Source organism: Pseudomonas sp. GOM7, assembly GCF_026723825.1.
Classification (GTDB): domain Bacteria; phylum Pseudomonadota; class Gammaproteobacteria; order Pseudomonadales; family Pseudomonadaceae; genus Aquipseudomonas.
In genome coordinates, this window is the sequence record NZ_CP113519.1 from 2,837,776 (window position 1) to 2,895,446 (window position 57,671).

Here is a 57,671-nt window from a genome sequence, read left to right on the forward strand (position 1 = left end):
TCCGGCCCTGCCACCCCCCTTTCGTCTTTTGCGGAGCTGCCCCATGACCCTGCCAAACGACCCGACCCTGCGGGTGTGCCAGGCGGTGCGCCTGCTGCGCCACCTGGCCGTGAACCTGCCCAGCCCGTTGAACATCGCTTTCGATCCTGTTCCCGCCAGCCACCTGGCGGCCTGCGAGCACCTGGTCAGCCAGGCGTTCGCCGCCTGTGGCGTACAACAGCTACGGTTTTGCCATGACACCCTCGCGCAACTGTCATCCTTCGAGGTCTTGATCAGCCGTCGCCTCAGCCAGGCCCTGCCGAGCGGCCCTCTGGATGTGGGGTCGCACAGCGAGCAACTCATCGCCGACTTCGATTTCAGCCCAGCCCCCGCTGGCGTGCAGCGCGAGGTCATCGCCAGCTTCGACGGCACGCCACTCAACATCTATAGCTGCGGCGGTGCCGACCTGCCAGCCCTGCTGCTGGCCCTGCCCTGCGGCCTGCCGTTCGAGTTGTGCCAGGACTGGGTGCAGGGGCTGGCCGCGCAGTACCGGGTGTTCACCTGGGAGACCCGTGGCCTGTTCGGGGGAGCCGAGCACTTCGACAGCCTGGCGGTGGACACCGATGCGCAGGTGGCGGATCTGTTTGCCGTGATGGATCACTTCGGCCAGCCGGCGGCGCACCTGATGGGCATTTGCGGCGGCGCGATGATCGCCCTGTGCGCGGCGGCCAGCCAGCCCGAACGCGTGCGTTCGCTGAGCCTGTGGCACGGCGATTACACCCTGGGCGAGGATGACTGGCGCACTGCGCACCAGCGCAATTTCGAGTGGCTGATGGAGGCTGCAGCCAGCGACCGGGAGGAAGCCCGCGAGCTGCAGAAGATGTTCGTCGATCCGGCCACGCTGATGACCACGCCGGAGCCCATCGCGCACCTGGCGCTGTACCCCTACACCAACGCCGAGCTGTTCTATCGCTACGCAAGGCTCAACCATGCCCTGAACCAGACCGACCTGCATGCGATCCTGCCGTACATCGAGGTGCCGGCGCTGGTGGTGGCCGGCGACAACGACCAGACCACCCACATCGGCGGCTCGAGACACGTGGCCCGCACCCTGCCCCAGGCACGCCTGCACATTGAACAGGGTGGCAGCCATGTGGCCTTCTTTGAACATGGCCGCCGTTCGCTGCCGGTGGCCCTGGGTTTCATGGAAGCGTTGTTGGCGGCGGCCTGAACCTGCTCCACCGCGGGAGCCGCCGCAGCTGCGAGTGCGGCTGCTACCTTTTTAAAGGGTTCTTCGCGGAATCTGGGGAAGTCGGCTTGATATCGGACTGGCAATACGGTCTTGGTTTTTCAGGCGTCTGTTCCGAATAGCCGCGTTTTTGCTGATGTTCTTGGTTTCGCCCTCCCGGGCGAGTCACTTTTGACGGGCAAAAGTAACCAAAACCCTCCGCCCGGTCATCCGGCCCTGGCTGCGCCAGGGTTCGCTCACTCCATCGTCGCTCCAGAGGCCCGCCGCGGTGGGCCATCCTTGGCCCATCGCGGCTCTCGCGGCATCCATGCCGCTCAACCTCTTCCACGACGATTCCGTTCGCCCTCCTGGGCGGGCTCTGCACGCGCCTGAACTTCCGGTAACTCAGGTGTAGCTAGAAGTGCTCTGGCAAGAGCGACAGCGAACGACAGACCCGTCGAGTTAAACCGATAGTTTCAGGCGCGCGAATGGCCCCCTTCAGAAGGGTGAGTGGAATCGTTGCGCAGAGGGGCGAGCGGCATGGATGCCGCGAGAGGCTTAAAGGGCCAGGGATGGCCCTTGTAAGCCGACCCTCGGAGCAGCGATGGAGCGAACGAACCCCGGCGCAGCCGGGGCCGGATGGCGGGGCCTGGCCTTTTTGCCTTCTTTTGTGGCGTTTGACAAAAGAAGGTCGCCGGGGGGCGAAACGGGAGATATCAGCAGAACGCGATAAGTAGCTTTACACCGAGAACGAAAGCACACTCACATAAACTTGCCAGTCCGGTATCAACCAGGCATTCCCCCTGAATAGGCTAGGTAGGCAACTTTAGCTGCGAGACTGCCTGATGTTCACAGCAGATCGCGAATGTCCTGGCCCTTGCGCGGCTGAAGCCACCGGGCAGTTCAGGCCCTGACCGGACGGCGGCGCATGCAGACCTCACCCCATGCCCAGCCTCCGCTTCAGGCACTGCAGCACGTCGTCCACCCAGGTAAAGATCACCGGCACCACCAGCAGGCTCAGCACGGTCGAGGCCAGCAGGCCGCCCATCACGATCACCGCCATCGGCTGGCGGAACGCCGGGTCTTCGCCGAAGCCCAGGGCGGTGGGCAGCATGCCGCCACCCATGGCCAGGGTGGTCATGATGATCGGCCGCGCGCGCTTGTGGCAGGCATCGATCAGCGCGTCGTAACGGCTCATGCCCAGTTCACGGCGCGCGACGATGGCGTACTCCACCAGCAGGATGGAGTTCTTGGTCACGATGCCCATCAGCATCAGGAACCCGATCACCGACGGCAGCGAGAAGCTCATGCCGCACAGGATCAGCGCCAGCAGCGCGCCGCCCAGCGACAGCGGCAACGCCGAGAGAATGGTGGCCGGCTGCATGAAGTCGTGGAACAGCAGCACCAGCACGGCATACACGCACAGCACGCCGATGGCCATCGCCAGGCCGAAGCTGGCGAACAGCTCGGTCATCAGTTGCAGCTCGCCCTGCTCGACGATCTTCACCTGCTCAGGCAGATGCTGCATGGCCGGCAACTGCTGCGCCTCGGCCATCACGTCACCGAGGTTACGACCATTGAGTTCGATCGACAGGGTGATGTTGCGCAAACGATCCAGACGGGTGATCTGTGCCGGGCCACTGCCCATGCTCAGCTCGCCCAGCGAGGCGAGCGCCACCTGGCCGTCATGGCCGGCTACCCGCAACTGGCCGATCAGGCCCAGGTCGTGACGCACCGCCGGATCCATGCGCACCCGCACATCCACCTGGCGCTGTGAAAGGTTGATCTTGCCCAGTTGCGAGCTGTACTGCCCGTAGGTGGCCATACGCAGGGTATCGGCAATGGCCTGGCTGGTGATGCCGAGGGCGGCAGCACGCGCCGGATCCGGGTGCATCTGGATCTCCGGGCGTTGCAGGGCGCTGCTGGAGGACACCGTGCCGATGCCGGGAATCTGCCGCAATTGCGGCTCCAGCGCCTGTGCGGTGCGCTCCAGCAGATCGCCGTCGTCACTGGCCAGCACGATGCTGAGCTTTTCGCCGCTGCTGTCACCACCGACGTCGACGCGCACCCCCGGCAGGCTGCGCAGGGCCTGGCGCATCTTCGCTTCCACCGCGCTCTGCCTGACCGAACGCTGGTCGCGGGGCACCAGCTCGACGGTCAGCACCGCATCGCCGGCGCCGATGATGCCTGCCGCGCCTGCAGCGGAGCTTTTTGCCGAACCGACCACCGCGAACACATGCGCCACTTCAGGAATTTCCCGCAGGCGCTGATCCGCCTGCCGGGTGATCTGCGCAGTCTGCTCCAGCGTGGTACCCGGCGGCATCTCCAGCATTACCTTGCTGGTGCCACTGTCCTGCGCGGGCAGAAAGCTGGTGGACAGCCAGGGGATCAACCCCAGGGTGCCGATGAAGAACAGGGTGACGGCCAGGAAGGTGGCGCGGCGCCGCGTCAGCGTCAGGTGAATCCAGCCCAGGTAGCGCTGCATCAGCGCGCTGTCGCGCTCGGGCTCATGGCGAGCCTTGAGGAAATAGGCGGCCATCATCGGCGTCAGCACCCGCGCCACCAGCAGCGAAAACAGCAGCGCCACCGAAGCGGTCACGCCGAACTGGCGGAACAGCTTGCCCACGACGCCGCCCATGAAGGCGGTAGGCAGGAACACCGCCACCAGGGTGAAGGTCGTGGCCAGCACCGCCAGGCCGATTTCCCCGGCGGCTTCGCTGGCGGCGCGGGCCGGCGGCGTGCCACCGCGCAGGTGGCGGGCAATGTTTTCGATCTCGACGATGGCATCGTCCACCAGCACCCCGATCACCAGCGCCAGGGCCAGCAGCGAGATGGTATTGAGCGTGAAGCCCGCCAGGTACATCACCCCGAAGGTCGGCAGGATCGACAACGGCAACGCCGTGGCGACGATCAGCGTGGCGCGCCAGTCGCGCAGGAACAGCCCGACCACCAGCACCGCCAGCAGCATGCCCTCATACAGAAGGTGCATCGAGTCGTGGTAGTTGGCCAGGATCGGCCGCACCGTATCGCTGACTTCGGTGATCTTCACCTGCGGGTGCTGGGCCTGGAAGCTGGCCATCGCCTCGCGTGCGCCCTGCGCCACCTCCACGTCGGAAAACCCCAGCGAGCGGGTCAGTTGCACGCCGATCACCGGCTTGCCGTCATGAAAGGCCAGGCTGCTGCGTTCGGCGTGGCCGTCGCGGACAGTGCCAAGCTGGCTCAGTGGTAACAGCCGCCCGTCCGCGCTGGGAATCGCCAACCTGCCCAGTACCGCTGGATCGTCGATTGCACCCAGGGTGCGTACCGCCTGCTGACCGCTGCCCAGGTTGCCCTGGCCACCCGAGTTGTCCTTCTGCACGGCCCTGAGCTGGGCGTCGACCTCGGCCACACTGACGCCCAGCCCGGCCATCAGCGCCGGGTCAAGGTCCACCTGAATCTCACGATCGACACCGCCGCTGCGCGCGATCTGGGCGATGCCGGGAACGCTCAGGAGCTTTTTCGCCAGGTCGTTATCGACGAACCACGACAACGCCTCCTCGTCCATCCCCGGCGCCTCGACCACGTAGCTGAGCAATGGCGCAGCACTGGTAGTCAGGCGCGACACCGACGGCGTGTCGAGGTTGGCCGGTAGCTCCGGCATGGCGCTGTCGACGGCGTTGCGCACCTCCATCAGCGCTTCGTCGCCGTCCTTGTCGATTTCAAAGCTGACGCTGATGGTCACCGCGCCGTCGGTGATCACCGTATTCACGTGCTTGAGCAGGCGCAGCGAGGTCAGGCGATCCTCCAGCTTGCGCGCCACCTCGGTTTCCAGCTGTTCGGGGGCGGCACCTTCCAGGGAAGCGGTGATGTTCACCACCGGCAGATCCATGTCCGGGAAGTCCTGGATGGGCAGGCGCTCGAAGCCCAGCCAGCCGAACAGCGTCAGCACGATGAACAGCAACACACCGGGTACCGGGTAGCGAATCGACCAGGCTGAAAGGTTCATGGTGTGTCGCCTGCGCCAGGTACCACGCTGACCTTGGCGCCATCGGCCAGGAACGCACCGCCGCTGCGCACTACCGGGGTCTCCGCATCCAGGCCGCTGAGCACTTCGACGGCCTGCTGCTGACGCCGCCCCAGGGTCACCAGCCGTTGCCTGACGTGCTGGTCGGCATCGACGGTGAACACATACGAACGCCCGTCGCGCAGCACCACCGCCGAATCCGGCAGGGTCAGCGCATCACGGGCCGGCAGCTCGATCTGGCCACTGGCATACATGCCGGCCTGGGCCGGGCTGCCGACCGGCAGTGCCACATAGACCAGCGCACGGCTGGTCTTGGCATCAAGCGAGGGTGACACCAGGCGCACCTGGCCGGTGACTTGGCGACCATCGGGCAACTGCACCCGGGCAACCTGCCCTACCTGAACCTGCGGCAATTGCCGGGCGTCCAGCTCGGCCTGCCACTCGATGCGGTTGCCGCGGATCATGCGAAACAGTTCGTCGCCAGCGGCCAGCACCTTGCCGAGCATCGCCGTACGTGACGAAATGACCCCGTCGTCGACCGCCAGGATCCGGGTCTGGCCTAGATTGATGCGGGTCGCCCGCAAATCGGCTTCGGCGCTGGCCAGTTCGGCCTTGGCCACCGCCACCTGGATGCGGTACTGCTCGCGCTGCTGGTCGGACAGCGAGCCGCCCTGCCCCACGACCTGCGCGCGGCGGTCGTTGGAACGGGCCTGTTCCAGGTTGGCGCGCGCCTGAGCCACGGCGGCTAGCTGTTTCTGTTCCTGGGCCTGGACGGTTTCCGCCGCCAGGGTCGCCAGAACCTGGCCTTTCTTCACCTGGCTGCCGACATCGGCGTTCAGGCTGGCAATACGCAAGCCACTGGTTTCGGCGTCGATCACCGCCTCCTGCCAGGCCGCCAGTGCGCCGCTGGCCTGTAATACACCAGGCCACTGCTGCAGCCGGGGCTTGACCACTTCCACGCTCAGGCTGCTGACCGCTTCGCTCGGTGCGCCGTTTTCCGGCGGCGGTGCGCAACGGCTCAGCAGCAGCGCCATCCCGCCAATGCCGGCAGCGGCCAGCAAGGTGTTGCGCATCCAGGGCTTCATCTGCCACCTCCCGGCAACGAAGACGGCTGGCGGGCCAGCGGAGCATCGGGCTGCCAACCGCCGCCCAGGGCTTTGTACAGATCGATCCAGTCACGCACCTGGTTCTGCTGCAGGGTGATGAGCTGGATGTCGGCTTGCAGCGCCTGGCGACGCGCCGTCTCGCGATCCAGCAGGCTGGCATTGCCAGCCTGCCAGTTGCGGTCGATGGCCTCGAAGGAGGCCTGGTAACCCGCGCTGGCCCGCTCGGCCGAGGCTTCGCGACGGCTGCTGGCGTCCAGCCTTACCAATGCCTGTTCCACTTCCATTACCCCGCTGCGCAGGGTTTGCCGATAGGCCGCCACCGCCGCGGCATAGGCCGCCTCGGCGCCGCGCTGGGTGGCCAGGCGGCGGCCCCCGTCAAGCAGCGGTAGCGAGATGCTCGGCCCCAGGGTCCAGCTACGGTTGACCTGGCCGATCTGCGCGCCGGAGGTGAACGTGCCCACCAGGCTCAGGCTGGGCAGGCGGTCGGCCTTGGCGACGCCGATTTCGGCATTGGCGGCGGCCATTTCCCGCTCGCGTGAAGCAATGTCGGGACGTTGCCGGATCAGATCCGCCGGGATCTGCGTGACCTGTAGCTGCGCGGGCTGCGGCAGGCGCGCCGGCACCGAGTCGAGCACGCTGAGCACACGCGGTTCATCGCCGCCGGTCAGGGCGACCAGACTCTTGACCAGCAGTTGGCACTGCGACTGCTGCTCGATCAACGCCGACTGGCTGCTGGCGGCACTGGCGTCGGCCAATGCGGCGTCGGCGCTGGAAATCAACCCGGCCTGCAGGGACTGCCGGGTGGCCTCGGCAGTGGCCTGCTGCGAGCGCAGTTGATCCGCGTAGCGCTGGCTGAGCAACTGGCAGCCGCGGTATTGCACGTAGTCATTGGCCACCTGCGCGGCCAGCGACACGCGTGCGTCGTGCCAGTCGTCGACCCGCGCCTCCAGGCGTGCCTGGCCGGCCTCGTTGTTGCGCCGCAGCTTGCCGAACAGGTCCAGCTCCCAGCTAGCATCGAGGGTCTTGGCATAGCCTGAACCACCGACCTTCTGCTCGCCCTGGCGCCGGCTGCCACGGCCTACCTGGTATTGACCGTTGGCCTGGGGCCAGGCATCGGCCTCAAGGCTGCCCAGCGTGGCCCGCGCCTGGGCGATATTGGCCCAGGCCTGATCCATGCTCGGGCTGTCGGCCTCGGCCATGCGCAATAGCTGGGTCAGCGCCGGATCGTTGAACTGCTGCCACCACTGCTGCAGCCCACTGACCGTGCCGCCATGCGGCAACGGCGCGTGCCATTGCGGGTCGAGCGGGACCTGCGGACGCTGGTAGTCCGGGCCCAGCATGCAGCCGCTCAAGGCAAGCGCAGTGCAGGCCCAGGCCAGTAACGGCAGGCGTTTGAGAGGGTCGAGGCGATACGTGAATGCGGGCATGGAGGAAATTAGACCTGCCGCCCCGAAACGCGTCTGTCACCAGAAACCGGGACAACCTCGGCGCCGCTCACCAGCTTTTCTGTCCCGGCTTCAGGTGTCAGACACCTGGGCTCAACGATGATCAACTGGCAAACCTGCGATTCCCAAGGCGCACCCATCCGTTGGCCTGCAGTCGAAGCCACCTGATCCATTGATGCCATAACGCTGCCCCCCACGTGCGCAGCGTGACCGTCCGGAGTTCAGCCCATGTCCCAAACCCAAGATGTTGCCCTGCGCTTATGTGAAACCGTCAGTCGCTACCGGCACCTGGCCGAGCAGTTGCCAGCGCCGATATGCCTGAGTTTCCTGGCCCGTGAAGGTGAACCGGCCCCCGAGGAAGCCAGCCACAGCGTGCGTGCCACCGAGCGCGCGCTGAACTCCGTACTGGTGCGGGTGGGTGTGCGCCCGGTGTACTACGTGCATGGCCTGGCGCAGGCGCTGAGCGAAGACGAATGCCTGCTCAGCACCCAGCTATGCCAGGCACTGGATTACACCTACACGCATTTCGATGAAGCGGAGAATTGCAAGACCCTGGCACGGGTGGTCAAGGCGTTCGATTTCGACAACGCCAGCGCCGCGCGCGAGTCTGTTCCTGGGGCGGTGTAAAGCGCCCTGCCATCCGCTCCGAACAGTGCCGACGCTGTCCGGCGCGGTTGACAGGGCCTGGTTCAGGCAGCCATGTGCAGTTCGCGATAGAACTCCATGTACAGCACGGTGCGGTGGCCTCGCGAGGCGTTCACGGCGAAATGATCCAGCGAGCCGTCGAAGATCACCAGGTTGCCGTTGGTGCTCTGGTTGAAACTGCCGTTCACGTTCAGATAGGCGTAGTTCTGCTCCAGTGGTGCATCGACGGTCAGTTGCATGTGCAGCAGCCCCTCTTCCCAGGTGCCGGTGTGCGCATGGGTGCCGAGGAACACATTGGGCTCCATGCGCAGCAGCGCGCACAGTTTGATGCCAGGCACCTGGGCCAGCAGGTCGAGGGTACGCGGCATCGCTGCGCGGGCGTGGGGAATGGGGGTGTCGTAGGCCACCAGACCGTACTGGGTCCATTCGGGCATGGGCTGCATGTTGTCGCCCCAGCCCCACAGCCAACCGTATTCACCGCCGGCCTGCATGTGCTGGTCGACCTCGTCGACGATTTCGGTGATGGACTTGCCGACCCGGTTGATGGTCAGCGTGGGGGCGTCGAGGGCGAGGAATTCCTGGCGTATCACTTCCCAGTTGTTGGCCAGGCGCTGCAGGTGCGGAAAGCGGCTGGTGTCATAAAACGAGGGGCGCATCGGGGGTCTCCTTCTCAGTGAGCATGCTCAGCGTTCGAGCGGGTCAAGGGTGACTGCCCGGCCTCGGGCTGTCTGTCATGTGAAACCGGTACAGTCCGGCCGAGCCGGCGCATGGCACCCGACGCCAGCAGAACCAGCACGAACAGCCCCAGCAGCGCGCCCAGGCTTGCCAGCAGCAGGCCCACACCGCGTCCTGTTCCCGTGCCCAGCCAGGGGCCCAGCGCGGCCGCATAGGCCCCGCCGGGCTGCATGGCCGGTTGCAGCCAATGGTCGACGGCGAAACCGGCCAGCAGTGTCAGTACGCTGGTCGTGGTGATGGTCAGCATGCTGATCAGGGCGAACACGCTGGCACGGCTGGCGGCGCCCAGGTTGCGCATCCACAGGGCGTTCACGCAGGCATCGGCGATGCCGGCCATACAGATGGCGATGAACACCAGCGGGTAATAGGCCCACGGCTGGGCGACCCAGCCCAGGCCGATGACACAGGCAGCCAGCACCGCGTCGGCCAGGGTGGCGCTGACCAGCAGGTTGCGCGGCTCACCCAGCAGGATCAGCACACCGGCAGCGGCCAGGCCTCCCAGCGCCGCCCAGGTGTAGGCCATACCCAGCACCTGGCTGCCGTGGGTCGAAAGCAGCAAGGGCGTCATCATCAAGGTGGCCACCGCCAGCACGGCGCCGCGTGCCATGGTGTAGACCAGCAAACCCAGCAAGGTCCGGCGACTGGCCAGAAACCTCAGTGCCAGGCGCACATGCCCCTGAGCGCTGTCGGTCGTCGTTTCCGCTCGGCCCTTGTCGACCACGACCCGGCGCATACCGGAGAACGCCTTGATCACCAGCAACGAGCCGGCGCAGTAGGCGATCAGGTCGACCATCAGGATGGTCACCAGCCCCGAATGCGCCATGATCGCCCCGGCCAACAGGGGCGCTACCAAGGCCGAGGTGTTCTTGCTCAGGCTGCTCAGGCCCGAGGCTTTGGTGAACTTGCCGGGTTTTACCAGCAGGCTGACTGCCGCCTGGTAGGCCGGCTTGCGAAAGGCGCTGACCACCGACGCCAGGGCATTGAAGGCATACAGGTGCAGAGGTTGTAGACGATCGGCCCACAACAGCGCCATCAGGCCGAGCAACAGCGTGGCCAGGGTCAGGTCGCAGCACAGGATGATCGCCCGATGACTGAAGCGGTCGGCCAACCCGCCGGCCAGCGGCAGGAACAGCACGGCCGGCAGGGTCGCGGCCAGCACCGCGTTGGCGAAGGCCACGGTGGAACCGGTGTGGTTGTAGATCCAGACGCCCAGGGCGAATTCCATCAGTGCAGTGCCCACCACTGCCAGCGATTCGCCGCTCCACAGCCAGTAGAACCCCCGCCCCAGGTCGAAGCGCCCGCTCATGCCGCCATCCGTCTGAAGCCGGCAGCCAGGCGCCAGGCCATCGAGTAGCCCACCGCAGCGGCCACCAGCGGCGCGTAACGCGAGAACAGATAGGTACGCAGTACCCGGCGGGCGATCGGCGAACGGATGTCGCCGCTGACGTGCAAGGGGGTACGGAAGGTCGCCGCCACCGTGGCGCCGTAGGCTTCGTCCAGCGACTGCACGGCATGCCACCAGTACACCGGGATATACAGCGCATCGCCCGGCTCCACCACGGCGCGCAGCGGTTGCAGGGCCTGGGTACCAGGGAAGCGCTCGGTGTCGATGTCGTACAGCCGCCCGGTGTCTTCGATCACCGGACGCAAGGCGCGCCAGGCCGCTTCGTCAGGCGGCAGGATCAGCACCTCCTTGGTGCCCACCACCTGGGCCATGAAGGTCTCGTCGGTGACGTGGAAATGCCAGTCGGTGTACGAGTCGCGATACAGAAAGCTGCGGTGCGCCGGGTAGGCCAGCGACTTGCCCAGGGTCGGCATGAACGGCAGCCCGCCCACATCCTGCTGCATCGGCTCGATGGCCGAGCCTTCGCTGAAGCGGCAGCTATCTGCGACCCATGGCCCGCTGCCGACCCTCAGGCCGTCAAGAAACTCATGAAAGGGCATGTCGCGGTACACGCTGTTGGCGTAGGCCGTGAGTTCCGCCTTGACCTCTGGCCGGGCCCAGCCGATCACCTCGGGCACCACCTGCGAGCGCACCACCACCGGTTTGTTGTGCGAATGCCGGGCCAGGTAGTCCAGCGCCTGCCAGCGCTCGAACGCCGGCCAGTGGCGCACCGCATTGCGCACCAGGCACGGACGGTTGCGGTTCACGAAGTGATGGGTGAAGTCGGCGCGGCTGATGCTCAGCGCGTCGACTTCGTCCACCGCGCCGCAGCGGGCGTAGTTAGGAAAGCGCGACAGGCTCCAGAACTTGTTCGCCGGCTGCGCGAGCGATTGGGACAGTGACATGTTCGCCTCGTGATGGCTCTGAACGAGGCCCTAGGTATAACAGCCCGCCCCGGCTTCTCCCCGGCATGGATGGCGGTTGTCCCCGCTTTCCGTGACAGCCACGGCCAGGCGGATGCTCTAGCTTTTTCAGCCACTGAAGAAGGGGGTTGCCCCCGTCAACCTCCCCGCCTTTGAGCCTACGCAGGTGCTTTGAGATGACCGATACCCCGCGCACGCACGACACCACTTTTCATCCGCTGGCCTCCGTGCAGCAAGGCATCTGGCTCGATCAGATCGCCCATCCCGGCTTGCCTTACTACAACATCGGCATGTCGCTGGAGATCCGCGGCAAGATCGATGTCGTGCTGTTCGAGAAAGCCCTGGAAATGGTCGCCAACCGCCACGACACGCTGCGCCTGAGCTTCAGCCAGGAAGGCGGTCTGGGCCGTCAGTGCGTACTGCCCGAGGTCAAGGTCAAGCTCAAGGTGGTGGACTTCAGCGAGGCCGATGACGACGCCGGCGTGGCCATGGCCTATCTGCGTGAAGCGTTTCGCCAGCCCTTCGCAAGCCTCACCGGGCAGCTATGGGAAGCCCAGCTGGTGCGCTGCGGGCCGAATCGCCATTACTGGCTGGCGCGCTATCACCACCTGGTCACCGACGGTATCGGCGTGGCCCTGCTCGGCCACGCAGTGGGCACGGCCTACAACGCCCTGCTGGCCGGCAGCGAAGAGGTTCCCGACGGGCATTCCTACCTGGATTTCGTCGCCGACGACCAGGCCTACCTGCAATCGAGCCGCTACGAGCGCGACCGGCAATTCTGGCAGGACACCTTCGCCGAGCTGCCGCCGGCCTTGCTGCAACGCCGCGCCGATTACCGCGCCAGTACCCAGGCCGGGCAACTCGCGCCGAGCGAACAGGTGCAGTGCATGCTGCCGCGCGCGTTGTACAACGCCCTGGGGCAGTTCGCCGGTGAGCACAAGCTGTCGCTGGCCCACGTGCTGATCAGCGTGGTGGCGATCTACTTCAGTCGCACCGAGGGCGTCGATGACCTGGTGATCGGCATGCCGGTACATAACCGCACCACCGCCAAGGCCAAGGCCACCTCCGGGATGTTCTCGTCGGTCAGCCCCATCCGCCTGGCGGTGCAGCCAGAGGCATCGCTGCTGGAGCTGATGCAGGCGGCCAACGCCCAGTTGCGTCGCTGCTACCGCCACCAGCGTTTCCCCATCGCCGACCTGAACCGCTTGCTGGGCCTGGCCCGGCTGGGCCGACGCCAGTTGTTCGATGTTTCGCTGTCGTTCGAAAGCCTCGACGGCGACGACCAGTTTGGCGGCACGGCGTCGCGGGTCATCACCATGGACAACGGCTATGAACAGACGCCCATGGCCATCTTCGTCCGTGACTACCACCCCTTCGACGACGTGCACCTGGACTTCAACTTCAACACCGCCTACTTCAGCAGCGAACAGGCCCGGCACTTCCAGCAGCGCATCGTGGCGATGCTCGAAGCCGTGCTGGAACATGCCGAAACCCCCGTGGCGCGCTTCCCGCTGATGAGTGCGGCCGAGCAGCGTCGCGTGCTGGAAGACTTCAACCCCGCGCCGCAGCCGTACCCTGAGCACCTGCTGGTTCACGGCCTGTTCGAAGCGCAGGTCGTGCAGCAACCGCAGGCCTGTGCGCTGCGCGGCGACAGCGGCCCGTTGCTCAGTTATGACGCCCTCAACCGCCAGGCCAACCGCCTGGCGCATCGCCTGATCGAGCTGGGCGCCGGCCCCGATGCGCGGGTCGCGGTATGCCTGGAGCGCGGCCCGCAACTGGTGGTGGCGCTATTGGCCACGCTCAAGGCCGGCGCGGCCTACGTGCCCATCGACCCGTCCCTGCCGGCCCAGCGCCAGGCCTACATGCTCGATGACAGCGCACCCATGGCGTTGCTCAGCACACAGGCCCTGGCCGATGGGCTGCCCGCCAGCAGCGCTCCGCTGCTGCTGATCGACACGCTGGATCTGACCAGCCAGCCTGACAGCAACCCCAGCGTGGCCGGCCTGACCCCGCAGCACCTCGCCTATGTGCTGTACACCTCCGGCTCCACCGGCCTGCCCAAAGGCGTGATGAACGAGCACGCCGGGGTGGTCAATCGCCTGCTCTGGGCGCGTGATTACCACGGCGTGGAGGCCAGCGACCGGATCCTGCAGAAAACCCCGTTCGGCTTCGACGTCTCGGTGTGGGAATTCTTCCTGCCCTTGCTGGCTGGTGCCGAGCTGGTTCTGGTGCGTCCCGGCGGCCACCAGCAGCCCGAATACCTGGCCGAACTGCTGAACCAGGCCGGAGTGACCATGCTGCACTTCGTACCCTCGATGCTCGAGGTCTTCCTGAAGCAGCCTGGCGCCCTGCACTTCCCGGCCTTGCGCCGCGTGCTGTGCAGTGGCGAGGCCTTGCCCCGCGCCCTGCAGCAGCGTTTCGAGAGCCGTCTGGCCGGCGTGGAGCTGCACAACCTGTATGGCCCCACCGAAGCGGCCATCGACGTCACCGCCTGGCAGTGCCGTGCGGACGACGCGGGCGACAGCGTGCCCATCGGTCGCCCGATCAACAATATTCAGATGTTCGTGCTCGATGCGCTGCACCAGCCCCTGCCGATTGGCGTGGCCGGTGAACTGCATATCGGCGGTATCGGTGTGGCGCGGGGTTACTTCAACCGCCCTGAGCTGACCGCCGAGCGCTTCATCCACACCCCGTTGGGCCGCCTGTACAAGACCGGCGACCTGGGCCGCTGGCGCGCCGACGGCACCCTGGAGTACCTGGGGCGCAACGACTTCCAGGTGAAGATCCGCGGCTTCCGTATCGAGCTGGGCGAGATCGAAAGTGCCCTGCTGGCCTGCGACGGCGTGCGCGAAGCGGTGGTGATCGCCCGTAACGACACAGGCGACAGTGACGCCACCCGCCTGGTGGCCTACCTGTGCGGCACCCCGCCGGACGCCGCGCAGTTGCGTACCGCGTTGCTCGACCGCCTGCCGGAGTACATGGTGCCCAGCGCGTTCGTGGTGCTGGAGCAGTTGCCGCTGAACAGCAACGGCAAGCTCGACCGCCGCGCCCTGCCTGCCCCGGGTGCCGACGCCCTGGCCAGCCAGGCCTACAGTGCGCCAGAAGGCGAAACCGAACAGGCTATTGCGCAAATCTGGCAAGCCCTGCTGGGTGTCGAACAGGTCGGCCGTGACGACGGTTTTCTGGCCCTGGGTGGCCATTCGCTGCTCACCGTGCAATTGCAGGCCCGCCTGCTGCAGGAGCTGGGCGTGCAGCTCGACCTGCAAACCCTGTTCGCCCAGCGTTCGCTGCGTGAGCTGGCCGAGTGCGTGGCTCAGCAGGAGGCCAAGACCTCGGCTTGCGACAGCCAGGCCATTGCGCCCATCTCTCGCGAACAGCCCGTGCCGCTGTCGCTGGCGCAGCAGCGCCTGTGGTTCCTCGACCAGCTCGACCCGGCGGCCAGCCTGGCCTACCACATGCCTGCCGCCCTGCACCTGCGTGGCGAGTTGAACGTCGCCGCGCTCAAGCAGGCGCTGGATCGCATCGTCGCCCGCCACGAAAGCCTGCGCGCTCGCTTCCCGCAGGCCGGCAGCGTGCAGTTCGCCCCGGCCGACTGCGGCTTCAGCCTGGTCGAGCACGACCTGCGCGGCCAGCCGGCAGAGGCCGTCGAGCAGCAGCGGGCCGAGGAAGCGCGCACGCCGTTCGACCTCAGCAATGGGCCACTGGTACGTGGCCGCCTGCTGCGCACCGCCGATGACGAGCACCTGCTGCTGGTCACCCAGCACCACATCGTCTCCGATGGCTGGTCGGTGGCGGTGATGATCGGCGAGTTCAACCGCCTCTACGCTGCCTTCTGCCAGGGCCAGCCGGATCCACTGCCACCGCTGGCGCTGCAATACGCCGACTACGCCGCCTGGCAACAGCAGCAGCTACAGGGTGAGCGCCTGCAACGCCAACTGGCGTTCTGGCAGCAGCACCTGAGCGGCGCCCCGGCGCTGCTGGAACTGCCTGCCGACCGCCCACGCCCCGCTGAACAGAGCTACCGGGGCGCCGCCCTGGCCGTACAGTTGCCGAGCGAGCTGAGCCAGCGCCTGCGCCAGTTCAGCCAGCAACAGGGCCTGACCCCCTTCATGACCCTGCTGGGTGCCTGGTCGATCCTGCTATCGCGCCTGAGCAATCAGGCGCAAGTGGTGGTCGGCACCCCCGTTGCCAACCGTACCCGCCAGGAAACCGAGGCGCTGATCGGCTTCTTCGTCAACACCCTGGCCCTGCGCCTGGATCTGTCCGCCCACAACCGCATCGACGAGCTGCTGGCGCATATCAAGGCCACCACCCTGCAGGCCTACGAGCACCAGGCGGTGCCGTTCGAGCAAGTGGTCGAAGCCTTGCAACCGGAGCGCAGCCTGGGCCACAGCCCGCTGTTCCAGGCCATGCTGGTGCTGGGCAATACGCCGCAGGATCAGGCCATCGCCCTGCCGGGTGTCGAGCTGACCGCGCTGACGCCCGAGGCCAGCACCACCCAGTTCGACCTGACCCTGGCGTTGAACGACGACGGCCAGACCTTCAGCGGCCAGTTCGAGTACGCCACCGACCTGTTCGACGAAAGCACCATCGCCCGCTGGCGCGAGCACCTGCTGTGCCTGCTCGATGCCATGCTGGCCAGGGCCGAGCAGCCGCTGGCGACCCTGCCGCTGCTGAGCGACGCCCAGCGCCGCCAGCTCCTCAACCACCTCAATCCACCCGCCATCGCATTCGACGAAAGCCAATGCGCACAGCAGGCCTTCGAGGCACAAGTGCAGGCACGCCCGCAGGCCATCGCCCTGGAGGCCGAGGGCCAGGCGCTCAGCTATGCCGAGCTCAATGCCCGCGCCAACCGCGTGGCGCACCGCCTGATTGCCCTGGGGGTTCGCCCGGATGACCGCGTGGCGCTGCTCGCCGAGCGCAGCCCGGCGATGATCGTCGGCGTGCTGGGCATCCTCAAGGCCGGTGGCGCCTATGTGCCGCTGGATCCCAACTACCCCGGCGAGCGCCTGCAGCACATGCTCGACGACAGCGCACCGAAGGTATTGCTGACCCAGGCGGCACTGGCCCAGCGCCTGCCAACACAAGCGCTTGCTCAACTGACCCTGGAAAGCTGTGACCAGGGCGACAGCCATGACCCGCAGGTCGAAGGGCTGACCAGCCGCCACCTGGCCTACGTCATCTACACCTCCGGCTCCACCGGCAAGCCCAAGGGCGTGATGATCGAACATCGTTCGCTGTGCAACCAGATCGCCGCGCTGCAGGAACGCTATGGCCTGAACCCACAGGACCGCGTGCTGCAATTCGCCAGCCTGGCCTTCGACATGTCGGTGGAAGAGATCTTCGGTGCGCTGTTCAGCGGCGCCACCCTGGTGTTGCGCAGCGATGCCTGGATCGCCGGCAGCGCGGCGTTCGCCAGCCTGTGCGAACAGCATGCGATCAGCGTGGCCAACCTGCCCACGGTGTTCTGGCAGCAACTGGCCCGCGATAGCCACGTGCCCATGCCGAGCTGCCTCCGCCAACTGATGATCGGCGGCGAGGCGGTGAGCAAACAGGCCGTGGCGCAGTGGTTCCAGCGCAGCGGCCATCGCCCGCAATTGTTCAATGCCTATGGCCCGACCGAAGCCACGGTGAATGCCTCGGTGCGCCTGATCCGCAGCGCCCGCGACGATTTCCGCAGCATCGGCGAGCCGCTGCGCAACACCCAGCTGCATGTGCTGGATGCCGCCGGGCAACTGGCGCCGCTGGGTGCGGTCGGGGAAATCCATATCGGTGGCGTGGGCGTGGCCCGCGGTTATCTGAACCGTGCTGAACTCAGCGCCGAACGTTTCATCTCGGATCCGTTCAGCACCGCTGCCGATGCACGCCTGTACAAGACCGGCGACCAGGGCCGCTGGTGCGCCGACGGCACCCTGCACTACCTGGGGCGCAATGACGACCAGGTGAAGATCCGCGGCTTCCGAGTCGAGCTGGGCGAAATCGAGAGCGTGCTCGCCAGCTACCCCGGCGTGCGCGAAGCGGTGGTCGTGGCCAGGCCGGCGGAAACCGGCGGCCAGCGCCTGATTGCCTACCTGTGCGGTGAGCCGGTGGCCGTCGAGCAACTGCGTGAACACCTGCTGGCGTCGCTGCCCGAATACATGCTGCCCAGCGCCTGGGTGCGCCTGGAAACCCTACCGTTGACCCCCAACGGCAAGCTGGATCGCAAGGCCCTGCCCGCCCCCGGCCAGGACGCCTTTGCCAACCGCGCCTACGAGGCGCCGCGCGGCGCCCTCGAGCAACGCCTGGCCCAGCTGTGGCAGGACCTGCTGGGCGTCGAGCAGGTCGGCCGCCACGACCGTTTCTTCGAGTTGGGCGGCCACTCGCTGCTGGCGGTGAGCCTGATCGACCGGCTGCGCGAACAGGGCCTGCACACCAGCGTGCGCACCGTGTTCAGCACCCCGACCCTGTGGGAAATGGCGCAGAGCATCAACCGCGCACCGCAAACCGCCTTCAGCGCCCCGGCCAACGGCATTGCCGCCGGTTGCACCGAGCTGACCCCTGACATGCTGCCGCTGGTGCAGATCAGCCAGGAACACCTGGACAGGCTGCTGGCCGACGTGCCCGGTGGCACCGCCAACGTGCAGGACATCTACCCGCTGGCACCCTTGCAGCAAGGCATGCTGTTCCACCATCTGCTGGGGCACCAGGGTGATGCCTACCTGGTGCGCTCGATGATCGAATTCGACAGCCGCGCGCATCTGCAGGCCTTCACTGACGCGCTGCAAGAGGTCATCGACCGCCACGATGTGCTGCGTACCGCAGTGCACTGGGCCGGCCAGGCCCAGCCGCTGCAAGTCGTGCAGCGTCAGGCCAGCCTGCCGGTCACCCCCTTGGCCGACCTGGGTGGTCTGAGCGCTCGCCAGGCCCTGGAACAGGCCAGCGACCCACGCAGCCTGCGCCTGAACCTCAACCAGGCGCCGCTGATGCACGCCTGGAGCGCCGAAGAAGCCGACAGCGGGCGTTGCTGGCTGGCACTGCTTGACCACCACCTGATCAGCGACCACGTTTCGCTGACCATCGTCCTGGAAGAAGTCCAGGCGCTGATGCAGGGCCAGGCCAGCGCCCTGCCGGCGCCGGTGCCGTACCGTGAGTTCATCGCCCACCTGCAAAACCTGCCGGCTGACAGCCACACCGAGTATTTCCAGCGCCGCCTGGCCGATATCGACACACCCACCGCGCCATTCGGCCAGCTCGACGTACAGGGCGATGCGGCCAGCGTGCACGAAGCGCACCGGCGCCTGCCGAACGCGCTGGCCGAGCGCCTGCGCAACTGCGCGCGCCAGGCCCAGGTGACTCCGGCGGTACTCTTCCATGTCGCCTGGGCCCAGGTACTGGCGCGCTGCACCGGGCAGTCGGACGTGGTGTTCGGCACCGTGCTGGCCGGCCGCTCGCAGGGTTCGCTGGGGGCCGGTCGTGCCCTGGGCGTGTTCATCAACACCCTGCCGGTGCGGGTGGCCTTGCAAGGCCGCAGCAGCCAGGCGCTGCTCGCAGACACCGCCGCCGACCTGGCCGAACTGCTGCGCCATGAACAGGCGCCGTTGACCCAGGCACAGCGCTGCAGTGCGGTCGCCGCCCCGCTGCCGCTGTTCACCACCCTGCTCAACTATCGCCACCAGACCGAAGGTGGTTCGCTGGCCAACGATGGCGCGGTTCTGACCTGGGACGGCGTGCAGGTACACAGCAACGAAGCACGCACCAACTATCCGATCGAAGTCGCGGTGGGTGACGAGGGGCTGGGCTTCTCCATCAGTGCCCAGGCCGTGGCGGGCATCGACCCGGCGCGGGTCGCCCAGTACCTGGAGCAGGCCGTGTCTTCCCTGGTCGACGCCCTGCAGCACGACCCGGTACGCCCGGCCCAGACCCTGGAGGTGCTGCCCGACGCCGAGCGCGAGCAACTGCTGCACGGCTTCAACCACAGCGCCGAGGATTTCGGCGCTGTGCGCCCGCTGCATGTGCAGTTCGAGCAACAGGCCGGGCAACAGCCCGACGCCACGGCGCTGGTTCATGAGCAGCAACAGCTCAGCTACCAGCAGCTCAACCGCCGCGCCAATCACCTGGCTCGTCAACTGCTGGCCCTCGGTGTGCAGCCCGACGACCGCGTGGCGCTGTGCGCCGAGCGCAGCCTGGAGATGATCGTCGGCGTGCTCGCCGTGCTCAAGGCCGGTGCCGCCTATGTACCCCTGGACCCGGCCAACCCCGCCGAGCGCATGGCCTTCCTGCTCGCCGACAGCCAGCCGTGCGCCGTGCTGGCCCAGGCCGCCCTGACGCTGCCGCCAGTCAGCGTGCCGCGCCTGGCGCTGGACAGCGCCGAATCCCTGGCCGCTGCCGATGACTCCGGCTACGACAGCAACCCGCACGTGCCGAGCCTCACCCCTGAACACCTGGCTTACGTGATCTACACCTCCGGTTCCACCGGCCAGGCCAAGGGCGTGATGGTCGAGCACCGCTCGCTGTTCAACTTCAGCCAGGTGCTGGCGCGCACCACCCACAGCCATTGCAGCGCGCAAGCGCGGGTAGCCCTGAACGCCGGCTTCTACTTCGACATGTCGCTCAAGGGCATCTGCCAACTCGGCGCCGGCCACTGCCTGGTGATCGTGCCGCAGCACCTGCGTGCCAGTGGCCAGGAACTGCTGGACTTCCTCGAAGCCGAGCAGATCCAGGCGTTCGACTCCACCCCTTCGCAACTCGACGGCCTGCTCGCCGCCGGGCTGCTGGAGCGTGAACGCTACAAGCCGCGCAGCGTGCTGCTGGGTGGCGAGCCGATCAACGCCGCGACCTGGGCACGCCTGCGCGCCTGCCCGAGCATCCACTTCTACAACATGTACGGGCCGACCGAAGGCACCGTGGACGCCAGCCAGGGCCGGGTCGCCGACCTCGGCGAACAACCCAGCATCGGTCGCCCGCTGGCCAATGTGCAGCTCTACGTGCTCGACGCCCTGGGCCAGCCGGCACCGATCGGCGTGGCCGGCGAACTGCACATCGGCGGTGCCGGTGTGGCACGCGGTTACCTCAACCGCCCGGAACTGACCGCCGAGCGCTTTATCGATACGCCACAGGGCCGCCTGTACAAGACCGGCGACCTGGGCCGCTGGCGCGCCGACGGCACCCTGGAGTACCTGGGCCGCAACGACTTCCAGGTGAAGATCCGCGGCTTCCGTATCGAGCTGGGCGAGATCGAAAGCGCCCTGCTGGCCTGCGACGGCGTGCGCGAAGCGGCGGTGATCGCCCGCAATGACAGCCATGGCGACGACGCCGGCACCCGCCTGGTGGCCTACCTGTGCGGTACGCCGCCGGACGCTGCGCAATTGCGCGCAGCACTGCTCGAACGCCTGCCGGAGTATATGGTGCCCAGCGCCTATGTGGTGCTGGAGCAGTTGCCACTGACCGCCAACGGCAAGCTCGACCGCCGCGCCCTGCCTGCCCCTGGCGCCGACGCCCTGGCCAGCCAGGCCTACGAGGCACCGCAAGGCGAGACCGAACAGGCCATCGCGCAGATCTGGCAAGCCCTGCTGGGGGGCGAACGAGTCGGCCGTGACGACGGCTTCCTGGCCCTGGGTGGCCATTCGCTGCTCACCGTGCAATTGCAGGCCCGCCTGCTGCAGGAGCTGGGCGTGCAGCTCGACCTGCAGACCCTGTTCGCCCAGCATTCGCTGCGTGAGCTGGCCGCCTACGTGGAGCAGGCCAAACCGACCGAACTCCAGGCCATCGAGCCGGTTTCTCGGCATAAACCCGTGCCGCTGTCGCTGGCGCAGCAGCGCCTGTGGTTCCTCGACCAGCTCGACCCGGCAGCCAGCCAGGCCTACCACATGCCTGCCGCCCTGCACCTGCGTGGCGAGTTGAACGTGGACGCGCTCAAACAAGCCCTGGACCGCATCGTCGCCCGCCACGAAAGCCTGCGCGCCCGCTTCCCGCAGGCCGGCAGCGTGCAGTTCGCCCCAGCCGACTGCGGCTTCAGCCTGGTCGAGCACGACCTGCGCGGCCAGCCGGCAGAGGCCGTCGAGCAGCAGCGGGCCGAGGAAGCGCGCACGCCGTTCGACCTCAGCAATGGTCCACTGGTACGTGGCCGCCTGCTGCGCACCGCCGATGACCAACACCTGCTGCTGGTCACCCAGCACCACATCGTCTCCGACGGCTGGTCGGTAGCGGTGATGATCGGCGAGTTCAATCGCCTGTATGCCGCGTTCTGCCGGGGCCAGCCGGATCCACTGCCGCCGCTGGCGCTGCAATATGCCGACTACGCCGCCTGGCAACAGCAGCAGTTGCAGGGTGAGCGCCTGCAACGCCAACTGGCGTTCTGGCAGCAGCACCTGAGCGGAGCCCCGGCGCTGCTGGAACTGCCCGCCGACCGCCCACGCCCCGCTGAACAGAGCTACCGTGGCGCCGCCCTGCCCCTGCAATTACCCGCAGAACTCAGCGAGCGCCTGCGCCAGTTCAGCCAGCAACAGGGCCTGACCCCCTTCATGACCCTGCTGGGTGCCTGGTCGATCCTCCTCTCGCGCCTGAGCAACCAGGCGCAAGTGGTGGTCGGCACTCCCGTCGCCAACCGCACCCGCCAGGAAACCGAGGCGCTGATCGGCTTCTTCGTCAACACCCTGGCCCTGCGCCTGGATCTGTCCGCGCACAGCCGCGTCGACGAGCTGTTGGCGCATATCAAGGCCACCACCCTGCAGGCCTACGAGCACCAGGCGGTGCCGTTCGAGCAAGTGGTCGAAGCCCTGCAACCGGAGCGCAGCCTGGGCCACAGCCCGCTGTTCCAGGCCATGCTGGTGCTGGGCAATACGCCGCAGGATCAGGCCATCGCCCTGCCGGGCGTCGAGCTGACAGCGTTGACGCCCGAGGCCAGCACCACCCAGTTCGACCTGACCCTGGCGCTGAACGACGACGGCCAGACCTTCAGCGGCCAGTTCGAGTACGCCACCGACCTGTTCGACGAAAGCACCATCGCCCGCTGGCGCGAGCACCTGTTGTGCCTGCTTGACGCGATGCTGGCAGGCGCCGAGCAGCCCGTGACGGCGCTGCCGCTGCTGACGCCGGCACAAGCTGCGCAGCAGCAAAAGGCCTTCAGCGGCCCGCAGGTGGCCCTGGACGAGCGCGCCGAACGCCTGCCGCAGCGGGTGTTCCAGGCCCAGGCGGCACGCACCCCCGACGCCCTGGCGGTGGCCAGCGCCAGCGAACGCTGGAGCTATGCGCAACTCAATGCCCACGCCAACCAGGTCGCCCACTGGCTGATTGACCAGGGCGTGGGCGCGGATGACACCGTGGGTCTGTGCGCCAGCCGCAGCCCGCAGATGGTCGCGGGCCTGCTGGGCATTCTCAAGGCCGGCGCCGCCTACGTGCCACTGGATGCCAACTACCCCGCCGAGCGGCTGGCCTACATGCTTGCCGACAGCGCCCCCCGCGCGCTGGTCTGCGACGCCGGCCTGAGCCTGCCGGGCGCCGACGGTCTGCCGACCCTGGTGCTCGGCAGCGCCGACCAGCAACGGGCCGCCAGCCAGGATCCGCAGGCGCCTGCGCCGAGCTTCGAGCAACTGGCCTACGTGATCTACACCTCCGGCTCCACCGGCAAGCCCAAGGGCGTGATGGTCGAGCACCGTGGCCTACGCAACCTGCTCGACTGGTACCTGCAGGAGCTGGCCCTGGACGCCAGCGACGCGGTGCTGCTGGCCTCTTCCTACAACTTCGACCTGACCCAGAAGAACATCCTCGCGCCACTGATGGTCGGTGCCGCCCTGCATCTGGCCGCAGAGCCGTTCGACCCGAGGGCCATCGTGGCGCACATCCATAGCGCCGGTATCAGCCACCTGAACCTTTCGCCCAGCGCCTTCCGTGCGCTGGTCGAAGCCGACCCCGAGCAACGCATGGCCGGCCTCAGGCGCGTGGTGCTGGGCGGTGAGCCGATCCAGTTGAGCGTGCTGGAAAAGCTCGCCCAGCCGCGGCCACAGTTCATCAACAGCTATGGCCCCACCGAGTGCAGCGATGTGGTGGCCTGGCATCGCCTCGACGACGATCTGGAACACTACCGTGAGCAGCCCATCCCGATTGGCCTGCCGATCCGCAACCTGCAACTGCATGTACTCGACGCGCACGGCCAGGTGCTGCCGATTGGTGTGGCGGGAGAAATCCACATTGGCGGTGCCGGTGTGGCGCGCGGTTACCTCAACCGCCCCGACCTGACCGCCGAGCGTTTCATCGATACGCCACAGGGTCGCTTGTACAAGACCGGTGACCTGGGCCGCTGGGCGGCCGATGGCACCCTGCACTACCTCGGCCGCAACGATGAACAACTGAAGATTCGCGGCCTGCGCGTCGAGCCGGGCGAGATCGAAGCGGCACTCGCCAGCCTGCCCGGCGTGCGTGAAGCCGCGCTGGTGGCCCGCGACAGCGCCCAGGGCAAACAGTTGGTGGCGTACCTCTGTGGTGAGCCGGGCGAGCCTGCGCAACTGCGCGAAGCGCTGGCCAGCCAGTTGCCGGCGCACATGCTGCCGGCCGCCTTCGTGACCCTGCCAGCCCTGCCGCTGACGCCCAATGGCAAGCTCGACCGCCGCGCGCTGCCCGAGCCCGACGCCAAGGCCTGGGCCAGCAGTGCCTACGAGGCCCCGCAAGGGCCGCTGGAACAGGCGCTGGCCGGCCACTGGCAGGCCCTGCTGGGCGTGCCGCAGGTGGGTCGCCACGACAACTTCTTCGCCCTCGGCGGGCATTCGATGATGGCCGTGAGCCTGATCGAGCGGCTGCGCGGGCAAGGCCTGAACGTCGACGTACGCACGCTGTTCAGCGCCCCGACCCTCAAAGCCCTGGCCCAGGCGCTGAGCGACAGCCATGGCCAGCACTTCCGTGCCCCGGCCAACGCCATCCCGGCCGGCTGCACCGCCCTCACCCCGCACATGCTGCCGCTGGTGGATCTCAGCCAGGCGCAGCTCGACCAGTTGAGCACGGCGGTAGCGGGTGGCGCGGCGAACATCCAAGACATCTACCCGCTGGCGCCGCTGCAGCAAGGCATCCTGTTCCACCACATGCTCGGCCAGCAGGGCGATGCCTACCTGGTGCGTTCGCTGCTGGAATTCGATGACCGCGCCGCACTGGACGCCTTCCTGGCGGCCCTGCAGCAGGTCATCGACCGCCATGACATCCTGCGCACCGGCGTGCACTGGGAAGGTCTGCCGCAGGCCGTGCAGGTGGTTCAGCGTCAGGCCAGGTTGCCGGTGCAGTTGCTGGAACTGCAGGCCGAAGGCGATGCACTGGAACAACTCAAGGCGCACACCGAGCCGGCGCGCACTCGCCTGGATCTGCGCCAGGGCCCGCTGATGCGCGCCTGCATCGCCCAGCAGCCGGGCAGCGAGCGCTGGCTGCTGGCCTTGCTCAACCACCACATGGCCAGTGACCACGTCACCCTGGAAACCGTGCTGGAAGAGATCCACACCTTGCTGCACCGGGCCGATGCGCCGCTGCCGCCCGCGCAGCCGTTCCGTGACTTCATCGCCCAGGCCCTGGCCACCCCGGCCGAAATCCATGAAGCCTATTTCACCGCGCGCCTGAGCGATATCGACACGCCGACGGCGCCGTTCGACGAGTTCGACGTGCAGGGCGATGGCAGCCTGCTGGAAGAGGCCGAGCTGGTGCTGAACGACGCGCTGAACCAGCGCCTGCGCAGCCAGGCCCAGGCGCTGGGCGTGACCCCGGCGGCGCTGTTCCACGTGGCCTGGGCGCAGGTTCTGGCACGTTGCACCGGCCTCGACGACGTGGTGTTCGGCACCGTGGTCAGCGGCCGCCTGCAAGGTTCGGCGGGCGCCGAGCATGCCCTGGGGGTCTTCATCAACACCTTGCCGGTGCGCGTGTCGGTGGCCGGCCAGGCTGCCCGAGCACAAGTACTGGCGACGCATCAGGATCTGATCGAACTGCTGGCCCACGAACAGGCGCCGTTGGCCCTGGCGCAGCGTTGCAGTGGCGTGGCCAGTGGCGTGCCGCTGTTCACCAGCCTGCTCAACTACCGCCATCAGCGTGATGATCGCCAACTGCAATGGCCTGGCCTGCGCATCCTCGGCAGTGCCGAGCGCAGCAACTACCCGCTGGCGCTGTCGGTCAACGACCATGGTCACGCCCTGAGCCTGACCGTGCAGTGCCTGCCGGCCATGTCGGCAGCGCGCGTCGGGCAGATGATGCTGCAGGCTCTGCAGACCCTCAGCCAGGCCCTGGCCAGCCAGCCTGAACAGCCACTGGGCGAGCTCGATGTGCTGCCGGCCGAGATTCGTGAACAGGCACTGTCCTGCAGCAACGTCGAGCCGCTGGCTTTCCCCGGCGACCCGTGCATCCAGCACCTGTTCAAAGCGCAGGTGCGCCAGACGCCACAGGCCATTGCCGTGCAGGCGGGCACGCACTGCCTGAGCTACCTGCAGCTCGACGCTCAGGCCGACCAGCTAGCCCGTCAGTTGATCGCCGAGGGCGTGCTGCCCGGTGAACTGGTGGCGCTGTGCGTGGCACGTGACACGATGATGATCGTCGGCCTGCTGGGCATTCTCAAGGCAGGGGCGGCCTATGTCCCGCTGGATCCGGCCTACCCTTCGACACGCCTGACCGCCATCGTCGAAGACGCGCGACCACGCCATGTGCTGGCCGATGCCGCAGGCCGCGAAGCCCTGGGCAGCCTGCCCGCTGGCAGCCGCTACCTGATGCTCGAACAGGCCCTGGCCAGCGCCCCGAAAAAGGGGCCGGCCGCGCCTGAGAACGGCGCGCTGAATTCCGCCAGCCTGGCTTACGTGATCTACACCTCGGGCTCCACCGGTACACCGAAGGGCGTGATGATCGAGCACCGCCAACTGGTGGCCTCCACCCGGGCGCGCCTGCAGGTCTATGGCACCTCGGCCGAGCGGCGCTTCCTGCTGCTCTCTTCGGTGGCCTTCGACAGCTCGGTGGCCGGTATCTTCGGCAGCCTGTGCAGCGGCGCCACCCTGTGCATCGCCTCGGCCGAGCAGGCCCGTGACCCGCTGGCCCTGGCCGAGCTGATCGAGGCCCAGTCGATCACCACCCTGCTGTGCGTTCCGTCACTGGCGCGGCCGTTGCTGGCCAGCCTGTCGCCTGCCTGCAGCCTGCGCGAAATGATCGTCGCCGGCGAGGCCTGCCCGGCCGACCTGGCCCAGGCCTGTGCGGCACGGGAACCGGCCCTGACGCTGTACAACGAATACGGCCCTACCGAAGCCACCGTGTGGGCCAGCGTGCACCGCTGCGGCGCCGATGAACAGGGCACGGTTCCGATTGGTCGTGGCATTCCCAATGCACGCCTGTACGTGCTCGATCCGCAGGGGCGCCCGGTGCCCCAGGGGGTGGCCGGTGAACTCTACGTGGGCGGCGCGGGCGTGGCCCGTGGTTACCTGGATCAGCCGGAGCTAAGTGCCGAGCGCTTCCTGGACGACCCATTCTCGGAGGATGCGCAGGCGCGCATGTACCGCACCGGTGACCGCGTACGCCAGCGCGCGGATGGCGCGCTGGAATTCCTCGGGCGCCTGGATCAGCAGATCAAGCTGCGCGGCCTGCGCATCGAGCCGGGCGAGATCGAGGCACGGATGCTCAGCGTAGCGGGCGTGCGCGAGGCGCTGGTGATCGCCCGGGAAGACACCCCTGGCGTGCCGCGCCTGGTGGCCTACCTGAGCATCACCGGGGAACTGCCTGATGCACCGGCGACCCTGCGCGAGTACCTGGGTGAACACCTGCCGGCCTACATGGTGCCAGCCGCCTTCGTGGTGCTGGAGCGCCTGCCGCTGAGCCCCAACGGCAAGGTGGACCGCAACGCCCTGCCGGCGCCGCGCAGCGACGACTTCTCCAGCCGCGTGTTCGAGGCTGCGCAAGGTGAAACCGAAACCGAACTGGCGCGCATCTGGGCCGAGTTGCTGGGCCTGGAACGCGTTGGCCGCCACGACCACTTCTTCGAGCTGGGCGGGCATTCGCTGCTGGCCGTGCAGGTGACCCTGCAGGCTCGACAAACCTTCGGTGTCGAGGTGCCGCTGCGCGAGGTGTTCGAGCACCCCACGCTCGCCGCCCTGGCCGACCTGATCAACACCCTGCAACTGGCGCAGTTCAGCGCTGAACAACTGCTCGAGCTGGAAGGCCAGATGGCCGCGCTCAGCGAAAGTGAACTGCTTGCCCTCGTTTCCAAGGATGCCTGACCGTGACCGACACTACGCAAAGCCTCGACGCCCTCAAACGCGCAGCCCTGCTGCGCCTGCTCAAACAACGCGGCGCCCAGCCGGAACAGGTCAAGGCCCAGGCCAGCATCCCGCAGGCCGACCGCACGGCGCCCCTGCCCTTGTCGTTCGCCCAGCAGCGCTTGTGGTTCCTCGACCAGCTCGACCCTACGGCGAGCGTCGCCTATCACATGCCGGCGGCCCTGGCGCTGCGTGGCGAGCTTGACCGTGACGCCCTGAAAGCCGCCCTGAACCAGCTCGTGGCGCGCCATGAAAGCCTGCGCACCACCTTTGCCCGCGACGGCGAGCAGACCGTGCAGGTGGTTGCCCCGATCGACAGCGGCTTCAGCCTCAGCGAACATGACCTGCGCCACCTGCCCGCTGCCGAAGCGCGTGCCGAGGCCGAGCGTCTGGCCGAGGAAGAAGCCCGCGCCCCGCTGGTGTTGAGCGAAGGCCCACTGGTGCGCGGGCGCCTGCTGCGCCTGACCGACCAGGAGCACCGCCTGCTGCTGACCCAGCACCACATCATTTCCGATGGCTGGTCGACCGGCGTGCTGGTCAAGGAACTGGCAGCGCTGTACCAGGCCCTGAGCAGCGACCAGGCGCCCGCCCTGCCCGACCTGCCCCTGCAATACGCCGACTACGCCGCCTGGCAGCGCGCGCAGCTCAGCGGCGAGGCCCTGGCCGAACAGGTGGGCTTCTGGCGAGATCGCCTGAGCGGTGCCCCGGCGCTGCTGAACCTGCCGACCGACCGGCCACGCCCCGCGGTGCAGAGCTTTCGCGGTGACACCCATGTGTTCGACCTGCCGCCGGCGCTGGCTGGAGCCATCCAGCAGCAGGCCCAGGCCCGTGCCGCCACGCCGTTCATGCTGCTGATGGCGGCCTGGGCGGTATTGCTGGCCAGGGTCAGTGGCCAGCAGGACGTGGTGATTGGCACCGTCGCCGCCAACCGCGACCGCCCCGAATGGCAGGGCGTGATCGGTTTCTTCGTCAACACTCTGGCCATCCGCGTACGCCTGGAAGCTGATCCGACCCTCGCCGAGGTGCTGGAGCAGGTCAAGGCGCTGATGCTCGAAGCCGCCGACTACCAGGGCGCGCCCTTCGACCAAGTGGTCGAGGCGCTCAACCCGCCGCGCAGCGCCAGCCACAGCCCGGTGTTCCAGAGCATGCTCTACACCAATGCCGGCGGTGCGGGAACGGCGCTGCAACTGCCGGGCCTGGAGCTGGAGTTCCTGCCCTCGCACAAGGCCAGCACCCAGCATGACCTTTCGCTGCACATCGACGAAGGCCACGGGCGCCTGTCGTGCAGCCTGTCCTACGCCACCGCGCTGTTCGAGGCGGCCAGCATCGAACGCCTGGGGCAACGCTTCGAGAACCTGCTGGAGCACTTCACCCAGGCTCCGGACACCCGCCTGAGCCGCCTGGAACTGGATCGCGAGACGCCGCTGCCGGCCATCGAAGCGCTGCCCGAGCATCCGGCGCAGATGCCGCTGTCGTTCCACCAGGAACGCCTGTGGTTCATCGACACCTTCGAGGCCGGCTACCTGTACCCGGCCAACCCGGTGTACCACAACATTCCGCTGCTCCTGGCCCTGGACGGCGAAGTCGACCAGGCAGCGCTACGCCAGGCCCTGAATGGCCTGCTGGAGCGCCACGCGCTGCTGCGCTGCCGCATACATGGCGATGGCGCGCGTGGCTGGCAGACTTTCGTCGGGGCAAGCCAGTTGCCACTGACGCTGATCCAGGCCGACGCGCACGCGCTGTTTGAACAGGCCCTGGCGGAAACCCGCAAGCCGCTGCCGCTGGGCGATTCCAGCCTGGTACGTGCCTGCCTGGTACAGGCCGACGAACGCCAGGCCGTGCTGGCGCTGACCGTGCACCACCTGCTGGCCGACCGCACCAGCATGAGCGTGCTGCGCCGCGACCTGCTGGCGCTGTACGCGGCGGCCTGTGCCGGGCGCGAAGCCGACCTGCCGGCCCTTGACCATTCGTTTGCCGACTTTGCCGTCTGGCAGCGCCAACTGCCGGCGGCGGTCACGGAAAACCTGCGCGCCTGGTGGGCCTACCAGCTACGCGGCAAGCTGCAGGCGTTGGAACTGCCGCTGATGCGACCGCGGGCGGCGGTGCATATATTTGCCGAAGCCACGCATGATTTCCGTGTCGAGCCGGCGCTGGTACGCCGCCTGCAGGGCCTCGCCGAGCAGACTGGCTACAGCACCCAGAGCCTGGCGCTGAGCGCTTTCAGCGCACTGCTGCGCCGCTACGCCGGGCATGACGAACTGGTGCTGGGCACCAGCGCCGCGTGTCGCAACGAGGCGCTGGCCGGGGTGGTCGGGCCCATCGACAACCTGCTGGTGATCCGCAGCCAGTGCCCGGCCGGCACCACGCCGCAGGCGCTTTGCGCCAGCGCCGCCGAGACCCTGGCCCAGGCCCTGGCGCACCGCCAGTTGCAATTCGACCAACTGGTGCTGGCGCTGAACCCGGCCAAGGACATGAGCCGCACCGCGCTGTTCGATGTGCTGTTCAACTACAAACAGGCCGAGCCGAGCGAAGTGGTCGCCGGGGTGTCCTTCACGCCACTGGAAACCAACCTGGGCTACGGCAAGAACGATCTGCACCTGCTGATCGACGACCATGGCCTGCACTGGAACGGCCATCTGGTGTACAACGCCGAATTCTTCGAGCCGGCATTCACCGAGCAACTGATGCAGCACTACGTGCGCCTGCTCGAAGCCCTGGTGGACGCGGCGCAGACGCCCGTGGACGATCTACCGCTGCTCAGTGCCGAGCAGCGCCAGCAGCAGGTACTGGCGTTCAACGACAGCGAAGCGGCCTGGCCCGAGCAGATGACGATTCACCAACTGTTCGAGGAACAGGTGCGCCAGTGCCCCGAGCGCATTGCCGTGAACCTGGGCAACCAGCGCCTCAGCTATGCGCAGCTCAACGCCCAGGCCAACCAACTGGCGCACCGCCTGCGCGCCGCCGGGGTCACCCCGCAGGCGCCGGTGGCCATCGCCCTGCAGCGTTCGCTGGGCATGGTGGTGGCGACCCTGGCAGTGCTCAAGGCCGGTGGCGCCTACGTGCCGGTCGACCCCAACGCCCCCGCAGAGCGCATTGCCTTCGTCCTGCAGGACAGCGGCGTACGCCACGCCATCATCGACCCGGCGCTGGCCGAGACGGCCGCCCGCCTGGGCATCGAAGTGCTTGCCCTGCAAGACGACAGCGCCAGTTCTGCTGGCAGCGAAAACCTGCCCAACCTCAGCGCGCCGGACCACCTGGCCTATGTCATCTACACCTCGGGCTCCACCGGCCAGCCCAAGGGTGCGCTGCTGGAACATCGCAACGTGGTGCGCCTGCTGCACAACAGCCGCGCACCCTTCGACTTCGGCGCGAACGACGTGTGGTCGCTGTTCCATTCGCATGCCTTCGATTTCTCCGTATGGGAGATGTTCGGCGCCCTGCTGCACGGTGGCCGCCTGGCCCTGGTGCCGGAAGCCCTGCGCCGTGACCCTCAGGGGCTGCTGGAGTTCCTGCAGGCCGAGCAGGTCAGCGTACTCAACCAGACCCCTTCGGCCTTCGACGCGCTGAGCAGTGTGGCCGTGGACCACCCCGCCAGCCTGGAACACCTGCGTTATGTCATCTTCGGCGGCGAAAGCCTGGAGCCGGCACGCCTGGCGGGCTTCCACCAGCGCTTCGGCCATGTGGCGCTGGTGAACATGTACGGCATCACCGAAACCTGCGTGCACGTGACCTTCAAGGCTCTGCAGCAGGCCGACATCGACGCCGGCATCTCCAACGTCGGGCGACCGATCCCAACCACCGAGGTGTACGTGCTCGACGACCGGCAGCGCCTGCTGCCAGTGGGCGTGGCCGGGGAAATCTGCGTGGCTGGCCTGGGTGTCGGGCGTGGCTACCTGAACCGCCCGGAACTGACCGCCGAGCGCTTCATCGACAACCCACTGCGCCCTGGGCAGCGCCTGTACCGCTCGGGGGACCTGGGCAAATGGCTGAGCAACGGCGAGCTGGTGCACCTGGGGCGCATGGATGCCCAGGTGAAGATCCGCGGTTTCCGTATCGAGCTGGGCGAGATCGAAGCCAAGCTGCTCGCCTGCCAGGGCGTGCGCGAAGCTCGCGTGCTGGCCCGTGACGATGCGGCCCAGGGCAAGCGCCTGGTGGCCTACCTGATCCCGCAGCCGGGCACCACGCTGGCCGTGGCCGCATTGCGCGCGCAACTGGGCGCGACACTGCCGGACTACATGATTCCCAGTGCCTTCGTGAGCCTGGCCAGCTACCCGCTGACGGTCAACGGCAAGCTCGACACCCAGGCCCTGCCTGCCACTGACCTCAACGCCATGGCCAGTGAGTCCTATGCCGAACCCGAAGGGCCGACCGAACAGGCCCTGGCCGAGCTCTATGAAGAGTTGCTCGGGGTTTCGCCGGTGGGCCGCAACGACAGTTTCTTCGAACTCGGCGGGCATTCGCTGCTGGCGGCGCAACTGGTCGTTCGGGTGCGCCAGCAATTGGGCCACGAGCTGATGCTGCGCGACCTGTTCAGCAACCCCAGCGTCGCCGCCCTGGCGCAGGTGCTCGGCGTCACCCAGGCCAGCACCCAACAAGTCATTCTGCCGGCCGATCGCAGCGCGCCGCTGCCGCTGTCGTTCGCCCAGCAGCGCCTGTGGTTCCTCGACCGCCTGGACCCTGCTGCCAGCGCCGCCTATCACATGCGCGCCACCTTGCTGCTGCGCGGTGAGCTGGACCGTGGCGCACTGCAAGCCGCGCTGGACCGCCTGGTCGAGCGCCACGAAAGCCTGCGTACCACCTTCAGTTGCCCCGGCGAACAGCCGGTGCAGGTCATCGCAGCAGCAGACATCGGCTTCAGCCTGAGCGAGCAGGACCTGCGTGCCCTGCCCTATGAGCAAGCCAGCCAGAGCGCCGCGCGCATCGCCGATCATGAAGCGGCCAAGCCCTTCGATCTGAGCAGCGGGCCGCTGATTCGCGGCCATCTGCTGCGCGTGGCCGACGATGAGCACGTGCTGCTGGTGGTGCAGCACCACATCATCTCCGACGGTTGGTCGGTGGGTATCTGCGTGCGCGAGCTGGGTGCCTTGTACCGCGCCTTCAGCCAGCGGCAACCCGACCCGTTGCCGCCCCTGGCGATCCAGTACGCCGACTACGCCGCCTGGCAGCACCGTACGCTGGGCCATGAGCAGTTGCAGGCCCAGGCGGCCTACTGGCGCGAGCACCTGCAAGGCGCACCGGCAGTGATCAACCTGCCCGGCGACCGGCCACGCCCGGCGCGGCAGAGTTTCCGCGGCGGCGATGTCCCGGTGCTGATCGAGGCGCCGCTGTACCAGCGCCTGGCGAATGTCTGCAAACAGCACCAAGTCACACCCTTCATGGCCTTGCTCAGCGCCTGGGGGGTGCTGATGGCACGCCTGGGCAACGAGCCGGACGTGGTGATCGGCGTGCCCAACGCCAACCGCAGCCGCGCCGAGACCGAAGCGCTGATCGGCTTTTTCGTCAATACCCAGGCGCTGCGCCTGAACCTCGCCGACAACCCCAGCGGTGCGCAACTGCTGGATCTGGCCAAACAGGCGGTACTGGGCGCCCATGAACATCAGGACATCCCCTTCGAGCAGGTGATCGAGGCGTTGCAGCCGCCGCGCTCGCTCAGCCACAGCCCGGTGTGCCAGGTGGCCCTGTCGCTGGACAACACCCCCGGCCAGGCCGACCTGGCGCTGCCGGGCCTGAGCCTGACGCCGGTGGAGCAGGCGCACCACACCGCGCAATTCGAGCTGATGCTGACCCTGGGCCATGCCGATGGCGGCCTGGCCGGGGTGATCGAGTACGCCAGCGACCTGTTCGAGCGCAGCACGGTGGAACGCTTCGCCGAGCATTTCAAGGTGCTGCTGACGGCGCTGCTGGATGACCTGCAACAGCCGGTGCTGAACCTGCCGCTGCTCAGCGCTGCGCAGCGTCAGGCCAGCCCGGCCACGGCACAACCCAAGGCGCGCTTTGCCGGTACGCCGCTGCTGCACCAGCGCTTCGAGCAGGCCGCCGCCGACGCACCGCACAGCATTGCCCTGAGCTTCGCTGACCAGCAGGTCAGCTACCAGGCCCTGAACCGCCGGGCCAATGACCTGGCCGAGCAGTTGCTGAGCCAGGGCGTGCAGCCCGATCAACGCGTGGCCATTCTCGCCGAGCGCGGCATTGGCCAGGTGGTGGCGATTCTCGCGGTGCTCAAGGCCGGCGCCGGCTACGTGCCGCTGGACCCGGCCTACCCGGCCGAGCGGCTGGGCTACCTGCTGGACGACAGCCAGCCGACCCTGCTGCTGGCCGAGCCGGCCTGCCTGAGCGTCTTGCCAGACCACGACGTGCCGGTACTGGCCCTGGACATCAGTGCCGAAGAGCCTGGGCCGGAGTACGACCACAACCCGGAACTGCCGAGCCTGCAGGCACGGCACCTGGCCTACGTGATCTACACCTCCGGTTCCACCGGGCAGCCCAAGGGCGTGCAGGTGGAACATCGCCAGGTCGCCCGGCTGTTCGATGCCTGCGCCGAGCTGTTCGACTTCGCTGCAGAGGACGTGTGGACGCTGTTCCACTCCTTTGCCTTCGACTTCTCGGTCTGGGAACTGTGGGGCGCACTGAGCCATGGTGGACGACTGGTGATCGTACCGGCCGAGGTGGCCCGCTCCGCCGAAGACTTCCATGCCCTGGTGTGCCGCGAGCGTGTCACCATACTGAACCAGACCCCGAGCGCCTTCCGCCGCTTCATCCAGGCCCATGAGCGTGCCCCGGGCGAGCACAGCCTGCGCGAGGTGATCTTCGGCGGCGAAGCGCTGGAGTTCGCCAGCCTGCGCCCGTGGATCGCACGCACACCCCTGAACCGCACGCGTCTGGTGAACATGTACGGCATCACCGAAATCACCGTGCATGCGACCTTCTACCCGCTGGCCCAGCACGAGATCGACGAAGGCGCGCCGAGCCTGATCGGCATCCCGCTGCCAGACCTGTGCCTGCGCGTACTGGATGCCAACCTGCAGCCGGTACCGGTCGGTGTGGAAGGCGAAATCTACATCGGTGGCGGCGGCGTGGCTCGCGGTTACCTCAACCGTGACGCGCTGAACGCCGAGCGTTTCATCGACGACCCCTTCGCCCCCGGCGAGCGCCTGTATCGCACGGGTGACACCGCGCGCTACAACAGCGACGGCGGCGTGGTGTACGTGGGCCGCAATGATTCCCAGGTGAAGATTCGCGGCCTGCGTATCGAGCTGGGTGAAATCGAAGCGCGTCTGCTGGCCTGCCCTGGTGTCAGTCAGGCCAGGGTGCTGGCCTTCGAGTACGCGCCGGGCGATCAGCGCCTGGTGGCGTATCTCATCCCTCATGACGGTGCGGTGCTGGACGCGGCGCGGCTGCGCGAGCAACTGGCCGAGCACCTGATGGACTACATGCTGCCCAGTGCCTTCGTGTCGCTGCAGGCCTGGCCGTTGACCACCAACGGCAAGCTGGATCGCAAGGCCCTGCCCGCCCCGGATAGCGGTACGCTGGCGCGACGCGAGTACCAGGCGCCACAAGGGCCGGTGGAAACCCTGCTGGCGCAGGCCTGGCAAAGCCTGCTGCGGGTCGAGCAGGTTGGCCGTGAGGATCACTTCTTCGAGCTGGGCGGGCATTCGTTCCTGGTCATCAGCCTGATCGAGCGCCTGCGCCAGGAAGGCCTGGCCCTGGACGTGCGCACCGTGTTCGCGGCGCCGACGCTCAAGGCCATGGCCGCTGCCACCGTACCGGTCGATGCGCAGCAGGCCGCCGCCACCACATCGGCGATTCCGGCCGATTGCCAGCACATCACACCCGACATGCTGCCGCTGGCGAGCTTGAGCCAGGCCGAGATCGAGCAGATCGTCGAGCAGGTGCCAGGCGGGGCCGCCAACGTGCAGGACATCTACCCGTTGTCGCCGCTGCAGGAAGGCATTCTGTTCCACCATCTGCTGCAGAGCGAAGGTGATGCCTACCTGATGCGCACCGTGGTGACCTTCGAGCGCCGCGAGCTGCTGGATAACTTCCTGGCCGCCGTGCAGGTGGTCATCGACCGCCACGACATCCTGCGCAGCGCGCTGCGCTGGCAGGGTCTGCCAGCTCCGGTGCAGGTGGTGCAGCGCCAGGCCAGGCTGCCGCTGGTAACCCTCGACTGCCCGCCGGGAGAAAGCGCCCTGGAGGTGCTGCGCGAGCACACCGACCCGCATCGCCTGCGCCTCGATCTGCAACAGGCGCCGCTGATCGCCGCCTACGCCATTCACGACGAGCCGGGCCAGCAATGGCTGCTGGCGCTGCTCGACCACCATCTGATCAGCGACAACGTCACCCTGCGCCTGATCATGCTGGAGATCCAGGCCGTGCTCGATGGCCGCGTCGAGCAACTGCCGCCGTCGCAACCCTATCGTGACTTCATCGCCAAGAACGCCCAGGTGCCGGTCGCCGAGCATGAGGCCTACTTCCGCCGGCTGCTGCATGACGTAGACAGCACCAGTGCGCCGTTCGGGGTGCTGGATGTACACGGCAGCGGTGCCGGTATCCAGCGGGCGGTCAGGCACCTGAGTCCGGCGCTGACCCAGCGCGTGCATCAGGTCGCCAGCGCCCAGGGTGTGCCGACCTCGGTGCTGTTCCACGCCGCCTGGGGCCTGGTGGTGGCCGCCACCAGTGGCAGCGATGAAGGCCTGTTCGGCACCGTGCTGTCGGGGCGCTCGCAAGGCACCGCCGGTGCCGACCATGCCCTGGGCATGTTCATCAATACCCTGCCGATGCGCCTGCGGGTTCGCCAGCACAGCGTCGCGCAGCTGGTGGCCGATGCCTATCAGCAACTCAGCGAGCTGCTGGTGCACGAACAGGCGCCCCTGGCCCTGGCCCAGCGCTGCAGCGCCGTGGAAGCCTCCGCACCGCTGTTCACGGTGATCCTCAACTGCCGCCATGGCGAGTTGATCGATGCCGACGGCCAGCAGCGCGAGCAATTGGCCGATCAGCCTGGGATTCGCTTCCTGGCGTCGGAAACCCGCACCAACTATCCGCTGGAAATCGCCGTCGCCGATGTCGGCGAACAGTTCTCGCTGACGGCCCAGGCGGTGAGCGGCATCGACCCGGCGCGGGTCGCTCAGTACCTGGAGCAGGCCGTGTCTTCCCTGGTCGATGCCCTGCAGCACGACCCGACACGCCCGGCCCAGAGCCTGGAGGTGCTGCCCGACGCCGAGCGCGAGCAACTGCTGCACGGCTTCAACCACAGCGCCGAGGATTTCGGCGCGGTGCGCCCGCTGCATGTGCAGTTCGAGCAACAGGCCGAGCAACAGCCCGACGCCACGGCGCTGGTCCATGAGCAGCAACAGCTCAGCTACCGCCAGCTCAACCGCCGCGCCAACCACCTGGCTCGGCAGCTACTGGCCCTCGGCGTACAACCTGACGACCGCGTGGCGCTGTGCGCCGAGCGCAGCCTGGAGATGATCGTCGGCGTGCTCGCCGTGCTCAAGGCCGGTGCCGCCTATGTGCCACTGGATCCGGCCAACCCCACCGAGCGCATGGCCTTCCTGCTCGCCGACAGCCAGCCGTGCGCCGTGCTGGCCCAGACCGCGCTGACGCTGCCGCCAGTCAGCGTGCCGCGCCTGGCGCTGGACAGCGCAGAATCCCTGGCCGCTGCCGACGACTCCGGCTACGACAGCAACCCGCAGGTACCGGCCCTCAGCCCTGAACACCTGGCTTACGTGATCTACACCTCCGGTTCCACCGGCCAGGCCAAGGGCGTGATGGTCGAGCACCGCTCGCTGTTCAACTTCAGCCAGGTGTTGGCGCGCACCACCCACAGCCATTGCAGCGCGCAAGCGCGGGTGGCGCTCAACGCCGGCTTCTACTTCGACATGTCGCTCAAGGGCATCTGCCAGCTCGGCGCCGGCCACTGCCTGGTGATCGTGCCGCAGCACCTGCGCGCCAGTGGCCAGGAGTTGCTGGACTTCCTCGAAGCCGAGCAGATCCAGGCGTTCGACTCCACCCCTTCGCAACTCGACGGCCTGCTCGCCGCCGGGTTGCTCGAGCGTGAACGCTACAAGCCGCGCAGCGTGCTGCTGGGTGGCGAGCCGATCAACGCCGCGACCTGGGCACGTCTGCGCGCCTGCCCGAGCATCCACTTCTACAACATGTACGGGCCGACCGAAGGCACCGTGGACGCCAGCCAGGGCCGGATCGCCGACCTGGGCGAACAACCCAGCATCGGCCGCCCGCTGGCCAACGTGCAGCTCTACGTGCTCGACGCCCTGGGCCAGCCGGCGCCGATCGGCGTGGCCGGTGAACTGCATATCGGCGGTATCGGTGTGGCACGCGGTTACCTCAACCGCCCGGAACTGACCGCCGAGCGCTTCATCCACACCCCGTTGGGCCGCCTGTACAAGACCGGTGACCTGGGCCGCTGGCGCGCCGACGGCACCCTGGAGTACCTGGGCCGCAACGACTTCCAGGTGAAGATTCGCGGCTTCCGTATCGAACTGGGCGAGATCGAAAGTGCCCTGCTGGCCTGCGACGGCGTGCGCGAAGCGGCGGTCATCGCCCGCAATGACAGCCATGGTGACGAGGCCGGCACCCGCCTGGTGGCCTACCTGTGCGGTACGCCGCCGGACGCTGGGCAATTGCGCGCGGCACTGCTCGAGCGCCTGCCGGAGTACATGGTGCCCAGCGCCTACGTGGTGCTGGAGCAGCTACCACTAACTGCCAACGGCAAGCTCGACCGCCGCGCCCTGCCTGCCCCGGGCGCCGAGTCCCTGGCCAGTCAGGCCTACGTGGCTCCGCAAGGCGAGACCGAACAGGCCATCGCGCAGATCTGGCAGGCCCTGCTGGGTGTCGAACAGGTCGGCCGCGATGACGGCTTCCTGGAGCTGGGTGGCCACTCGCTGCTGGCGGTGCAGTTGCTGTCGAGGCTGCGCCGCAAACTGGGAGCGCGCATCAGCCTGCGCGAACTGTTCGAGGCGCCCACCGTGCGCGGCCTGGCGGCGCTGGTGGACGGCACTTCGTCGAATGACGCCGGCAGCATCCCGCTGGCCAACCGCAATCAGCGCCTGCCGTTGTCGTTCGCCCAGCAGCGCCTGTGGTTCCTCGATCAACTGGATCCGGCAGCCGGCGCGGCCTACCACCTGCCGCAGGCCCTGCGCCTGAGCGGCCCGCTGGATCGCCGTGCGCTGCAGGCCACGCTGGATCGCCTGGTGGCCCGCCACGAAATCCTGCGTACACGTTTCGAGCGGGTCGACGGTGAGCCAGCCCAGGCTATCGCACCGGCCGACTGCGGCTTCAGCCTGGCCTATGAAGACCTCCGAGGGCTGCCCGAGGCCGAGCGTGAAAGCGCCCTGCAGGCCCTGGGCGAAGCCAACGTCACGCAGTTGTTCGACATGGCGCGTGGCCCGCTGCTGCGCGGCTTGCTGGCGCAAGTGGATGAACAGGAGCACGTGCTGTTCATCACCCTGCATCACATCATTTCCGATGGTTGGTCGAACAGCGTCCTGGCCAGCGAGGTCAGCCGGCTGTACAGCGCCTTCGTCCAGGGTCAGCCGGATCCCTTGCCGCCGCTGCCGCTGCAATACGCCGACTATGCCGCCTGGCAGCGTCGTGTGCTCGACGCTGCCGGCCTGGAAGCCAGCCTGAACTTCTGGCGGCAGTACCTGGATGGAGCCCCCGCGCTGTTGAACCTGCCGCTGGACCGCCCACGCCCGGCCACCCAGAGCTATGCCGGCGGGATCGTCGAGTGCCGCTTCCCGGTCGAGCTGAGCGCGCAGTTGCGCCAGTTCAGCCAGGCCCAGGGCAGCACCTTGTTCATGCTGTTGCTGGCCGGCTGGTCAGCGCTGATGAGCCACCTCAGTGGCCAGCAGGATGTGGTGGTCGGTACCCCGGTCGCCAACCGTTCGCGCCCGGAGCTGGAGCCACTGATCGGCTTCTTCACCAACACCCTGGCACTGCGCGTCAAACCCTGCGCCGAAACGCCGGTGAATGACCTGCTGGCGCAGGTCAAGGCCACCACGCTGGCGGCCTATCAGCACCAGGACCTGCCGTTCGAGCAGGTGGTCAGCGCCCTGCAGCCGGTGCGCAACATGGGGCACAACCCGTTGTTCCAGGTGATGCTGAGCCTGAACAACACCCCGGACGCACCGCTGCAACTGCCCGGCCTGCGGGTGGCCGGTGTCGAGCGCCCGCACCATGCCACGCAATTCGACCTGGCGCTGTCGCTGGTCGACCACGGCGACTTCATCGGCGGCAGCCTGCAGTACGCCAGCGACCTGTTCGACACCGCCAGTGCCGAACGCATCGCGGCGCTGTTCGGTACGCTGCTGGAACACTGGGTCAGCGACGCCACCCAGCCGCTCAGCCAGGTGCTGGCTCAGCTACCGGTGCCGGTGCGCAAGGTGCACAGTGATGAACCGGCGCTACAGGCCGCGGCGCAGCCCAAGCCTTTCGAGGCGCCGCAAGGCCCCGTCGAGCAGGCGGTGGCGGCCATCTGGCGGAGCCTGTTCAACAAGGAGCAGATCAGCCGCCACGACGATTTCTTCCAGTTGGGCGGGATTTCCCTGATGGCCGTGCAAATGACCTCACGCCTGCGCAAGGTGCTGGGCAAGCCAGTGGCGGTGCGCGACCTGTTCGTCGAACCGACCCTGGCGGGCTTCGCCCGCACGCTGAGCGGCGAGGCTGAGCAAGGCCAGGCGAGCAACCTGGTGCCAGTACGCCCGCGCGGCGAACGGCGCCCGCTGTTCCTGGTGCATCCATTGGGGGGCGAGGTGCAGTACGCCTACGACCTGGCCGCCGCCTTGCCGGACAGCCTGCCGGTATACGGCCTGGCCGCCAGCGGCTTGAAGGCCGATGAAAGCGTGCTCAGCGACGTGCCGGCCATGGCCTCGCGCTACCTGGCCGCTATCCGCCAGGTGCAAGGCCGTGGACCTTACCGCATCGCCGGCTGGTCGGCGGGTGGCCTGATCGCCTATGAAATGGCGCGCCAGCTTCAAGCCAGCGGCGAGCGCCTGGAGTTCCTCGGCATCATCGACGCTTCGGCCCGCACCGAAGCCGAGGCTGGGCCTGCACCGAGCGAAGCGCAGTTCCTGATGGCCTGGCTGCCCCAAAGCATTCCGGAGGATCTGCACCAGCGCCTGCAGTCGCTGGCCGAGGACAACGCCGTGGAGCCCATGCTCGCACTGTGCAGCGAATACGGGCTGCTGCCCGAAGAACTGCCTGCGGGCATCGACCTGGCCTTGCTGCGCAGCCACCTGGCGGTGGCCTGGGGCATTCGCAAGGCAGTGGGCGCCTACGTGACCCCGCCGAGCACGCTGAGCCTGAAGCTGTTCAGCGCTGCCGACCAGCCACGCCAGGACCCGACTCTGGGTTGGACACAGGTGGTGGGTGAACAGGTGCAGGCTGTGGCGCTGCCAGGCACGCACAACAGCTTGGTCAAGGCACCTTATGTCCAGGCATTGGGTGAGGCGATCGACAAGGTCTTGCAGGAGGCCTGATACGCTGAAGGCTACTGCCCGGGTCCATGGCGATGGGCTCGGGCAGAGGTTTGCCGGTAGGAAAGTCTCCTTGCTTGGCTAGGGAAACTCTGAATTTAACTTCCAGAATCAGGTGGTTCCGCGGACGGGCCTGGTGGCGCTGATCGAGCCGCACTATCCGGAGGCCGAAGGTGGTCGCCCGGCCTATCCGTTGATGACCATACTGCGGGTACACCTGATCCAAAACTGGTTCGGCTACAGCGACCCAGCGATGGAAGAGGCGCTTGATGAAACGACCATCTTGCGCCAGTTCGCAGGCTTGAGCCTGGAGCGTATACCGGACTCAGTTTCCGTCGACTGCTGGAGAAGAATGAGCTGGCGGCCAGCATTCTTGGTGTCATCAATGGCTACCTGGGCGACCGTGGCCTGCCATTGCGCTCGCTCCCCTCATCCGGATCTGCCAATTTGCTCCTACGAGTGAACGGCGGCCCCCCGCGGCGATCCTCTGGCCGAGTAACTGCCCTATCATCAGGGCTTCGCTGGTGATGGCTTGCATGAGCATCGATTTATCACTTGATCCTGAATGTGTTCCTGATTGCGAGGCCGACTAGAAAAACAAGCAGCAAAGAAACGGACTTTTGAAGGATTATGAGTGCTGTTGCGACAAGGCTGATAACACCGCTATTGGCAATGATTTCTGATCTGATCGGTTCTGCCATTTTCTCAAGCCCCGGCAACGGGATGGCTTGCAGAAGGGAAAATTCGATACCGGCCATGTTGAAACTGCATTCTTGGTTGTCGGGCAGGCAGTGTGTTGCCCACGATAGTGCCGCATATGCACATGAGAACAAGCCGAATGAAATGAGATACGCAAGCAAAGGCTTTGAGATGCTGGAGCCGTAGTTGGAAAGCTTCTCGTAGATGAAAAAAAGCCAGCGTTTTGTTCCTGTGAGCGTTCGGGCGGCCTCTGCCATTTCCAACTGGAAGAAAAGCTGCTCTTCTTGAGGCGCCTGTAGCTGGCTGAAGGAAAGCCTCAGGTTTCGGTAGGTTCTGATGCGGGATCCCTCTCCCGTTGCCGGAGGAAAAGTCACATGCTTGAATGACATGTCCTGGTGTAGTGTGCAGCCAAAGAAAATTGGCGTTTTCTTGAAAGTGGCATTATCAAAAATGGCGGTATCTCGAAACTCCCGATTTTTGAAACTCACGGAGTCTTCAAATTTGCATCTCTCAAAGGAGATTCGATTGAACGTCTTGCTGGTGGGGTCGTAGGGCGTCCAGGCAACTGCTTCTTGTGTATTGCTCTGTATGGATTCGAAGCATACAGCCTGTCTAAATGTACAATCGACAAAGCTGATATCAGGGCCGAATTTCGCGCCATTGAATCGAGTGCAATGCCCAAATGAAGATTCTGAAAAGTCATTACCCCCCTCAAACTCCGCATAATCAAAGTCAATCCAGTCTTCAAGGTAGATTGATTTTAGCTTCGTATACCATGAAAACTTAGTGCTTTTAAAGCTCGAGCGGGCATCAATAGTGACATTTGAAAAGTCAGACGACCTCCCAATGACCGCTCGATCAAAAGATGTGTGGCGTGGAAACTTTGCATTTTTAAAACTGGCGCCCGGGCCGAATTTGAAATCCTCAAAACAGATCTCTCCGCCGAAATCCCATTGTAGACCGCAGAAATCAGTGTCCGAGAAATCTGCAATATTCACATAGTCAAAGTGGCCGTATGGCTCCGGTGGAAATTTATCTCGCCAGGCATTCCATGCACCAGCCCCCATCTTGGCGAGAGCCATACAGCCTGCCTTACTGATACGATCTGGTGTGCCGTGCGCTTCGCTTTCAAATAAATTCACCACACTCGCTCTGAAACGCTCATCAATTTCATCGAGTTTTTTTCTGATATCAATATATTTCTGAGCTTCTTCCATCCCAGCTTCTCTAATCGGAGTGAATTTTTAAACAAATGCAGAATTGCACTCTCGCCCTCTGGACTTCAGTTAAGGATCAGGTTCCGCTGACTGGCCTCATTGACATTGATATGAGTCAGCCGGCCCTGATGGTCGAAAAACAGCCAGTCGGCGCCCAGGCAACGTACTTTTGCCTCGTGTATGGGCCACTGCAATGTGGCGCACAGGCGATCGCTGTCGTTGTGGATGAAAAGCCAGCGGGTCTCTTGCTCAGCAATTACGTACCCGATCAAAAGCCAGTGCTCGAACAGAAAAAGACGCAGATGCTCCTCTTCGACACCACACCCGATATATCCCGGCAAACGATAGCCCTTACGGCTGCCGCGTTGTTCCAGAACGAGGATTGGCTCTTCACCTTCATTCCACTTGATGCGAAATTCAGTGACTTCGCTGGCGGCGCTGAATAGCTGACGGCCATCTTCGTGGATCATCCCCGGTATGGGGTCGCGGCTCAGCAGGCGCCGATCTGGCAGGCGGTAATGCCATAGCTGGCCTCCTCCATGCTCATGATCTGCCAGCAGCAGAAATTCGTTCTGTGCATCATCCTTTATACCCACGACCTGGCCGGGCAAATCACCGACATGCCATAGCGCCTCGAATCCCCGGTCGACATCAACTACCCGTAATTCACGGCCTCGGCCTATAGTCCACGCCGACCCATCGAATGTATTGGCGAAAACCCCAAGCGTCTGTATGCCAAGATCCGTCGCAGTTCGGTTGACCAGATCCAGCTTGCTAATTCGCCAGATATGGTCGCGACGGGCCAGAACCAATGCCATTTGCCGATTGTGGGCCAGTACGATTTCCTGAGCAGGTACCGGGAAGTGAAAGAGCGTCTTGCCGGATGCATCGGTCACCAACCCCCCCGCTTCCCCCAACGCCAACAAATAACGTGAGCCGTCCAGAGGTACCGCATCGAGAATCGCCCGGCTACCCATTATCGGCGCACGCAATTCGAGCGGCGAGTCGACACTGCGCAGGGATCGCTCTGCTGGACGTGGCAAGGCTTTGACCGGCAGGTCGGCCTGCAGCAGTTTGTCCTTGCTCATTTTCATCAGCACCTGTAGCTGATTCTGGGTCAATCGCCCTAGCCCGCTCGCCTGATCGCTGATGATGGCGTGCATCGTCGCACCGGCAAGCCATGCCAGAGCGCCCGCCTGCTCTTTGTGCAGCAGCAAGGCTTCGGCAAGAGCCGCACGCTCATTGTGACGCAGGGGGTCGTTGCGTAGTTGCTCAACCCAAGCCCCGTGAGCCGCCAGGGTGTCAGGCAAGAGGATTGCCCGCTTGACCAACGCGCCGATGGCCAGACGACCGCCAGCAGCTTCGGCACTGCACAACCATCGCTTGGCTCGCTCGCGCTCGTCCGGCAGGCTCCAGATCACATCCACCGCCTGTAGCCAGAGGCCCTTGCGGGCCAAGGACTCGGCCCACTCCAGGCGTAGACGGTCTGCGCTATCGGGCCATTTTTCCTCAAGCATCGTCACCGCATCGGCAAATGCATCGTCACGGCGGGCCACCAATAGCGCGCGCTGCCAATCGCCGGCCAGAGACAGCAGACGCACGATCACCGCTGCCGGCATATCCCAAGCCAGAGCAAGCTCGGCAGCCTGCTGGTGGCGGTGGTGCTTTTCCAGATAATCAAGAGCTTCCTGGCGCACTTTGAGCAGCTCGGCGAGGACGAAGACCGCCTCTTCGATACGCCCCTCACGATCCAGGCGTTCAAAGGTCTGGCGATAGATTTGTCTGAGATGGGATTCCAGGTCCTGCTCGAACATGATCGAGCGGCTAGGCCCGATGTGCTGATTGATGCTCAGTTCTTTCCGCGGCTGCGGCGTCCCGAACGCCTGCTCGCCACTGCTCTCTCCGCTACCCAGGGGTATAGCGTGGCGCAGTGCTTCTTCCAGCTCCCCGTTTTCGAACATCTCCAGCATACGGCGCATATACGCAGCCTGACGCCTGCCATACAGCGCTGACAGCCCGGAATGCCGGGTGAGGCGAGTCAACCAACGACGCCAGGTGGCAGGCTTGTATCGTGCAGGAGTTGCGCGAGGAGCAATGACAGGTTGCGTTGCTGACCGTAACGAGTTGCCTGGCACAGACACTGATCCCTTGAGCCGGCGCCAACCCATCCACAACAGGGTGAACAGCAACGCGCTGATGAATATGCCCACGAGTACGCCACTTGTTTCAAACCAGGCAGATGTCAGCGAGTTTGCCACCGACTTGTAGGCGTCCTGTTTGCTCGGATGGGTACCGAGCCACAGTGCGCCAGTGAGCATTGCAATGCCTAACCCATATGTGAACCAAAGGGTTGGCGGCCCTTCTCCATTCGCTCCAATGCCCTTCTCTTGCGTGCTGGTTTGGCGTGAAGCATCTTGCCGAGCGTTGCGCTGGCGCTCCAGTAGCGCTTGCATCACCTCTTCCCGTTCCGGGCTGACCGGTAGCAAGCTACCGCCCAGTATTTCGCGTACATCGGCAGGCTTGGCGGGCGGGGGCAGTGCAGGTTCTGGCAGCACACTGCGACAGTCGTAGGTATCCAAAAGGGTGTAGCTGTCGATATCGATCCACTGCCCTGGCGCAAGCGGAGCGGCATCGCACAGATGCATCGCTCTGAGCTGGTTACCGAAAACAAGCCAGAGATCTGCGGCGGGTAGTCCATTCGTCTTCTGCGCGTCAAGCAGCGCCGAACACAAAGCCCGCCCTTGACGAACCAATGGCCACCCTACCGACGCTTCGCACTGAACCGGCACTGGCCGAGCAAAGCGCAGCAGGTCACCGTCAGCAAAACGATAGGCGCTAGCCCCAGGTTGCCAGTGATCGAGTATCAAGCGTGCGCGCTCAGGCTCTGCAAAACGCTCACAGGAAAACCACAAGCCCTCGATCTGTTGGTGCCCCGAGAGTATCGGGCAGCGAATCAATGCCCCGGCATGCTCAGACATCTGCATCGTCCTTGTGCTTTTCGGCTACCTGATTGCAGTACACCTGCAGACGCATGGCATCCAGCCGCACCGAATACACCAACAGCTCCCGGCTGCGAGTCAATGCAGCAACAAGACCGCTGATGGGGCAAAAGCTGACTTTGGCTATTGGATTGGAGGTGGTGAACAAGACCCGTTGCTGCCCTTCGCGATAAAGGCTGATGGCTTGCTGGTTTGGGCTGAGCAGCACCAGTGAATAGTGCTCGGCGCCCTCCTCCAGCAGCAGCCCCAGCCCTTTCCAGCCAATAACCAGATTGACCCACTCCACCGGCCTTGGGTTATCCATCGGCGAAATGATCTGCCAACGCTCGCAGCCACTTTCGACCGAAAGCAGTGCGCATCCCCCGAAAGACCGGCGCCAGAGTGAACTGGCGGCAAACAGCACCTGGCTTACACCTTCGGCCTTACCAACCATGTGCGGCGGCGACATGACACCGTCAGCGTTGATCGAATGTGCATACAGCCGGCTACCGTCATTACGCACATAGGCCATCCGCTCCCTGTCGACCTTGGCCATACCCATCACCTTGTCCGCCAAACGGTGGGTTCTTCCTGATGCAGGTTGGGCGGTGGCCTTTCCGGTTCGCAACGTCCAGAAAGCCAGATGCCCCTGACTGTCCAGCAGGAACAGGCGCCCGGCCGATCCATTGCGCAACCAGGCCACAGGCAGCAACGTAGCTGTGCCGGGCGTTAGCTGTAGCTCGTTGCGACCAGGCTTGGGGATCGGGATCAAACCGGGAATGTTCCAGAAGGAGAGCTGCTGATCATCACTCATGACCCCTCCGAGGCTACGGCTGATGAACGTTACGCTCATCGGCACCCGGCCCGCACTCCATAGACAGCGGCGAATCTCCAACGGTTTTTTCTGTTCTTTAGCCGGTAGCTTGATCACCACCATGCCGGTCGCATCCAGCATTCTCAGTGCGACATGAGTGCCTGCGCTGGAAATCACCGGCGGTAAGGTCATGGCGACTCGTGGCACACTGCCCTTGAGAGGCGGAGCGGCGGCCACTTCGCCGTCAAACTGGCCTTTGAGCAACTGCAAGGCCAAACGCTCGTCAGGCATCGGCAACGTTACACGCCGGGTCACCGCCGCTTTCACTTCACAGGTCAGACTTTGCCCGTCAAGGCTGCGGCTTAGCAGAACACGGTGGGTGCAGCATTGCCCGTCGGGATCGGGCAAACGCTGACCGACCATCCAGCACTCCCCTGCATCTGGGTGCTGCTGGGCCAGCCAGGCGCGCCAGGCCTGCAAATGTTCATCGCCCACCACTTGCCAGGTGCGCGTGTTCAGAACGCGCTTGAGCTGCGTGGAGCTGTCGAGTTCATGGAGCTGAGGCGTGTTTTGCAGAATCCCCCAGCGCAACTTGGCACCAGCCGCCTGAGCGCGCCGTGCGAGCAAGATCAGCAGAGCGAGGTGAACCAGGCGCGCTGCGCCTAATTGCAAAGGACCGGAATCGAAGATTACGACAATCAGTCGGTTGGCCTGACGTGCGTGGCGCTGCGGCGCGAGGAACATGTGCTCACCCACTGCCGCCCGCCGCAAGAACTCCTCGGGAACCTCGTCGGCAAGCAGCCACTCGCTGGGCAACAAACGCTCATAGGGACCGCGGCGTTGCAAGTCGCCCAAACCATCGGGTTCGGGTGTCCCCCCCTGATGCCGGCCGCACCATGGCCCCAGCAGCAGATTGAGACGGCCCAGAATGTCGGCGAACAAAGGTAATTGCTCTGGGGCAAACCATTCCAGCCATTGACGCCATGGGGACAGACCTTCAGGCAGTTTCATCAAGATTCCGCCCAATGCGCATCGATTCGCTGCAGGTGCTCTGGAGTCGCTGGAAGTTGACGATCCAGGGGAATGACTACGGACGGCTTATGCCATAGCAAGAGTGGTGAGCGTGAAAAACGCCCTGACAATGCCTGTTCAAGCAGATCTGCAGGTACCTCAGGCTCCCAGCTTGTAGGCAACCATAGCCCTGGCACACGATGATCAGCAGCTGCGTATTCCACACCTTCGATCCAGGGTAGATCACCGGTGGCGCCGCAGACCACCATCACATCGCGATTGGCCGTGGCATGCAGTCGTACTGCCTGCGCGCTGGGGATCGACAGCAACCTGGCATGCAGGCGCCGTGCAACCTCCCCCCAAGCCACAGCGGCCTGAGGTTCGGCAGGCACCTGGCGAGACCGCCAGACCCAACCCATTGCCACGCTGGTCATGCTCCCGGGCTCAACAGTCGGCTTAGTTGCCCCCGCACTTCTCGTAACTGTGCGGGCATTGTCTCGCTATTGAAGTTGGCATCGATCTCCCGCAGCAGGCCTTCCAATAATGCAGAGGCTGGCGGTTCGTTGCTCACCAGGTATTGTTCGGCCGTTTCCAGCAGACGGTTGAGGCGCGACATCGGCTGTAAGGTTGCCTCTTCCACAGCGCTGAACAGATGACTGTTGCTGGACTGGGCGAAAGCGTCACGCAGAACCTCGCGCCCGTGCTGCTGGGTTTCTTTGGTCGGTAGTACGTACAACAGCGGCCATAGATCCACATCGGAGGCCTCGAGGCGCCCCCCGAGCAGGGCCGCAGCGGCAATCAACCGTTGAGATTTGACTATGCGCCGATCAGATAAGTGGATGCCGGCATCGCGGAGACGGCGAATGGCTTGTGCCAGTGAGGGTCGAGCCTGAGCGAGGTCGACCTGTTTCAGCGCTTGGCCGAGGGTGTCTAGCTGATTCAAACCAAGCAACTGCTGAACCGGACGCTGTTCGGATTGCCACCCACCCGACAGCATGGCTTCTAGCTGGTTATCGGGCACTGATTCGACGAATAGATGCAAGAGGAATCGATCACCGAACGCTGCCAAGGCTTCGTCCTCCGGGAGGCCGTTGGCCGCCCCGACGCAGACCCGCAACGGACACTGAATTTGAGTGTGGCCACGACGAAAGCGCCGCTCGTTGAGAACACCCAGCAACGTGTTGAGAATTGCTGTGGAGCCGAGGAACACCTCGTCAAGAAACACGATGTCGGCCTCTGGCAGCATGCCGCTGACATCGGTTTCCACCGTGCCCTCACGCAGCTTTTTCAGATCTACTGCCCCGAACAGCTCCGACGGTTCGGTAAATCGCCCCAAGAGGTACTCGAAATAGCGCCCACCCATGGACTGGGCAACCCGCCGCACTACGGCACTTTTGGCCGTGCCCGGCGGGCCGATCACCAGAATGTGCTCCTGGGCAACGGCAGCCAGAAGGATCAACTCGGCCAACTGCTCACGCCCAACCAGACCTTCGGTAGCGGCGCGGACGGCTTGGCGAATCTGAGCTGCAGCGCTCTGCAATGAGGTCATCATGGAATCTTCCCTGAAATTGGAGCCCTGGATTCTGCCTGACGGCAAGGTGCGCTAACAAGTTGCACCTTGCCATGAACTCATCAGGCGAAAAATGGGCTTCCATCTCGCTGAGAACTAACTATCAGCGAGCTAGAAGCCCATCAGAGATGGTAATCCCCCGCCGCCTCCGGCTGGTAAAGCACCTTCCTGATCTCGATGCGGCGGGTTCGGTCGGAAATACGCCGGTCGATGGCGTCGCCCTCCTGATAGCCGAGGATCGCAGCGCCGATCTCGGAGCACACGGAGTGCTTCCCGGCGCTGCTGTCCGCGTCTTCCGGGTAGACCAAGGCCACTTCGATCTCTTCGTCGTCCAGTTGCAGCAAGGTCCTGGAATTCATCGTGACCACGGTGCTCGCCACCTGCTGCGGCTGGACGACGACGGCGCGCTCGAGCTCATGCTCGAGTTCGACAAGGGCCGGCCCCTGCTCGAGCACCACCAGGCTCTCGAGTCTGGCCTTGTCGATTTCGGTGATGTAGATATCGCTGCGGTCGCTGATGCTGCCTTCGCGCAGGAACTGCAGATAACGCCCCGCCGTCATGACAAACGACTTCAAGGTCGGCGTTTCGCGCTCTAGCACGAAGCCGCTGCGCAGAAAGGCTTTCTGCGAACGCACGTTGTCCGGGTGGATCTTGGCCACGAGCGTCTCGGCGCGCATGTCGAGGAAGGCCTGTTTCATGCCTTCACGGATCATCCGTGCGCCGAGCTTGCGGCCCCACTTGTCGCTGTCTCCGATGGCCAGGACGATCTCGCAATTCGAGCCGGTCTTGACCAGACGGACGAAGCCCACCGGCTCGTCATGCCGGTCATAGGCCATGAAGAAACGGCCGCCCTGGTTGAACAAATGGGTCAGGATTGGCAATTGAGTCCGATCGATGGCTTGCTCGATGGAACGGGAGACATCACGCGAATCGCTCAGATAGTAGGTAACGCGCTCATCCTCCAGCCAATCCATCAGCTTCAGTGCGTGTGCCCGGGTGATTTCAGGGCACAGCGAAATGAAAGGCCTGGTCATTTTCCCCCCCGCTGGTTGGTAAGGATGAAAGTCCGTCGAGGCCGTGACGGCGCTTTCGCCAACCGCGCATCTTAAAACATAGCGAAGCCGATGCCGACCCCAAGCGAGGCCTTGATGCGTTCGCCCTCCTCTTCGCCACTCATCGTAATACTGCAACCTTGTGCTCACCCGGCCACTCCAGACGCACAGGCTCTTACTGCCTGCAACCGTGCTGGAGGATTACAGATGGAAACCCTGACTGGCCTGTTCGACACCAAGGGCTGCCCCTTGGAAAAACAACGATTCACCTGGCGTGAGATGGCGGAAAAGCCCATCAGCAAGCTCGATGACGACGCGTTCACCCGGGTGCGCATCATTCTGATGAACGGGATCGAGGCCGATGCGCTGCGTCTGAAGCACATCGGTGCGCGCTTCAACGGCCACCTGCGTGAGGCCCTGGCGCAGGTGCGGCGTACCGAGCACCATCAGGCCACCATGGTCAACTGGCTGCTCTCGGCCGATCACTCGCCGCTGGAAACCACCGTGGCCTACGAGCAGGTGGCGATCGAGGTCACCGCCGCCGTGGCGCAGAACGAACCCGACCCCTACCAGGCGCAGACCTATCGCTTCGGCCTGCTCGAAGACTTCGACCACCTCTACCGCTACTCGGCGATGCTCGACCGCCTGGAGGGCAAGGACGCCAACAACATCCTGCAGGGCTATACGGACATCATCCCCGGTCGGCCCACCACCGTGCATCATCGCGCGCCCGAGGACGATCTGCGCGATCACTACCAACGCGATTCCGCCGCGCTGATCACCAAGATCCACGCGGCGATGATCACCGCCGCCGAATACCAGACGCACGATTACTACATGAACATCGGGCCGACCTTCGCCGACCCGCTGGCCCGCCAGCTCTATGCCGAGATCGCCTCGGTCGAGGAGCAGCACGTGACCCAATACGGCTCGCTGCAGGATCCGGACGAAAGCTTTCTGGAGAAATGGCTGATTCACGAAGCCATGGAGGTCTACGCCTACCACAGTTGCCTGGAGCAGGAAGACAACCCGAGGATCAAGGCGATCTGGGAGCGTTTCCTCGATTACGAGCAAGGCCATCTGCACCTGGTCTGCGAGCTGTTCAAGCAGTACGAGCGGCGTGATCCGGCGGAAATTCTCGGCGGTTCCGTGCCCAAGCTGATTGCGTTCAAGAGCCAGCGCGAGTTCGTGCGCAAGACCCTGGCCGAGGAAATCGACCTGCGCACCAATGGCCACGACTACGTCGACAAACAGCACGAAGGGCAGGCCAGCCGTGACTACCGCAACCAGTTGAACGCCGATGGTGTGCCGGCCGAAGTGGTGTCTGCGGGTTATCGCTGGGCGCCGGGCACCGAACTCAATCTGAAGGCTTCCTGAGGAGATCGTCATGCAAAACGCAACCAAGATGGGACTCAACCACACCGGCGCGCAGATGTCGCCGATCGATACCAAAGCCATGCTCAAGGCCAGCCAGGAGGTGCTGCCGGACGTGCCCGGCGACGCCCGCAAACTGGCCCTGGTGCGCAGCGAGGAAGTGGCTAGTGCCGATGCCATAGGTTCGGTGCCATTGCCTGGCTCGGCCAAAGGCATGGTCAAGAGCGCACTGAACAAGCTGGTCGGTGTCAGCCCGGAAATGCTCATCGACAAGCTGGGCGAACGCCTGGCGTTCGAGCGCACCGGCGTGCGTCTTTACGACGCGCTGCTGGCCAAGGTCTCGGTCATCGAGGTGGTCGACGAGGCGCAACTGCAAACCCTGCAACGCTTTCGCGCCGAGGAAGCCGAGCATTTCGAGCTGGTCAAGGCAGCCATGGAAAAGCTCGGCGCCGATCCCACGGCAATGACGCCCTGTGCCGATGTCGCCGGCGTCACCGCGATGGGACTGGTGAAGACCATCAGCGACCCGCGTACCAACCTGGCCCAGTCGCTCAATGCCCTGCTGACCGCCGAGCTGACCGATAACGCCGGCTGGGAACTGCTGATCGACCTGGCCGATACCTGTGGCCAGCCCGAGATCGCCAAGAGCTTCTACAAGGCGCTGAATCAGGAGCAGGTACACCTGCAGAGCATTCGTCAGTGGCTCAAGGATGAGGTGGTGCGCCAGGTCTAGCACCAGGCGTGACGGGCATCCACCGCACAGGTGGATGCCCTGCTCTTTTTCAGGACTCTTCGCGCTCCTTGCGCAGCATTTCGCTCAGGCCTTTATGGCCACCGCCGGCGCTGCCCGCGCCATTCGCGTCGATGCGCTTCCAGAACTTCTCATGAAAGTGATAGGCGACGGTGTTGCAGGCAGGCTCGAGCAGAGCGATCAGCCCGCCCGTGAGGAAGTCGCCCGTCAGGGCGTAGGCCACCCCGAAGGCGATGGAGAAGTGCAGGATGGCGAAAGTGAAGGTCTTGAGCATGCAAGCTCAGCACCGAGCGCGCCGGTGCCGATGGGACTCAACGTTTGGCTTCGGTATCGGGCGACAGCGAGCGCTGCAGGAACGCCGCGGTGATCTGCGGCAGGTGCTCGCGCAGCCACTGCGCCATGGCGACTTCCTGTTCGAGGATCTGCTCGCAGGCCTGCTGGGTCTGCACATCCTGAGCCTCCTTGGCTGCGGCAATAAGCACGGTGTACGAGGCGATCTCCATGTTCTCGAAGACGTAACCGCTCATCGCGCCCTTGACCACCTCGTCGCTGACCGTCATACCGGCCATGGCCTGCCCGAAGGCCATGACCTTGGCCGACAGATCCTTGAAGGTCGAGGCGCTGCTGCCCAGGCGCTGCAGGCAGGATTCCAGCAATTCGCGCTGGCCGCGCGTCTCCTCGATGTGCTGTTCGATACGGCCCCTGAGTTGCGGGTAATGCTCCAGGCGCTCGGCCTGGGCACTGAGCATCTTCTCGGCTTGCTGCTCCATGGCATGTGCATCTTTCAGCCAGTCGAGCAGGTGTTCCTGTGGGGTAGCCATTGCGTGATCTCCTATGGGATTTCGGCGAAAAGCGTCTGCCCTGTCACCTGCCGGAGGGCAGGAGAACGTGCGGGAAGCAGGAAGGTTCAGACACTACCACCCTGCCCTTGCCTGGCTCGGATGGTGCCATGGTGAAGAGGTGCGCGATCCGGGCGCGCCCTTTGACGCTAGTGGCTCTGACCGTAGCCTTTCATGACGTCGGCCATGTTTTCGTACTGTTGCTCCGGTAGCTGCTCGAGGGTGTCGAGCACCTCCTGCTCGGCGCCGTTCTTCTGTGCGTGCGCGATCAGCTCACGCTTGCCCGTCGGGTAATCGATACCCTTGAGCGCGTTCGTGACATTGGCGGGCGAGTCGCCACCCATGCCTCGGGTCATGCTGCACCTCCGTAAAAGGAGCGGAGGCCGAAGCCCCCGCCCATGGGCTTACTGGTTGCGACCGCCGTGGCTGTTCTCGCCGCCTTTGCGGCCAGCCTCGGAAGCACGCTCGGGGTCATTGGCGAAGTTGCCGCCGCTGGCCTGTCCACCCTTGCGGCCGGCTTCGGAAGCCCGTTGCGGGTCATTCTTGAAGTTGCCGCCGCTGTTCTGCCCGCCCTGGCTGCCAATATCCTGGTAGAACTCCTTGTCGTGGCTGGCGGAGGTGCTTTCGCCGCCTTTGCGCCCTGCTTCTTCTACGGTCATCTTGCCTTTCTGCGTGGTCATGGAAACCTCCATTTCTTCGCGTTCAAAGGGAAAGGGTTCGCGTGATTGCGTTGGCCCTCACTAAGAGGGAGTGGGTGGATTCGAGGACGGTTCAGGTAATTTTACGGATCGATGATGAGCGGTTTCTGCAGGCATTCTGCCCTGTGGAAAAGGTTGAACCGCCTTGCGCGGCGGGCTTTCTACACAGCAATGACCTGCCCGAACGAGGAGAAATGACCATGTCCGCGCGCTCTGCCACACCCCGCTGTTGCTGGATCGACTCCGCCCCCGAGGGCCACTTCGCCAGGCTTGAAGGTGAACGCCAATGCGAGGTGGCGGTGGTCGGCGCCGGTATCGCCGGGCTGAGTACCGCCATGGCGTTGAGCGAAGCCGGCAAATCGGTGATGGTGCTCGAAGCGCGGCAAGTGGGGCGCCAGGTCACGGGGCTGTCGACGGCGAAGATCACTACCCAGCATGGGCTGATCTATCGTGAACTGATCGACAGTGTCGGTGCGGAGATGGCCCAGGCCTATGCCGACGCCAATCGCGAAGGGCTGCGTCGGATAGCGGGCTGGATCCGCGATTACCACATCGCCTGCGACTACCAGCCCTGCTCGGCCTATGCCTATGGCCTCTCGCAATCGTCCAGAAGCGCGGTGGTCAGGGAGGCGGAAGCAGCGCGGCTGCTGGGGCTGGAGGCTCGGGTGCTGGCCCATGCGCCCCTGCCCTTCGCCACTGCCTGCGCGCTGGAGTTTCCCGGCCAGGCGCAGTTCAACCCGGCCAGTTATCTGGTTGGCCTGGCGCATGCCGTGCAGAGCAAGGGAGGACATGTTTTCGAGCACAGTCGGGCAATGAGCTTCGAGCAGCAGGACGGGCATTGGAGGATCGGCTGCACGCAAGGCAGTGTCAGCGCCGCACAGGTGGTGCTGGCCACGCATATGCCGGTGCAGACGCCGGTGGATTACATCAGCCCGACCCAACCCCGCTGCCACGTGGCCATGGCCTTCCGCCCCGAACCCGGCCAGACGCTGGAGGGCATGTTCATCGCGGTCGAGCAACCGACGCATTCCATCCGCATGGGCCGAGACGCCGAAGGGCCGCTGATCGTCGTGCTCGGGCCGCGCTTCAACACCGGCCAGGATGGCGACGTGGCGCGGCGTTTCGTCGAGTTGGAACGCTGGGCCCGGGCGCATCTGCCGGTAGCCGAGGCCCTGTGGCGCTGGTGCAACGAGGATTACGACACGCCGGATCGCATGGCCTATGTCGGCGAACCCGACCCCAGTGGCTCGCCGGGGCTGTACATCGCCACCGGCTTCAGCGCCTGGGGCATCAGCAACGGTACGGCGGCCGGTCATGGTCTGGCGCAGCAGATCGTCAGCGGGCACTGGCCCTGGGGCAGCCTCTTCGACCCTCGGCGGCCACCCAGTCAGCAGCTCAACCAGAGCAGTGACACGCACACGCCCATCGATTCCCTGGCTGCCCTCGCTCCCGGAGAGGGTGGCGTGATCAACCAGGGTGAAGACCGGCTCGCGGTCTGGCGTGACGATGCCGGCGCCTTGCATGCGCTGTCCGCGGCCTGCGCGCACAAGGGCTGTGCGGTGACCTGGAACAACGCTGATCGCACCTGGGATTGCCCCTGCCATGGTTCGATCTTCGAGGCCGACGGCAGCGTCAGGCACGGCCCGGCGCGCGAGCCGCTGAGCAAGCGTTCGCTGCCAGGCTGAGGCGCGGTTCAGTCGAGATCGGCGATGGGGTCGAGTGCATCCAGTTGCGGCCAGTGCGCACGCGCTGCCCGCAACTGGCGGATGCGCGCCTGGGCGCAGTGATGATGCTCGACCAGTTGGCGCTTGAACGCCGGTGACAGGGTTTGTCCAAGCAGGCTCTCGAAGTCGTGCTCGATCTCGGTTTCGCACAGCAGTGCCAGGGCGAGCCGGTTTCGGTCACCGCCGGGAGCGCCTAGTGCGCTGAACGCAGTACGACAGCGCCGCCACAGGCCGAGCAGGCCACGGTGTCTGGCGAGCAAGCCGCCATAGCTGGTGATCTGCTCGTGCAGGCAGTTGCTCAGGGCGCCCTGTTCGCGTTCACGCTCGGCCAGGAACTGGCGCAGAGGCGCCGCCTGGGCACTGGCTGCGAGCTTGCGGAAGTTGCGTTGCGCGCACAAGCAAGTGAGGTGCAGGCGCTTGAGGTGGGCGATGGTCTTGTCCAGGGTGGGCATGCGTGCTGCTTGTCTTCAGATTCGCGGGGATGGATGAAGCCAGGCGGCGCATGGCGCACGCCCGGCATGAGAGTCATCAGCTCTTGGCGCGCTCGGCGTTGCGCAGCGCGCGCACCTCGTCGTGGTTGCGCAGCACGCCTTCGTACTGACGCTGCACCATGGCGCGAATGTCGCTGGGCAGGTTTTCCTTCAAGGCTTCGCTGTAGCGCGACTTGGCCACGTCCTCACCGCGTTCGGCTTCGTTGAGGATGGCCGTGTCATCCTTGCCGGTGACCAGGGCCTTGAGATCGACCCAGCGGCGATGCAGATCCCCGCCGGTGCTGGTGCTGTCCTCCGGTTCGGCACCGAACGCCAGCACGGTTTTCTGCAGCTCCTCGGCGGCCTCGGCGCATTGCCGTGCGCGCCGGGTGAAGAGCTCCTGGATGTCCGGGCGGGAGATGTCATCGGCACAGGCCTTGAAGCCAGCCTCGCCGTCCTTGCAGGTCTCGATCAGTTTGTTGAGGGTGCGGATGAGTGCTTTGCGATCGTCCGGGTTATCCATGTTTGACCTCCGGGCCGTGATGACGGCCGATGCTGGTTGCTGGATGCCCCTGACGGACACCTCCGGGCCCCCGCCTCAAGGTTGCGCTGATTGCAGCGGGGTGCCTGAAGAAGTGCCCTGTCGGGGTACATGGAATCCGACGGGCCGCTTGCTGCGAACGTTCAGGTAATTTTCCAGGCGGCTGGTATTCGGCTTCAGGTGTGCACGCACCAGTTGACGGCTTCTGCTGGCATGCCCAGGCAGTCGATGCGGTCGATCACGCCCGCCTGCAATGCCTCCTCGGCATTGAGAATGCGCGGCGCGCAGGTCAGGCAGTCGAGCACGTTCAGTGGCGACTCGGCGGTGAGGGTGCGCTCCTTGACGATGTCGCTATAGAGCTGCAGGTCATAGTCCAGGCTCATGGCGTATTCGGACATGCGCGAATGGTCGACCGCGCCGTTGACCGTCCAGTGAAAGGGATGGAAGAGGAACTTGCTGTGCGGGCAGACCGTGCGGGTCTGCCCGGCGAGAAAGATGATGTTGCCCATCGATTCCACCGTGCCCAGGTTGTGGGTGGTGACCGGCACCGGCAAGGAAATGAGGAAGTTGTACAGCGAGAAGCCGTAGCTGCACTCCCCGCCCATGGTGGCGATCTTGACGATCAGCTCATCGGCCCCCTGGTGGATGGCCTGGCTGCATTTGTCGATCAACTGCCCGCAGGTGTAGGAGTTGATCGGTGCGGTGAAATGCACGACGTGGGTTCTCATGATGATCTCCTCTGCCAACGAGGCGCCTTGAG

The 57,671-nt window shown here is 65.6% G+C and carries 26 protein-coding genes and 2 pseudogenes; 8 read left to right on the forward strand and 20 right to left on the reverse strand.

From position 1 onward, the window contains the following. Window positions 1-43: 43 nt before the first annotated feature. Window positions 44-1,210 carry an alpha/beta fold hydrolase gene (locus tag OU800_RS12540; protein WP_268177606.1) on the forward strand — a complete coding sequence of 389 codons (1,167 nt, stop codon included), beginning with the start codon at window positions 44-46 and terminating at the stop codon, window positions 1,208-1,210. A 934-nt stretch (window positions 1,211-2,144) separates the two neighbouring features. Here the strand turns inward: OU800_RS12540 and OU800_RS12545 are convergent. The 3 genes from OU800_RS12545 to OU800_RS12555 are packed head-to-tail and all read right to left on the reverse strand — an operon-like array spanning window position 2,145 to window position 7,743. Continuing rightward, window positions 2,145-5,192 carry an efflux RND transporter permease subunit gene (locus tag OU800_RS12545; protein ID WP_268177607.1) on the reverse strand — a complete coding sequence of 1,016 codons (3,048 nt, stop codon included), beginning with the start codon at window positions 5,190-5,192 and terminating at the stop codon, window positions 2,145-2,147. After that, window positions 5,189-6,295, reverse strand: a complete 1,107-nt coding sequence (locus OU800_RS12550) for an efflux RND transporter periplasmic adaptor subunit (protein ID WP_268177608.1) — start codon at window positions 6,293-6,295, stop codon at window positions 5,189-5,191. The genes OU800_RS12545 and OU800_RS12550 overlap by 4 nt, the downstream gene beginning before the upstream one ends. After that, window positions 6,292-7,743, reverse strand: a complete 1,452-nt coding sequence (locus OU800_RS12555; RefSeq protein WP_268177609.1) for an efflux transporter outer membrane subunit — start codon at window positions 7,741-7,743, stop codon at window positions 6,292-6,294. The genes OU800_RS12550 and OU800_RS12555 overlap by 4 nt, the downstream gene beginning before the upstream one ends. 246 nt (window positions 7,744-7,989) lie before the next feature. Here OU800_RS12555 and OU800_RS12560 point away from each other — a divergent pair, with 246 nt between their 5' ends. Next, the gene (locus OU800_RS12560; protein WP_268177611.1) at window positions 7,990-8,388 is read left to right on the forward strand and encodes a hypothetical protein; all 399 of its coding nucleotides are present in this window, start codon (window positions 7,990-7,992) and stop codon (window positions 8,386-8,388) included. Between the two features lie 62 nt (window positions 8,389-8,450). Here the strand turns inward: OU800_RS12560 and OU800_RS12565 are convergent, their stop codons facing one another. Genes OU800_RS12565 through OU800_RS12575 form a run of 3 tightly spaced genes read right to left on the reverse strand, consistent with a single transcriptional unit; the run spans window position 8,451 to window position 11,430 of the window. After that, a complete protein-coding gene (locus tag OU800_RS12565; RefSeq protein WP_268177612.1) occupies window positions 8,451-9,062 on the reverse strand; it encodes an aspartyl/asparaginyl beta-hydroxylase domain-containing protein in 612 nt (203 codons plus the stop codon). Window positions 9,063-9,076: 14 nt separating this feature from the next. Further along, a complete protein-coding gene (locus tag OU800_RS12570) occupies window positions 9,077-10,447 on the reverse strand; it encodes an MFS transporter (protein ID WP_268177613.1) in 1,371 nt (456 codons plus the stop codon). Next, window positions 10,444-11,430, reverse strand: a complete 987-nt coding sequence (locus OU800_RS12575) for a cupin-like domain-containing protein (RefSeq protein WP_268177614.1) — start codon at window positions 11,428-11,430, stop codon at window positions 10,444-10,446. Before OU800_RS12575 ends, OU800_RS12570 begins: the two co-directional genes overlap by 4 nt. A 194-nt stretch (window positions 11,431-11,624) precedes the next feature. On the opposite strand from OU800_RS12575, the gene OU800_RS12580 reads away from it, so the two are divergent. The 3 genes and pseudogenes from OU800_RS12580 to OU800_RS12590 all read left to right on the forward strand — a co-directional run. Continuing rightward, window positions 11,625-27,641: a non-ribosomal peptide synthetase gene (locus tag OU800_RS12580; protein ID WP_268177615.1), complete on the forward strand. Its 16,017-nt coding sequence runs from the start codon at window positions 11,625-11,627 to the stop codon at window positions 27,639-27,641. 2 nt (window positions 27,642-27,643) lie between these two features. Further along, on the forward strand, window positions 27,644-41,176 hold the full coding sequence (locus tag OU800_RS12585) for a non-ribosomal peptide synthetase (RefSeq protein ID WP_268177616.1): 13,533 nt from the start codon (window positions 27,644-27,646) through the stop codon (window positions 41,174-41,176). Window positions 41,177-41,282: 106 nt separating this feature from the next. Continuing rightward, a pseudogene (locus tag OU800_RS12590) lies at window positions 41,283-41,593 on the forward strand (transposase); the annotation flags it as partial. A 131-nt stretch (window positions 41,594-41,724) separates the two neighbouring features. Here the strand turns inward: OU800_RS12590 and OU800_RS12595 are convergent. The 6 genes from OU800_RS12595 to OU800_RS12620 form a co-directional block, all read right to left on the reverse strand. Further along, on the reverse strand, window positions 41,725-43,089 hold the full coding sequence (locus OU800_RS12595) for a pentapeptide repeat-containing protein (RefSeq protein WP_268177617.1): 1,365 nt from the start codon (window positions 43,087-43,089) through the stop codon (window positions 41,725-41,727). A 65-nt stretch (window positions 43,090-43,154) separates the two neighbouring features. After that, window positions 43,155-46,067, reverse strand: coding sequence for a bpX6 domain-containing protein (locus tag OU800_RS12600; RefSeq protein WP_268177618.1), 2,913 nt, complete (start codon window positions 46,065-46,067; stop codon window positions 43,155-43,157). Then, the gene (locus OU800_RS12605; RefSeq protein WP_268177619.1) at window positions 46,060-47,892 is read right to left on the reverse strand and encodes a hypothetical protein; all 1,833 of its coding nucleotides are present in this window, start codon (window positions 47,890-47,892) and stop codon (window positions 46,060-46,062) included. The genes OU800_RS12600 and OU800_RS12605 overlap by 8 nt, the downstream gene beginning before the upstream one ends. Then, window positions 47,892-48,326: a bpX5 domain-containing protein gene (locus OU800_RS12610; RefSeq protein WP_330221386.1), complete on the reverse strand. Its 435-nt coding sequence runs from the start codon at window positions 48,324-48,326 to the stop codon at window positions 47,892-47,894. The genes OU800_RS12605 and OU800_RS12610 overlap by 1 nt, the downstream gene beginning before the upstream one ends. Then, complete coding sequence (locus tag OU800_RS12615; RefSeq protein ID WP_268177620.1) at window positions 48,323-49,444, reverse strand: AAA family ATPase; 1,122 nt, start codon at window positions 49,442-49,444, stop codon at window positions 48,323-48,325. The genes OU800_RS12610 and OU800_RS12615 overlap by 4 nt, the downstream gene beginning before the upstream one ends. A gap of 140 nt (window positions 49,445-49,584) precedes the next feature. Further along, window positions 49,585-50,496 (reverse strand): bifunctional GNAT family N-acetyltransferase/nucleoside diphosphate kinase regulator, encoded by a 912-nt coding sequence (locus OU800_RS12620; RefSeq protein ID WP_268177621.1) that lies wholly within the window; start codon window positions 50,494-50,496, stop codon window positions 49,585-49,587. Between the two features lie 225 nt (window positions 50,497-50,721). Between OU800_RS12620 and OU800_RS12625 the strand changes: the two genes are divergently transcribed. Both OU800_RS12625 and OU800_RS12630 read left to right on the forward strand, forming a co-directional pair. Further along, complete coding sequence (locus OU800_RS12625) at window positions 50,722-51,891, forward strand: hypothetical protein (protein ID WP_268177622.1); 1,170 nt, start codon at window positions 50,722-50,724, stop codon at window positions 51,889-51,891. Window positions 51,892-51,901: 10 nt separating this feature from the next. Next, entirely contained in the window at window positions 51,902-52,621 is a 720-nt protein-coding gene (locus OU800_RS12630; RefSeq protein ID WP_268177624.1) for a ferritin-like domain-containing protein, read from the forward strand. A 49-nt stretch (window positions 52,622-52,670) separates the two neighbouring features. Here the strand turns inward: OU800_RS12630 and OU800_RS12635 are convergent, their stop codons facing one another. From OU800_RS12635 to OU800_RS12655, 5 genes and pseudogenes are all read right to left on the reverse strand, one after another. Then, window positions 52,671-52,913, reverse strand: coding sequence for a DUF2061 domain-containing protein (locus OU800_RS12635; protein WP_268177626.1), 243 nt, complete (start codon window positions 52,911-52,913; stop codon window positions 52,671-52,673). 37 nt (window positions 52,914-52,950) lie between these two features. Next, window positions 52,951-53,460 carry a ferritin-like domain-containing protein gene (locus OU800_RS12640; RefSeq protein WP_268177627.1) on the reverse strand — a complete coding sequence of 170 codons (510 nt, stop codon included), beginning with the start codon at window positions 53,458-53,460 and terminating at the stop codon, window positions 52,951-52,953. 167 nt (window positions 53,461-53,627) lie between these two features. Next, complete coding sequence (locus tag OU800_RS12645; RefSeq protein WP_268177628.1) at window positions 53,628-53,834, reverse strand: DUF2795 domain-containing protein; 207 nt, start codon at window positions 53,832-53,834, stop codon at window positions 53,628-53,630. A gap of 48 nt (window positions 53,835-53,882) precedes the next feature. Further along, on the reverse strand, window positions 53,883-54,062 hold the full coding sequence (locus tag OU800_RS12650) for a general stress protein (RefSeq protein ID WP_268184303.1): 180 nt from the start codon (window positions 54,060-54,062) through the stop codon (window positions 53,883-53,885). Continuing rightward, a pseudogene (locus OU800_RS12655) lies at window positions 54,057-54,170 on the reverse strand (glucose starvation-inducible protein B); the annotation flags it as partial. The pseudogene OU800_RS12655 and the gene OU800_RS12650, both read right to left, overlap by 6 nt. A 206-nt stretch (window positions 54,171-54,376) precedes the next feature. Between OU800_RS12655 and OU800_RS12660 the strand changes: the two are divergent. Next, on the forward strand, window positions 54,377-55,861 hold the full coding sequence (locus OU800_RS12660) for an FAD-dependent oxidoreductase (protein WP_268177630.1): 1,485 nt from the start codon (window positions 54,377-54,379) through the stop codon (window positions 55,859-55,861). Between the two features lie 8 nt (window positions 55,862-55,869). On the opposite strand, the gene OU800_RS12665 is transcribed toward OU800_RS12660, so the two are convergent. From OU800_RS12665 to OU800_RS12675, 3 genes are all read right to left on the reverse strand, one after another. Then, complete coding sequence (locus OU800_RS12665) at window positions 55,870-56,352, reverse strand: hypothetical protein (protein ID WP_268177631.1); 483 nt, start codon at window positions 56,350-56,352, stop codon at window positions 55,870-55,872. 76 nt (window positions 56,353-56,428) lie between these two features. Further along, window positions 56,429-56,893, reverse strand: coding sequence for a PA2169 family four-helix-bundle protein (locus tag OU800_RS12670; protein ID WP_268177633.1), 465 nt, complete (start codon window positions 56,891-56,893; stop codon window positions 56,429-56,431). Between the two features lie 194 nt (window positions 56,894-57,087). Further along, window positions 57,088-57,639 carry an ATP-dependent Clp protease proteolytic subunit gene (locus OU800_RS12675; protein WP_268177635.1) on the reverse strand — a complete coding sequence of 184 codons (552 nt, stop codon included), beginning with the start codon at window positions 57,637-57,639 and terminating at the stop codon, window positions 57,088-57,090. Between the last annotated feature and the right edge of the window lie 32 nt (window positions 57,640-57,671).

Bases quoted from the DNA above. Each gene is read 5' to 3' on its own strand.
- OU800_RS12645 (WP_268177628.1), bottom strand. From the start codon at position 53,834: ATGACCCGAGGCATGGGTGGCGACTCGCCCGCCAATGTCACGAACGCG.
- OU800_RS12635 (WP_268177626.1), bottom strand. From the start codon at position 52,913: ATGCTCAAGACCTTCACTTTCGCCATCCTGCACTTCTCCATCGCCTTC.
- OU800_RS12620 (WP_268177621.1), bottom strand. From the start codon at position 50,496: ATGACCAGGCCTTTCATTTCGCTGTGCCCTGAAATCACCCGGGCACAC.
- OU800_RS12640 (WP_268177627.1), bottom strand. From the start codon at position 53,460: ATGGCTACCCCACAGGAACACCTGCTCGACTGGCTGAAAGATGCACAT.
- OU800_RS12605 (WP_268177619.1), bottom strand. From the start codon at position 47,892: ATGAAACTGCCTGAAGGTCTGTCCCCATGGCGTCAATGGCTGGAATGG.
- OU800_RS12630 (WP_268177624.1), top strand. From the start codon at position 51,902: ATGCAAAACGCAACCAAGATGGGACTCAACCACACCGGCGCGCAGATG.
- OU800_RS12545 (WP_268177607.1), bottom strand. From the start codon at position 5,192: ATGAACCTTTCAGCCTGGTCGATTCGCTACCCGGTACCCGGTGTGTTG.
- OU800_RS12665 (WP_268177631.1), bottom strand. From the start codon at position 56,352: ATGCCCACCCTGGACAAGACCATCGCCCACCTCAAGCGCCTGCACCTC.
- OU800_RS12555 (WP_268177609.1), bottom strand. From the start codon at position 7,743: ATGCCCGCATTCACGTATCGCCTCGACCCTCTCAAACGCCTGCCGTTA.
- OU800_RS12595 (WP_268177617.1), bottom strand. From the start codon at position 43,089: ATGGAAGAAGCTCAGAAATATATTGATATCAGAAAAAAACTCGATGAA.
- OU800_RS12670 (WP_268177633.1), bottom strand. From the start codon at position 56,893: ATGGATAACCCGGACGATCGCAAAGCACTCATCCGCACCCTCAACAAA.
- OU800_RS12565 (WP_268177612.1), bottom strand. From the start codon at position 9,062: ATGCGCCCCTCGTTTTATGACACCAGCCGCTTTCCGCACCTGCAGCGC.
- OU800_RS12550 (WP_268177608.1), bottom strand. From the start codon at position 6,295: ATGAAGCCCTGGATGCGCAACACCTTGCTGGCCGCTGCCGGCATTGGC.
- OU800_RS12660 (WP_268177630.1), top strand. From the start codon at position 54,377: ATGTCCGCGCGCTCTGCCACACCCCGCTGTTGCTGGATCGACTCCGCC.
- OU800_RS12575 (WP_268177614.1), bottom strand. From the start codon at position 11,430: ATGTCACTGTCCCAATCGCTCGCGCAGCCGGCGAACAAGTTCTGGAGC.
- OU800_RS12615 (WP_268177620.1), bottom strand. From the start codon at position 49,444: ATGATGACCTCATTGCAGAGCGCTGCAGCTCAGATTCGCCAAGCCGTC.
- OU800_RS12675 (WP_268177635.1), bottom strand. From the start codon at position 57,639: ATGAGAACCCACGTCGTGCATTTCACCGCACCGATCAACTCCTACACC.
- OU800_RS12580 (WP_268177615.1), top strand. From the start codon at position 11,625: ATGACCGATACCCCGCGCACGCACGACACCACTTTTCATCCGCTGGCC.
- OU800_RS12625 (WP_268177622.1), top strand. From the start codon at position 50,722: ATGGAAACCCTGACTGGCCTGTTCGACACCAAGGGCTGCCCCTTGGAA.
- OU800_RS12570 (WP_268177613.1), bottom strand. From the start codon at position 10,447: ATGAGCGGGCGCTTCGACCTGGGGCGGGGGTTCTACTGGCTGTGGAGC.
- OU800_RS12600 (WP_268177618.1), bottom strand. From the start codon at position 46,067: ATGTCTGAGCATGCCGGGGCATTGATTCGCTGCCCGATACTCTCGGGG.
- OU800_RS12540 (WP_268177606.1), top strand. From the start codon at position 44: ATGACCCTGCCAAACGACCCGACCCTGCGGGTGTGCCAGGCGGTGCGC.
- OU800_RS12610 (WP_330221386.1), bottom strand. From the start codon at position 48,326: ATGACCAGCGTGGCAATGGGTTGGGTCTGGCGGTCTCGCCAGGTGCCT.
- OU800_RS12560 (WP_268177611.1), top strand. From the start codon at position 7,990: ATGTCCCAAACCCAAGATGTTGCCCTGCGCTTATGTGAAACCGTCAGT.